This window comes from Bartonella sp. AP7XZML (genome assembly GCF_042195745.1).
GTDB lineage: Bacteria > Pseudomonadota > Alphaproteobacteria > Rhizobiales > Rhizobiaceae > Bartonella.
On the sequence record NZ_JBHIOT010000068.1, the window covers coordinates 57,672 to 115,342 of the forward strand.

General features: G+C 37.9%; 48 protein-coding genes and 1 other RNA gene (1 of these 49 only partly in view). 16 read left to right on the forward strand and 33 right to left on the reverse strand.

Translation table 11 applies throughout. The features are described 5' to 3' along the window. On the reverse strand, window positions 1-1,614 hold the 5' portion of the coding sequence (gene secA, locus ACFILT_RS05350) for a preprotein translocase subunit SecA (protein ID WP_375678524.1). 1,104 nt of this gene lie to the left of the window's left edge; 1,614 of the gene's 2,718 nt are visible here — the first part of the coding sequence; the start codon lies at window positions 1,612-1,614; its stop codon lies off the left edge, out of view. A 435-nt stretch (window positions 1,615-2,049) separates the two neighbouring features. Between secA and ACFILT_RS05355 the strand changes: the two genes are divergently transcribed. The 3 genes from ACFILT_RS05355 (at window position 2,050) to mutT (ending at window position 4,904) form a co-directional block, all read left to right on the forward strand. Beyond that, window positions 2,050-3,003, forward strand: a complete 954-nt coding sequence (locus ACFILT_RS05355; RefSeq protein WP_375611828.1) for a peptidylprolyl isomerase — start codon at window positions 2,050-2,052, stop codon at window positions 3,001-3,003. 129 nt (window positions 3,004-3,132) lie between these two features. After that, window positions 3,133-4,365: a bifunctional glutamate N-acetyltransferase/amino-acid acetyltransferase ArgJ gene (argJ, locus tag ACFILT_RS05360; RefSeq protein ID WP_375613298.1), complete on the forward strand. Its 1,233-nt coding sequence runs from the start codon at window positions 3,133-3,135 to the stop codon at window positions 4,363-4,365. Between the two features lie 125 nt (window positions 4,366-4,490). Beyond that, the gene (mutT, locus tag ACFILT_RS05365) at window positions 4,491-4,904 is read left to right on the forward strand and encodes an 8-oxo-dGTP diphosphatase MutT (protein WP_375679700.1); all 414 of its coding nucleotides are present in this window, start codon (window positions 4,491-4,493) and stop codon (window positions 4,902-4,904) included. Between the two features lie 917 nt (window positions 4,905-5,821). Here mutT and ACFILT_RS05370 read toward each other — a convergent pair. The 4 genes from ACFILT_RS05370 to ACFILT_RS05385 all read right to left on the reverse strand — a co-directional run bounded on the left by ACFILT_RS05370 (window position 5,822) and on the right by ACFILT_RS05385 (window position 10,336). Then, complete coding sequence (locus ACFILT_RS05370) at window positions 5,822-6,685, reverse strand: NlpC/P60 family protein (RefSeq protein ID WP_375678547.1); 864 nt, start codon at window positions 6,683-6,685, stop codon at window positions 5,822-5,824. 152 nt (window positions 6,686-6,837) lie between these two features. Further along, window positions 6,838-8,211, reverse strand: a complete 1,374-nt coding sequence (locus ACFILT_RS05375; RefSeq protein WP_375678522.1) for a M17 family metallopeptidase — start codon at window positions 8,209-8,211, stop codon at window positions 6,838-6,840. A 13-nt stretch (window positions 8,212-8,224) separates the two neighbouring features. Beyond that, window positions 8,225-9,223 carry a type I pantothenate kinase gene (gene coaA, locus ACFILT_RS05380; protein ID WP_375678546.1) on the reverse strand — a complete coding sequence of 333 codons (999 nt, stop codon included), beginning with the start codon at window positions 9,221-9,223 and terminating at the stop codon, window positions 8,225-8,227. A gap of 123 nt (window positions 9,224-9,346) precedes the next feature. Beyond that, on the reverse strand, window positions 9,347-10,336 hold the full coding sequence (locus ACFILT_RS05385) for an asparaginase (RefSeq protein ID WP_375678521.1): 990 nt from the start codon (window positions 10,334-10,336) through the stop codon (window positions 9,347-9,349). A gap of 220 nt (window positions 10,337-10,556) precedes the next feature. On the opposite strand from ACFILT_RS05385, the gene hslV reads away from it, so the two are divergent. Beyond that, on the forward strand, window positions 10,557-11,138 hold the full coding sequence (hslV, locus tag ACFILT_RS05390) for an ATP-dependent protease subunit HslV (RefSeq protein WP_012754621.1): 582 nt from the start codon (window positions 10,557-10,559) through the stop codon (window positions 11,136-11,138). Further along, window positions 11,139-12,449 (forward strand): ATP-dependent protease ATPase subunit HslU, encoded by a 1,311-nt coding sequence (gene hslU, locus ACFILT_RS05395; RefSeq protein ID WP_375679702.1) that lies wholly within the window; start codon window positions 11,139-11,141, stop codon window positions 12,447-12,449. It abuts the gene before it with no gap. 19 nt (window positions 12,450-12,468) lie between these two features. Here hslU and ACFILT_RS05400 read toward each other — a convergent pair whose 3' ends face one another. The 3 genes from ACFILT_RS05400 to rpsO form a co-directional block, all read right to left on the reverse strand. Then, a complete protein-coding gene (locus ACFILT_RS05400; protein WP_375678518.1) occupies window positions 12,469-13,464 on the reverse strand; it encodes a class I SAM-dependent methyltransferase in 996 nt (331 codons plus the stop codon). A 72-nt stretch (window positions 13,465-13,536) separates the two neighbouring features. Continuing rightward, the gene (gene pnp, locus ACFILT_RS05405; RefSeq protein WP_375632286.1) at window positions 13,537-15,732 is read right to left on the reverse strand and encodes a polyribonucleotide nucleotidyltransferase; all 2,196 of its coding nucleotides are present in this window, start codon (window positions 15,730-15,732) and stop codon (window positions 13,537-13,539) included. A gap of 249 nt (window positions 15,733-15,981) precedes the next feature. Further along, complete coding sequence (rpsO, locus tag ACFILT_RS05410) at window positions 15,982-16,251, reverse strand: 30S ribosomal protein S15 (RefSeq protein ID WP_375613306.1); 270 nt, start codon at window positions 16,249-16,251, stop codon at window positions 15,982-15,984. A 314-nt stretch (window positions 16,252-16,565) separates the two neighbouring features. On the opposite strand from rpsO, the gene ACFILT_RS05415 reads away from it, so the two are divergent. After that, entirely contained in the window at window positions 16,566-18,194 is a 1,629-nt protein-coding gene (locus tag ACFILT_RS05415; protein ID WP_375678516.1) for an MFS transporter, read from the forward strand. A gap of 457 nt (window positions 18,195-18,651) precedes the next feature. Here the strand turns inward: ACFILT_RS05415 and truB are convergent, their stop codons facing one another. The 24 genes from truB to ACFILT_RS05535 form a co-directional block, all read right to left on the reverse strand. Continuing rightward, window positions 18,652-19,614 (reverse strand): tRNA pseudouridine(55) synthase TruB, encoded by a 963-nt coding sequence (gene truB / locus ACFILT_RS05420; RefSeq protein ID WP_375679703.1) that lies wholly within the window; start codon window positions 19,612-19,614, stop codon window positions 18,652-18,654. Window positions 19,615-19,618: 4 nt separating this feature from the next. Further along, window positions 19,619-20,026 carry a 30S ribosome-binding factor RbfA gene (gene rbfA, locus ACFILT_RS05425; protein WP_375613309.1) on the reverse strand — a complete coding sequence of 136 codons (408 nt, stop codon included), beginning with the start codon at window positions 20,024-20,026 and terminating at the stop codon, window positions 19,619-19,621. A gap of 120 nt (window positions 20,027-20,146) precedes the next feature. Further along, window positions 20,147-22,666: a translation initiation factor IF-2 gene (infB, locus tag ACFILT_RS05430; RefSeq protein WP_375679704.1), complete on the reverse strand. Its 2,520-nt coding sequence runs from the start codon at window positions 22,664-22,666 to the stop codon at window positions 20,147-20,149. Beyond that, window positions 22,663-23,298, reverse strand: a complete 636-nt coding sequence (locus ACFILT_RS05435; protein WP_375611814.1) for an RNA-binding protein — start codon at window positions 23,296-23,298, stop codon at window positions 22,663-22,665. Before ACFILT_RS05435 ends, infB begins: the two co-directional genes overlap by 4 nt. Then, the gene (gene nusA / locus ACFILT_RS05440) at window positions 23,299-24,930 is read right to left on the reverse strand and encodes a transcription termination factor NusA (RefSeq protein WP_375627644.1); all 1,632 of its coding nucleotides are present in this window, start codon (window positions 24,928-24,930) and stop codon (window positions 23,299-23,301) included. A gap of 47 nt (window positions 24,931-24,977) precedes the next feature. After that, a complete protein-coding gene (gene rimP / locus ACFILT_RS05445; RefSeq protein ID WP_375611870.1) occupies window positions 24,978-25,628 on the reverse strand; it encodes a ribosome maturation factor RimP in 651 nt (216 codons plus the stop codon). A gap of 127 nt (window positions 25,629-25,755) precedes the next feature. After that, window positions 25,756-26,457: a tRNA (guanine(46)-N(7))-methyltransferase TrmB gene (locus ACFILT_RS05450; protein ID WP_375678514.1), complete on the reverse strand. Its 702-nt coding sequence runs from the start codon at window positions 26,455-26,457 to the stop codon at window positions 25,756-25,758. Further along, on the reverse strand, window positions 26,454-27,722 hold the full coding sequence (gene metK / locus ACFILT_RS05455; protein ID WP_375613312.1) for a methionine adenosyltransferase: 1,269 nt from the start codon (window positions 27,720-27,722) through the stop codon (window positions 26,454-26,456). Before metK ends, ACFILT_RS05450 begins: the two co-directional genes overlap by 4 nt. 130 nt (window positions 27,723-27,852) lie before the next feature. Then, window positions 27,853-28,266: a helix-turn-helix domain-containing protein gene (locus tag ACFILT_RS05460; RefSeq protein WP_375611810.1), complete on the reverse strand. Its 414-nt coding sequence runs from the start codon at window positions 28,264-28,266 to the stop codon at window positions 27,853-27,855. A gap of 148 nt (window positions 28,267-28,414) precedes the next feature. Continuing rightward, the gene (lnt, locus tag ACFILT_RS05465; RefSeq protein ID WP_375678513.1) at window positions 28,415-30,049 is read right to left on the reverse strand and encodes an apolipoprotein N-acyltransferase; all 1,635 of its coding nucleotides are present in this window, start codon (window positions 30,047-30,049) and stop codon (window positions 28,415-28,417) included. Further along, on the reverse strand, window positions 30,012-31,037 hold the full coding sequence (locus ACFILT_RS05470; RefSeq protein ID WP_375613314.1) for a hemolysin family protein: 1,026 nt from the start codon (window positions 31,035-31,037) through the stop codon (window positions 30,012-30,014). The genes lnt and ACFILT_RS05470 overlap by 38 nt, the downstream gene beginning before the upstream one ends. Window positions 31,038-31,144: 107 nt before the next feature. Beyond that, on the reverse strand, window positions 31,145-31,612 hold the full coding sequence (ybeY, locus tag ACFILT_RS05475) for an rRNA maturation RNase YbeY (RefSeq protein WP_375678512.1): 468 nt from the start codon (window positions 31,610-31,612) through the stop codon (window positions 31,145-31,147). Continuing rightward, window positions 31,609-32,733, reverse strand: coding sequence for a PhoH family protein (locus tag ACFILT_RS05480; RefSeq protein WP_375679721.1), 1,125 nt, complete (start codon window positions 32,731-32,733; stop codon window positions 31,609-31,611). Before ACFILT_RS05480 ends, ybeY begins: the two co-directional genes overlap by 4 nt. A gap of 159 nt (window positions 32,734-32,892) precedes the next feature. Continuing rightward, window positions 32,893-34,269 (reverse strand): tRNA (N6-isopentenyl adenosine(37)-C2)-methylthiotransferase MiaB, encoded by a 1,377-nt coding sequence (miaB, locus tag ACFILT_RS05485; RefSeq protein WP_375679705.1) that lies wholly within the window; start codon window positions 34,267-34,269, stop codon window positions 32,893-32,895. Between the two features lie 31 nt (window positions 34,270-34,300). Next, the gene (gene rimI, locus ACFILT_RS05490) at window positions 34,301-34,792 is read right to left on the reverse strand and encodes a ribosomal protein S18-alanine N-acetyltransferase (RefSeq protein WP_375627639.1); all 492 of its coding nucleotides are present in this window, start codon (window positions 34,790-34,792) and stop codon (window positions 34,301-34,303) included. Further along, a complete protein-coding gene (tsaB, locus tag ACFILT_RS05495; protein WP_375679707.1) occupies window positions 34,792-35,478 on the reverse strand; it encodes a tRNA (adenosine(37)-N6)-threonylcarbamoyltransferase complex dimerization subunit type 1 TsaB in 687 nt (228 codons plus the stop codon). The genes rimI and tsaB overlap by 1 nt, the downstream gene beginning before the upstream one ends. 735 nt (window positions 35,479-36,213) lie before the next feature. Continuing rightward, window positions 36,214-37,242, reverse strand: coding sequence for a YeiH family protein (locus ACFILT_RS05500; protein WP_375678508.1), 1,029 nt, complete (start codon window positions 37,240-37,242; stop codon window positions 36,214-36,216). Between the two features lie 68 nt (window positions 37,243-37,310). Further along, a complete protein-coding gene (recR, locus tag ACFILT_RS05505) occupies window positions 37,311-37,916 on the reverse strand; it encodes a recombination mediator RecR (protein ID WP_273790577.1) in 606 nt (201 codons plus the stop codon). A gap of 30 nt (window positions 37,917-37,946) precedes the next feature. Further along, entirely contained in the window at window positions 37,947-38,270 is a 324-nt protein-coding gene (locus ACFILT_RS05510; protein WP_375606797.1) for a YbaB/EbfC family nucleoid-associated protein, read from the reverse strand. A 14-nt stretch (window positions 38,271-38,284) separates the two neighbouring features. Continuing rightward, entirely contained in the window at window positions 38,285-40,225 is a 1,941-nt protein-coding gene (locus ACFILT_RS05515) for a DNA polymerase III subunit gamma/tau (RefSeq protein ID WP_375678507.1), read from the reverse strand. Between the two features lie 223 nt (window positions 40,226-40,448). Then, window positions 40,449-40,546, reverse strand: an RNA gene (gene ffs, locus ACFILT_RS05520) — signal recognition particle sRNA small type. Window positions 40,547-42,143: 1,597 nt separating this feature from the next. Continuing rightward, a complete protein-coding gene (locus ACFILT_RS05525; RefSeq protein ID WP_375679708.1) occupies window positions 42,144-42,551 on the reverse strand; it encodes a hypothetical protein in 408 nt (135 codons plus the stop codon). Window positions 42,552-43,087: 536 nt separating this feature from the next. Continuing rightward, entirely contained in the window at window positions 43,088-43,951 is an 864-nt protein-coding gene (locus tag ACFILT_RS05530; protein ID WP_375679709.1) for a prephenate dehydratase, read from the reverse strand. Continuing rightward, window positions 43,948-44,679 (reverse strand): 3-deoxy-manno-octulosonate cytidylyltransferase, encoded by a 732-nt coding sequence (locus ACFILT_RS05535; protein ID WP_375679710.1) that lies wholly within the window; start codon window positions 44,677-44,679, stop codon window positions 43,948-43,950. The genes ACFILT_RS05530 and ACFILT_RS05535 overlap by 4 nt, the downstream gene beginning before the upstream one ends. Before the next feature lie 104 nt (window positions 44,680-44,783). Here ACFILT_RS05535 and ACFILT_RS05540 point away from each other — a divergent pair, with 104 nt between their 5' ends. Continuing rightward, complete coding sequence (locus ACFILT_RS05540) at window positions 44,784-45,347, forward strand: c-type cytochrome (RefSeq protein ID WP_375678504.1); 564 nt, start codon at window positions 44,784-44,786, stop codon at window positions 45,345-45,347. Between the two features lie 926 nt (window positions 45,348-46,273). Here ACFILT_RS05540 and ACFILT_RS05545 read toward each other — a convergent pair. Next, window positions 46,274-47,068, reverse strand: coding sequence for a molybdopterin-synthase adenylyltransferase MoeB (locus ACFILT_RS05545; protein WP_375678503.1), 795 nt, complete (start codon window positions 47,066-47,068; stop codon window positions 46,274-46,276). A gap of 87 nt (window positions 47,069-47,155) precedes the next feature. On the opposite strand from ACFILT_RS05545, the gene gshB reads away from it, so the two are divergent. The 9 genes from gshB to mutM all read left to right on the forward strand — a co-directional run bounded on the left by gshB (window position 47,156) and on the right by mutM (window position 57,614). Continuing rightward, window positions 47,156-48,103 carry a glutathione synthase gene (gshB, locus tag ACFILT_RS05550; RefSeq protein WP_375627632.1) on the forward strand — a complete coding sequence of 316 codons (948 nt, stop codon included), beginning with the start codon at window positions 47,156-47,158 and terminating at the stop codon, window positions 48,101-48,103. 133 nt (window positions 48,104-48,236) lie between these two features. Then, window positions 48,237-49,283 (forward strand): PstS family phosphate ABC transporter substrate-binding protein, encoded by a 1,047-nt coding sequence (locus ACFILT_RS05555; RefSeq protein ID WP_375678502.1) that lies wholly within the window; start codon window positions 48,237-48,239, stop codon window positions 49,281-49,283. A gap of 75 nt (window positions 49,284-49,358) precedes the next feature. Next, window positions 49,359-50,819, forward strand: a complete 1,461-nt coding sequence (gene pstC, locus ACFILT_RS05560; protein ID WP_375678501.1) for a phosphate ABC transporter permease subunit PstC — start codon at window positions 49,359-49,361, stop codon at window positions 50,817-50,819. After that, a complete protein-coding gene (pstA, locus tag ACFILT_RS05565; protein WP_375678500.1) occupies window positions 50,816-52,105 on the forward strand; it encodes a phosphate ABC transporter permease PstA in 1,290 nt (429 codons plus the stop codon). The genes pstC and pstA overlap by 4 nt, the downstream gene beginning before the upstream one ends. Before the next feature lie 51 nt (window positions 52,106-52,156). Next, window positions 52,157-52,915 (forward strand): phosphate ABC transporter ATP-binding protein PstB, encoded by a 759-nt coding sequence (gene pstB / locus ACFILT_RS05570; protein ID WP_375625677.1) that lies wholly within the window; start codon window positions 52,157-52,159, stop codon window positions 52,913-52,915. 21 nt (window positions 52,916-52,936) lie between these two features. Then, window positions 52,937-53,659 carry a phosphate signaling complex protein PhoU gene (gene phoU / locus ACFILT_RS05575; RefSeq protein WP_375611791.1) on the forward strand — a complete coding sequence of 241 codons (723 nt, stop codon included), beginning with the start codon at window positions 52,937-52,939 and terminating at the stop codon, window positions 53,657-53,659. A gap of 549 nt (window positions 53,660-54,208) precedes the next feature. Continuing rightward, complete coding sequence (locus ACFILT_RS05580) at window positions 54,209-55,042, forward strand: cell wall hydrolase (RefSeq protein WP_375679711.1); 834 nt, start codon at window positions 54,209-54,211, stop codon at window positions 55,040-55,042. Between the two features lie 177 nt (window positions 55,043-55,219). Then, the gene (locus ACFILT_RS05585) at window positions 55,220-56,467 is read left to right on the forward strand and encodes an aminopeptidase (RefSeq protein ID WP_375679712.1); all 1,248 of its coding nucleotides are present in this window, start codon (window positions 55,220-55,222) and stop codon (window positions 56,465-56,467) included. Window positions 56,468-56,738: 271 nt separating this feature from the next. Continuing rightward, complete coding sequence (gene mutM, locus ACFILT_RS05590) at window positions 56,739-57,614, forward strand: bifunctional DNA-formamidopyrimidine glycosylase/DNA-(apurinic or apyrimidinic site) lyase (RefSeq protein WP_375613328.1); 876 nt, start codon at window positions 56,739-56,741, stop codon at window positions 57,612-57,614. Window positions 57,615-57,671 lie beyond the last annotated feature (57 nt).

Genomic DNA, 57,671 nt, shown 5'->3' on the forward strand with positions numbered 1-57,671 from the left:
CTGAACATCTTTTTTTATTTCTTCAATTTTAGCTGTCCGCTCTGGACCTTCCGGGATATCCTGTAACTCTTGTCGGATGCGCATTTCAACATTACCACCAAGCTGTATATCCGTACCGCGTCCTGCCATGTTGGTTGCAATGGTGAGAGCTCCAGGAACGCCTGCTTGCGCAATGATGTATGCTTCTTGTTCGTGATAGCGAGCATTTAAGACTCTAAAATCGGTAATGCCTTCTTTTCGCAAACGCTCTGCCAATTGTTCTGACTTTTCAATAGAGGTTGTTCCAACAAGAATAGGCTGTTCTTTTTCGTGTGCTTGACGGACATCACGCACAATTGCCCGATATTTCTCTTCTGCTGTTCGATAAATCTCATCATCTTCATCAATACGTTGTATTGGCAAATTTGTAGGGACTTCGACAACGTCAAGACCATAAATATTTCTGAATTCTTCGGCTTCTGTTGTTGCAGTTCCAGTCATGCCAGATAATTTTCTATACATACGGAAGTAATTTTGGAAAGTGATGGAAGCAAGTGTCTGGTTTTCTGGTTGAATAGCAACATGCTCTTTAGCTTCTAACGCTTGATGAAGTCCTTCAGAATAACGCCGCCCAGGCATCATTCGCCCTGTAAATTCGTCAATAATAACGATTTCATCATTGCGAACAATATAATCTTTATCGCGAGCAAACAGTTTATGAGCTTTTAGAGCATTATTGACATGATGAACGATAGCGACATTTTCTATGTCATAAAGACTCTCACCTTTAAGATGCCCAGCTTGTTCGAGCATTTTTTCAATTTTTTCAGTACCAACTTCGGTAAAGGTCGTTGTTTTTTGTTTTTCGTCTATTTCATAGTCTTCTGGAGTTAAGGCAGGAATAAATGTATCAATAAGGTTATAGAAGTCAGTACGATCTTCTAGAGGACCAGAAATAATAAGGGGGGTACGGGCTTCATCAATAAGAATCGAATCAACTTCATCAACAATTGCGTAATGATGTCCACGTTGGACCATTTGACTATGATCGAAGGCCATATTATCACGCAAATAATCAAAACCTAGTTCATTATTTGTGGCATAGGTGATGTCGCATGCATAGGCCTCTCGGCGGGCATCACTATCAAGATCATGAAGAATCACGCCTGTTGTAAGCCCTAGAAAACTAAAAATTTTCCCCATTGTTTCAGCATCACGACTGGCGAGATAATCGTTTACTGTCACAACATGAACGCCTTTACCTTCCAATGCATTGAGATAAATTGGTAGAGTTGCCATTAATGTTTTACCTTCACCAGTACGCATTTCAGCTATGCCGCAGTCGTGAAGGACCATTCCACCAATAAGTTGTACGTCAAAAGGACGCATGTCATAAACACGTTTTGCGGCTTCACGAACAGTCGCGAAAGCTTCTGGTAAGAGCAAATCAACACTTTCACCTTCACTAAGACGTTTACGAAAGGCATCTGTTTTTTGGCAAAGCTGCTCATCACTTAATTTTACGAATTGTTCTTCCAAAGCATTAATTTGTGCAACTTTTTGGCGGAGTGCTTTGAGATGTCGCTCATGAGCTGAACCAAAAAACTTACGGGCAAAAACACCTAAACTGACCATCTCTGGCCCTTTCTTTTAATTGTTGTCACTCTTGTTGGGTAATTCATACGCTCTCCCCATACTCTACATTTTCTTCAAGTTATCTGATATCATTAGTGACATCATGAAATGCAGATGGTACCATTATACTTGCTGGTGTGCAATTTTTCACTCTAATTGTAAAGTAGAGATAAGAGGCTAAGCGCTTTATGTCAACTTTAAGTATGCTATTTAACTGATACAATACAAAGTAATTTAAGATACAATATGTCATTTTTCTCTATTATCATGTTTTTCATCTGCATTAGATAGGATTGGAGAAACTGAGATAAAAGGATAACTTTATACTTTTTTAAAATAAAATTACTAATTTATTTCTCTATGTTTAAAGATTAAAGTGTTATGGTAAAGAAAATTGGAATCTTGAACCTGCCTTCATTTTTAAGGAGTATATTTATGAAATTTAACTTTATCACGCTTTTTTTAGCATCAACTTTATTGGCAAGTACAAGTTTAGGGGTGAGTGCTCAAGAAGGTTTGAATTCATCGTCGAGTGATTTAAAGACTTTAGAGAAAGCTTCTGAAAAAGCCGTTTCTCCTTCTCATGTTATGGCGGTTATTGATGGGAAAAATATTACAGCAGGCCAATTGGATGATTTAGCGCTTGAAATAAATCCTAATTTAGCACGTTTTCCTGATGAACAACGCCGTATGATGGTTCTAAAAGCTTATTTAGATATGCAGGCCCTTGCAAAAGCAGCAAGAAGCAAAGGTCTTGATAAGACAGAAGCTTACGATAAACGTATGGCAGTCATGCGTGACAATGTTCTTCAACAGCTTTATTTTAAACAGGCGATTGTTGATAAAATATCGGATACTGATTTGGAAGCTCTTTATAAGCAAGAAGTTGCTGCTTTACCTAAAGAGGATGAGGTTAAAGCGCGTCATATTTTGGTCAAAACGAGAAAAGAAGCAGAAGCTATCATTAAGCATTTAAATAAAGGTGAAAATTTTGAAGAGATTGCAAAGAAAAGTTCAACAGATGGTTCTGCTGCCGTTGGGGGTGATCTTGGTTATTTTAGCCATGGTCAAATGGTCAAGCCTTTTGAAGATGCCGCATTTGGTTTGAAAGTTGGCGAATACACAAAACAACCCGTTGAAAGTCCTTTTGGTTGGCATATTATTAAATTAGAAGATCGTCGTGTAAAACAACCGCCTGCATTTGATGATGTTAAAGAGATGTTGCGGACACAGCTGATAAAAAAGCGCTATCAAGAACTGATTGTTGATTTGCGTAGCAAGATAGATGTGAAATACCCTGATCCTAATGTTACAAAAATCATGGAATCGCTTCATCAAAATGGGACGCTACTTCCCGATGAGACATCTGATGAAGAAGATACGGAATAGCTAGGAAAAATAAGTAGATAGCCTCTTTAATAGATAATTTGCTAGGTTAGTTTTGTTCAAAAAGCCTAGCAGTTTTCTATGAGAGGTTATTGATCTGCAATCATTTCATTTTTTTATAGAAAGCATATTGTGGTTTTGAAAATCTCTCCTTTGTCGCCTCAAAAGATCCAAGAGCTTTCTCCATTATCTGGTGTACGGATAGCAACAGCTGAAGCTGGGATTAAATATAAAGATCGTACAGATCTCCTTTTCATCATATTCGATAAACCAGTGAGTGTGGCCGGTGTTTTTACCCGTTCAAAATGTCCATCTTCCCCTGTAGAGCATTGTCGTGCATCGCTTCCTCATGGGGTTGCGAGGGGTGTTGTTGTGAATTCTGGAAATGCAAATGCTTTTACAGGAAGCAAAGGAAAGCACACAACCGATGCAATTATTTGTGCAGCAGCGAACGCTTTAAAGGTTAGAGAAGATGAAATTTTTATAGCTTCTACGGGTGTTATTGGTGAGCCAATGGATGCATCGGGTATTGTCAATCTTTTACCAAGTATGACAGAGACAGCAGAAGAGGGAAATTGGTTGGAAGCTGCAAAAGCCATAATGACAACGGACACATTTCCAAAACTTGCGACGCGCACTTTTGACTGTGGGGGAGAGCGTGTTACCATTAATGGAATTGCAAAAGGTGCTGGTATGATTGCACCCGATATGGCGACAATGCTGTCATTTGTGGTTAGTGATGCTACCATTTCTTCGGATGCACTCCAATCCATGTTATCAGAGGCAGTTGAGGGTTCTTTCAATTCAATTACTGTTGATAGCGATACCTCAACTTCAGATACGCTTATGTTGTTTGCGACAGGAAAAGAACATTTTCCATGTCTTACAAGTAAATCTGATCCGCGTTATGGGGTTTTTGTGAAACAATTGAGTGCACTTCTGCATGAACTTGCACTACAAGTTGTTTGTGATGGTGAAGGTGCTCGTCATTTAATTGAGGTTAATGTGGTGGGTGCTACAACAAATAATGCAGCTAAAACTATTGCTTTATCAATTGCAAATTCACCGCTCGTAAAAACGGCTATTGCCGGTGAAGATGCGAATTGGGGGCGGGTCGTTATGGCAGTTGGGAAGGCCGGTGTTGAAGTCGATCGTGATCTATTGACGATTTGGTTTGGTGAGCATCGTGTGGCCGTGAATGGCGTACGAGATCCTGAGTATTGTGAAGAGACAATAGGTACTTATATGCAAGGTAAGCACATCACGATTCGTGTTGATATCGGTTTGGGTAAGAGTACGGCGACGGTTTGGTCTTGCGATTTAACAAAAGAGTACGTTATGATCAATAGCGATTACAGAAGTTAATGGATGCACTTTATATTTAACAGTTTATTATTTTTCAGAGCAAATGGGGTATGTGAGCTCTTTTAGGAGCAGAGGGGATATGATAGAAAAGTCAGTTATCTTTATGTTCCCTATTGGGGAGTGATATGTGTATGAAAAGTTCCATTCTTCTTGTTGTTGCATGTGCACTGTTAGATCAGAATAATCGTGTTTTGCTTACACAGCGTCCTGAAGGAAAATCACTGGCTGGTTTATGGGAGTTCCCTGGTGGCAAGGTTGAGCAAGGTGAAACTCCGGAAGCATCATTGATTCGTGAATTAGAGGAAGAGCTTGGTATTTATGTTCAACCAAATAATTTACACCCTTTAACATTTGCAAGTCATAGCTATAAAACATTTCATCTCTTAATGCCATTGTATCTTTGTGACCATTATGAGGGCGTTGCGCAAGGACGAGAAGGGCAAAATTTAGAATGGATTTTTATTAGTGATCTTGATAAATACCCTATGCCTGATGCTGATAAACCATTGGTTCAGGTATTGAAAAATCACCTTCTTTAATGTGTTATAAGAAGGAAATATTGTTTAAATATAAATCAATATATTGAGTTATAATGATAATTTATAATTTTTTTATGTTGTATGGGGAAGTCTAGGGTCATAAAAAAATTTCTCATTTCAAATCTGTTTTATGTTAAATTAATCAAAACCATTCTTTTGCACGTTCCAAGCGGGGCGGGTCATGTGGATAAAATTATTTAAGACAGAAATAAATAAAATACGTGCTGAAAGAACACTCTTCAATAGCCAAGGGTTATCGCAACATTGAGAATTGGCAAAGTGTATAATGATGCCTTTGCGCGCTTCATAAGCATAAAAATGGTGGTAGATAATGGATTTATACTTTTCGCGATTATTATTGAGAGATTGTTTTGGATGCATCGAGAGATATTAGGAGTATTTATTTCATAAGATATCGATAATAGGAAAAATTTCAAAAAATGTTGCTTTTGATTAAGAGGGGCATATCCCTTACGTAATATAGAACGCCATTGTGTTGCATATTTACGGGGTTGTTTAAAAGAGACATCTCGCAATATTCCAAAGCCCATTTCGTGCTGGCACTCGTGAATGGTATAATGGTAAAGCCTTATAAGATAAAATCTATTGAGCGCCACTATCTTTACGCTTATGAAGGAGTAAGCTGGTTCCAATGTTAGTTATGATAGCTCTTGGCATTTGAGAGCATTCAGAAGGGATATTTTTTCTTTTCGTAATCATTTTTACTTATACATCAATTTCGCTTGTGATGAACAAGCAAGCGATTTTGATTGATTCAACATAAAAACAGATTTGAAATAAGAGAATTTTACGATATTTAGAATGCTTGATGCAGAGCGAATGATGGATAGTTATCCTTATAAATCAATCTATTGTATAATAAAAACATTCAATTAATTTTTTATAGGAGGCATGTATTAAGTTTCTTGAATTGGACGGCGTTTTGCGATGGGATATTGATTTTTTTTAGCGATACGCGTAATTGTTTTTTCCAATGGCTCAATCATAACGTCCATAGAAAAACCATTTGCGTGAATAATATTTGCGTGATCGACCATAATAGCAACATGATCTTTCCAAAAAATTAAATCGCCTCGTTGAAGTTTATCAGTATCTGTAAGAGGATTGCCTATAGTTTTTTGCTGCATATCGGTGTCACGTAAAACTATTTGATCGGTCATCATCATAGAGAGCTGAATGAGTCCCGAACAATCAATTCCAAAACCGCTGACACCACCCCAAAGATAAGGTGTACGGATAAAGGTTTCTGCAACTGTGACATAATCTTCATATACGCGTCCAATGGGGCTGAGATGGCTCGTAATGATTGCTGTTCCATTTTCAAGAATAGAATACATTGTGTCACGGACTTCAATTTCATCAACAACACTGACTTTGCTTCCCATAGATAATGGGGATACTATTGGTCCACGTAAGTCAGCGTGTAAATATTTAAATGTGCGTGGTACTGAAACCACATGTGTTTGTTTTATGGTTGATGTACAAAGAACTTTTGTATCAATATAACCGACATAACCATCTTTGAGTGATTGTCCCCACGACAATGTTTCCCCTTGTTCAAAAATGAGAAGTTCTTCTCCCAATAAGCATTCTGTTTGTCTTTCACTTTTTTTACTATTTTCTTTAAAAAGTCCAGCGACCGCTGCATTAACACGTCTTTTTTCACCTTGAACAAAGCGCTGAGCTGTAATTTCTGTTTCAAGACGTTGATCTGCTAGATCATCTCTGAATGCATGAAGTCTTGGGTCTTTAGAGATCATCTTTTTGCTTTCCATTTTGTTACTCCTTACCTTTAAACAAACTCATGAAAACTGTATTGGTAAGGTTTTTATCCTCAAACAAAACTAAGAACACAGTGTAAGACCAATTATTCTTTAAGCTGCAAAATTGTCCATTTTTGTGGATATTTGTGTCAAAATTCATTTTTAAAAATATTATAAAGGGCACGAATAGTTTGTGCTGATCCACCAATAGGGTATCCTGGTTTTTCTTTTGGAACCCATCCATAAAGGTCAAAATGCGCAAAATGTTCAGCTTTTTCAACAAAAGAATTAAGAAATAAAGCAGCCGTTATAGAACCAGCAAAGCTATTTCCAGTTACATTGTTAAGATCGGCAATTGGTGATGATAACATCTCTTGGTAAGGTTTCCAAAGGGGCATTTGCCAAAGAGGATCAAAGACAGCGTGAGCAGATTCAGAAATTTGTTTTGCCCATATTGAATCATTACAATAAAATGCGGGAAGATCTGGTCCTAATGCTATACGCGCTGCCCCTGTTAAAGTAGCCATACAAAGCATGAATTGTGGACTTTCTTCATCACCATAGGCGAGTGCATCGGCAAGGACAAGTCGCCCTTCAGCATCTGTATTACCTACTTCAACACTTAAACCTTTACGACTTTTGAGAATATCACCTGGTCGGTAAGCATTCGCAGAAATTGCATTTTCTACAGCTGGAATCAAAACGCGTAAACGGAAAGGCAATTTTGCATCCATGATAAGTTTAGCCAATCCCAAAACGTTTGCTCCACCCCCCATGTCTTTTTTCATAAGCAACATGTTATTGGCTGATTTAATATCGAGACCTCCAGTATCAAAAGTTACGCCTTTGCCCACCAACGTTATTTTAGGATGATGTTCTTGCCCCCAGAGTAACTCAATCAGTCGTGGTGCAGTGCTGCCTGCTCGTCCTACAGCATGAATCATCGGAAAGTTATGGGTTAAGAGATCGTCTCCACAAATACTTTTGATATGAGCACCATAGGTTTTTCCTAGTTTTCGAGCTTCTTTTTCGAGAGTATCAGGGTTCATATCATTGGCTGGAATATTAATGAGATCACGGACGAAAAAGACAGCTTCATAAATTCGTTGGAGTTCATTAAGATCAATAGCCTCATTGACATGGATAGATAATGATTTGAAAGAAGAATTTTGACGATAGCGATTAAATTGATAGCTACCGAATGCCAATCCAAGATAGGTATTTATTTCATCAGAGGTTGTACCTTCTAAATGCCATTGACCAGCAGGAAGTTTTTGAGCAAGAACTCCTGTGATAAAAGGATCGTTACCATTGCCAATTCCAAATAAAACTTTTTTTAAATGCCCGGTTTCGTGAGGAATAAAGAGTATTTGTCCTGCTTTACCAGTAAAGTCATTAACTTTTATCCATGCTGTTGTTGACGCATCAAGTGATAAGTTGGCAAGAGTTCTTTGGTTTACCAAGATGATAGAGCAACTGTTATCGATACGTGTTGAGGTAAAATGAATGTGGTGGTGCTGCATAGTTATGAGATCCTTATAGTCGTCTAAGTGCGACATATTCGACCAAATGATTTTTTCCCTTTCGTAGAATGAGATTGGACCGTGGTCGTGTTGGCAATATATTTTCCTGTAAATTTTTTAAATTAATCGTTTGCCAAAGATCCTCAGCGATTTTTGAAGCTTCTTTTTCATTGAGGTGGGCATAACGATGAAAATAGGATTCAGGATTTTGAAAAGCTGTTTTACGCAAACGTTTAAAGCGCTCCAAATACCAGTGACGAATGACTTCTGTTTCGGCATCGACATAGATTGAAAAATCAAAAAAATCTGATACGAAAGGAATAGCTTTCCCATCTTTAGGAAGATCACTGACCTGTAATACATTAATACCTTCAACAATTAAAATATCAGGACGATCAATGGTAATAGTCTGATTTTCTAGAACATCATAGATCATATGTGAGTAAAGCGGGGCACGGACATTTCCGATACCTGCTTTTATAGCCGAAAGAAAGTACAGCAACTTTTTAATGTCATAGGAATCAGGAAATCCTTTGCGATTCATTCGATTTTTTTGCTGTAAGATTGCGTTAGGATAGAGAAAACCATCCGTCGTGATCAGATCAACTTTAAGGCTAGATGTCCATCTTTTCAACAGTTCTTGAAGAATGCGAGCCGTGGTTGATTTTCCTACAGCTACAGAACCAGCAATTCCAATAATAAAGGGCGTTTTTCTACTCTCTTCTTGATGGAGAAACTGCTGACGTTTGTGAAAAAGTTCCTGTACTGCTTCAACATGGCATGATAATAGACGCGATAAAGAAAGATAAATGCGTTGGACTTCTTTAAGATCAATAGGATCATCAATAGAGCGTAAACGCTTAATTTCATCAAAAGTCAAAGTAAGAGGTGTGTCTGCACGAAACTCTGACCATTCTTGTGCAGTAAAAACGCGATAAGGTGAATATCGGTCAGAAACGGATTTGATCAGATTATCTTTCTGATTAATTTTTTGTATAGTCGTATCAATCATTTGTATTGGTCGAGAATTTTTTGCAGCAGCAATTGATTTAAGAGTAGACAGATGAGCGGCTTCATTTTCAAGTAAATTTTGTTTTGCATGCTCTCTTCTTTTAAGATAGTAGATCATTTTTCATTAACTTATAGTCCAGTCATTCCAGTTTGCACGGATTTGTGCTAATGAGTGCCCTTGCGCCAAAAAAGTCCATAAAAGTAGACGCGCTTTTACGGCTGATAAATAACCAGACATGAGAGCACCAGAAGCAATCATATCGATTTCGGAGCCTTTATAGCCATAAGTTATACGAGTTGTTGAGCCATTACAACAACGACTAGCAATAATGATTGGTATTTTTTGTGCATATTGTTGTACAAGGTCTGCTTCTTGAAAACTACAGTGTCCTGCACCAAAACCAGCTATAACAACTCCAGCATAATACCCACTTTCAAGGCATAGTTTCATTAATTTTGCATCAGATGATAAAGAGGAATAGAGGAGTGCAATTTGATGATCATGGTTTTGGGGAAGATCAAACGTTTTTGGGAAAAATTTTCGATCATTGAAATAAATAAGTTTTCGCTCTAAAATAGTTCCTAAAACACCTGCAAGACCTGATTGAAATGTTTCGACTTTGACTGTATGGCTTTTATAGAGCCAATAAGGTGAATGAATTGCATCATTTATGACAACGAGAACGCCCCTGTTACGACTTTGTGTGGCTGCTGCGACACGAGTGGCTGCTAAAATGTTGGCGGGGCCATCGGCGCCTGCTTCATGAGGCATGCGCATAGCACCGGTTATGATGAGTGGTTCGGCTTCTTTCCAATAAAGAGAAAGAAAAAAAGCTGTTTCTTCCAGAGTATCAGTCCCTTGTGTTAAAACAATACCTTCTGCACCAGCGGTTATTTGTTGTTTTGCCCACTTAATTATTTCAAAAAGCATTTGAAACGATAAAGATCCACTTGGTATTTGCATTAATGTTTGTGCATTAATATCAGCAACGTTATTTAAATCAGGAACACTTTTTATGAGGTTATCTGAAGTTAAAGTCGGTTGCATGTGACCAAAACTATCAGCAGTCATTGCAATTGTTCCACCTAAGGTCCCTATGGCTATTTTTTTCATAATTTTCCTCTAAAAAGCACAAACTGTTTATATAAAGCTATTTAGCAGTAATTTACATTGACAACAATGATATCATTTTTCCATTTTCAACAAATTGAGTTGTGCTGAATCATTGTGTTTTGCTGTATATGTTCTTAAATAGGACAATAGGAATTGAGTTTTACATTGTATGAAAAGAAATCAATATTAAAAAGTAAAGTTAATATTAAGGAGTTTCCTTATGACAGAACATAAGCCAGACATAATGTATGGTACAACAATTATTACGGTACGAAAAGGTGGAAAAGTCGTGATGGCCGGTGATGGTCAGGTCTCTCTTGGACAGACAATTATGAAAGGCAATGCACGTAAAGTGCGTCGTCTTGGAAAGAACGGAGTGGTTATTGCTGGTTTTGCAGGTGCTACGGCAGATGCTTTTACATTACTGGAGAGATTGGAAACAAAGCTTGAACAATATCCTGATCAGCTTATGCGTGCTTGTGTGGAACTTGCAAAAGATTGGAGAACAGATCGCTATTTGCGTCGTCTCGAAGCAATGATGCTCGTGGCTGATAAGAAAGTAACTTTGGCTCTAACAGGGCTTGGTGATGTTTTAGAGCCAGAAGATGGGGTTATGGCAATTGGCTCTGGAGGAAATTTTGCTCTTTCAGCAGCGCGTGCACTCATGGATTTGGATTTGGATGCAGAAACTATTGCTCGTAAAGCTATGGCTATTGCCGCTAAAATTTGTGTTTACACCAATGATCATTTTACGATTGAAACATTGGATGCAGAATTATCTTCTTTAGAGAAAGCTATTTAAATGTGTGTTGTATTTTCCCCTCGTGAAACTGTTTCTGAACTTGATCGTTTTATTATTGGCCAAAATGATGCCAAACGCTCTGTAGCTATTGCACTGCGCAATCGGTGGCGTAGGCAACAGCTTGATGAGCCGATGCGTGAAGAAGTTATGCCAAAAAATATTTTAATGATAGGGCCAACAGGAGTTGGTAAAACTGGTATTGCACGTCGATTAGCAAAACTTTCTGGAGCACCCTTCGTTAAAGTAGAAGCGACTAAATTTACTGAAGTTGGTTATGTGGGACGTGATGTTGAGCAAATTATTCGAGATCTTGTTGAAATTGCCATTTCTCTTGTGCGTGAAAAGAAACGGGATGAAATAAAAGAAAAGGCTCACGTGAATGCTGAAGAGCGCGTTTTAGACGCCCTTGTTGGTAAAACAGCAAGTCCTGCTACCCGTGATAGTTTTCGTAAAAAATTGCGTGAAGGTGAATTGGATGAGAAAGAGATTGAAATTGAAGTCGCCGATAATAATAGCAATAGTGCTTCAACCTTTGATATTCCTGGTATGCCTGGGGCACAAATGGGTATTATGAATTTATCAGATATTTTGGGCAAAATGGGCAGTCGTACAAAAGTCCGTAAGACGACAGTAAAGGATTCTTTTAAACCGCTCATTGATGATGAATCTGAAAAACTCCTTGATCAGGAGCAAATTATTCAAGAGGCGCTTCGTGTTGCTGAAAATGACGGTATTGTTTTTATCGACGAGATTGATAAAATTGCAACCAGGGATGGTGGAGCAAGTGTTGCGGTTTCGCGTGAGGGCGTTCAACGGGATCTTTTGCCTTTGGTTGAAGGAACAACAATTGCTACAAAATATGGGCAAATCAAAACAGATCATATTCTTTTTATTGCCTCAGGTGCATTTCATGTTTCCAAGCCATCTGATTTATTACCGGAACTTCAAGGACGTTTGCCCATCCGTGTGGAGCTGAACCCTTTAACAAGGGAAGATTTACGGCGCATTTTAACGGAACCAGAAGCTAGTTTGATTAAACAATATATTGCTCTTATGGCAACAGAAGAGGTTCATTTGGAAATTACCGATGATGCAATTGATGCTTTAGCAGATATTGCTGTAGATTTAAATGCAAGGATTGAAAATATAGGGGCACGTCGTTTGCAAACAGTGATGGAGCGCGTTTTGGATGAGATTTCTTTCACTGCACCTGATAAAGCTGGAACATCGTTTATAATTGATGCTGCTTACGTGAGAAAATCTATTGGCGAGCTTGCTGCTGATATCGATCTTTCACGTTTTATTCTTTGAAAGTTATTGCTTGTTCTGTTTATCTGCGTGCTTCGATAATTTTGAAACCATGGGCTTGTTCATGTATCAACACTGTGCGGAAAATATTTTTTAATAATGTTTCATAAGGCAGGTGGCGGTTTGCAACAAAAAGCAGATTGCCGCTTGGCTTTAAGCACTTTGCAGCATTTATAATAAAATTTTTTCCTAATACAACATCTGTTGTTTGTTGTGTGTGAAACGGTGGATTTGAAATGATTGTGTCATATAGATTTGTGATAGGTTCATGTACAAGGTCATGCCAATAAAAATGAATTGGAAAAGGAGCTGTTATGGATTTAAGGTGCTGTTTTGCTGCTCTCAAAGCGTTGTAGTCTGCTTCATAAAGGTCGAGAGCGGTGAGTTTTTCACTTCTTTCAAGCGCAACGTGAGAAAGATAACCCCATCCAGCACCAAAATCAGCCGTTTTTCCAGAAATAATTTTGAGCATATAAGAAGCAAGCGCAGCAGATCCTGGATCAATACGTCCGTGTGAGAACATACCAGAAGTGGTTTGAAATTTACCAAAAGTGAGCGGTGGTGAGCGCAATTGCGCAATGTTATGTCTCTCAATTTGTTGAGGAACTTGCAACCAAAATACAAGACCATGATTTTTAGACAATTTATTGGTGATGGGAACAATTGTTTTGACCCATTTCATCATTGAAGCAGCACCAGCAGTTTTATCCCCACTGATTACAATCCATCCATTGGGTTTAACGCATTCTAATAAATCAAGAAAACAATTTTGGTTCAAACCACGATATTTGCTCAAATGTAAAAATGCACCATCATAGCTGAAAGTTTTATCTATTTGAGGAGAGCAGTGAAATTGAGTATCGACAAATTTTAAAAAATCTGGTCGCCAAGGCGTAATAACTTTTAAATTTTGTGCCCATTCTGGAGCTGGGATTTCTGTTAAACCAAAACTTAGCCAACACTGGTTTGGATCAGGATACGGGAGTTCATGATTTTCAAAAGGCAAAAATAATAACACATATGACTCTTTCAAAGAAAAATGCCACTCCAATATTGGGATGGCATTTCATGATACGTTAAGAGGAAAAACTTACTCTTCTTTTTTCTTTCGGCGGCGCTTATTTTCAGGTTGTTTTTTTTCATCCACGCACTTTTCTTCATTCATCGCTTTATCACCGGTGATTTCCTTTCCGGTTGTTTGATCAACGACCTTCATTGATAACCGAACTTTTCCACGCTCATCAAAGCCCATTAATTTAACCCAAACTTTGTCACCTTCTTTTACAATATCGGTTGTTTTGGTGACGCGTTCTGATGCAAGCTGAGAGATATGAACGAGTCCATCACGAGAACCAAAGAAGTTTATAAATGCACCAAATTCTGCAGTTTTTACAACTGTTCCTTGGTAGATAGCACCAACTTCAGGCTCATCGACAATAGAATGGATCCAACGTTTTGCTGCTTCAATGGTTTTAGCATCAGCAGAAGCAATTTTAATGGTACCATCATCTTCAATATTAATTTTTGCTCCCGTTTGTTCCACGATTTCCCGAATAACTTTACCACCAGAGCCGATAACATCACGGATTTTATCGACAGAAATATTCATAACTTCGATTCGTGGAGAAAATTCACTCAGCTCAGCACGTGCACTGGTTAAAGCTTTCGCCATCTCATTAAGGATATGGATTCGTCCACCTTTGGCTTGTTCAAGCGCGATTTTCATAATCTCTTCGGTAATACCATCAATTTTGATATCCATTTGCAAGGCAGTAATACCATTTTCTGTTCCTGCGACTTTAAAATCCATATCTCCAAGATGATCTTCATCCCCTAAAATATCAGAAAGAACAGCAAAGCGTTCTCCTTCTTTAATCAAGCCCATAGCAATACCAGCAACAGGGCGTGCTAGAGGAACACCAGCATCCATAAGAGCAAGTGAGGTTCCACAAACCGTTGCCATAGAAGAAGAGCCATTGGATTCAGTGATTTCTGAGACAGCACGAATGGTATAAGGAAAAGATTCTTTCGTTGGTAACATGGGGTGAATTGCCCGCCATGCCAATTTGCCATGTCCAATTTCACGACGACCAGGAGAACCAAGGCGTCCCGTTTCACCCACTGAAAATGGTGGAAAATTGTAATGGAGAAGGAATGTTTCCTTATACATTCCTGTCAAGGAATCAACATATTGTTCATCTTCACCAGTTCCCAATGTTGCAACGACAATCGCTTGTGTTTCTCCGCGGGTAAAGAGTGCTGATCCATGTGTGCGGGGTAAAATACTTACTTCTGATTGGATAGGGCGTACGGTAGAAAGATTGCGTCCATCAATCCGCTTTTGGGTATCAAGAATGTTTCCGCGAACAATTTTTGCTTGCAACTGTTTAAATACGGTTGCAATTTGATCTGCACTAAATTGACAGTCTTTTTCTGGTTCTGGCATAAATTTATTGAGGATTTCTGTCTTTAGTGCATCAATTGCAGCATAACGTTCTTGCTTATCAGTAATTGTGTAAGCCTTTCGTATATCCTGTTCTGCCATTTTCTGCATCGCTTTTTCAAGCTCAGAAAGATCTTCAGGAACAAAATCACGAGGATCTTTTGCAGCAACTTCAGCAAGCTTTATAATGGCATCAAGGACAGGTTGAAGGCCTTTGTGACCAAACATTACGGCCCCCAACATGATATCTTCCGGTAATTCTTGTGCTTCTGATTCAACCATCAAAACAGCACTTTCTGTTCCAGCAACAACAAGATCAAGTTTTGATTCAGGCATTTCATCGATATGAGGATTAAGAACATATTGTCCATTACAATAGCCAACGCGGGCACCAGCTATAGGACCCATGAAAGGAACACCTGACAGGGTCAATGCGGCAGAAGATGCAATCATCGCAAGGATATCGGGATTGTTTTCGAGATCATGCTGTATAACGGAAACAATAACTTGTGTATCATTTTTATATCCCTCAACGAAAAGGGGACGAATTGGGCGATCAATCAAACGTGAAACCAAAGTTTCATTTTCACTTGGTCGACTTTCACGTTTTAAATAGCCCCCAGGTATTCGACCAACAGCATAGGATTTTTCTTGATAATTAACGGTGAGTGGAAAAAAGTCCTGGTCTGGTTTTGGGATTTTGGCCGATACAACGGTTGCTAAGACAATCGTTTCTCCATAGGTAGCAATCACTGCACCATCAGCTTGACGCGCTATTTTCCCTGTTTCAAGGGTGAGCGGACGCCCGGCCCATTCAATTTCTATCTTGTGCGTTTTGAACATTTTTTATCCTTAATGACCAGTGTTTAAATCTTTGATTGCTCACATTCTGGTTTTGCGTAGCATACTTCCAAGATCTGGGGTGGACAACATACTTTTTATCTTTGTTGCAAGAAAAGAGAAGTAAACTGCTTAAATGCGAAATGATGAGCAGTCCTATCCCATAATAACTTATCAGTTTTTAAAATTTTTAATTAAAAGCAACACGTTGAAAAAATGGGTGTTTTTTTTAATACCACTTCCATTTTTCTTTTAGCGACGCAAACCTAACTTCTTTATAAGTGTCTGATAACGATTTTGGTCAACTCCTTTAAGATAATCAAGAAGACGCCGACGTTGAGACACCATCTTCAAAAGACCACGACGAGAATGATTATCCTTTTTGTGAGATTTAAAGTGGTTTGTTAAATTAGAAATACGTTCAGAAAGTACAGCAATTTGCACTTCTGGTGATCCTGTATCACCAACTTTGTTTGCGTATTCTGAGACAAGAGCTTTTTTACGTTCAGCTGTAATCGACATCGTATTATCCTTTCCAAAAACGAAGAAACATAAAGTCACCCATAGCCGAGATGTCGTTCAGCAAGGGTCTGTGAGAAAACAGGAAAAGTCGAAGACTCTTACCTATTTTCGTTCTTATATAGGAAAGAAGGTTAAAATACTAGTCCTTGACAGCATTTTGAAGTCTTTCTTTAAATAAAAGCTTTTGTTTTGAAATATTGATTTAAATAGAGTTTTATGAGAAGTTTTTTAAAGAATTATGCATCCTTTTGATACAAAGATTATGAGCGTGTATGTGGTAACAAAAGTGATAAATACCGATTTGGAGGAAAAAGATGCAGAGCATTTCAACATTAAAACTTTTTCGTAATTCGGTATTTCGAAATTTATGGTCATCTACTCTTATTTCTAATTTAGGGGGGCTGATACAGGCTGTTGGAGCAGGGTGGTTAATGGCGTTGATTAGTTCTTCGCATTCCATGGTTGGGCTAGTTCAAAGTGCCACAACATTACCACTTGTTATGTTTTCTTTGATGGCAGGGGCATTAGCTGATAATTTTAATCGGCGTCAAATTATGTTGTGTGCGCAGATTATGATGATGGTCATATCGATGAGTTTATCTGTTTTAGCCTATATGGGATTTCTAACACCTTGGCTTTTGTTATGTTTTACGTTTTTGATTGGATGTGGTACAGCTTTTTATAATCCTTCTTGGCAAGCAACGATAGGAGATATTGTGAGCAGGGAAAATATTCCTGCTGCTGTTAGTTTGAATAGTGTCGGCTTTAATTTGATGCGGAGTGTTGGTCCTGCTATTGGTGGTGCCATCATTGCAACTTTGGGGGCATCTGCTGCTTTTTTGTTTAATGCTATAAGCTATATTCCTCTTATTGGTGCGTTGTTTTTCTGGAAGTCGAATTATGAAAACAACTCATTGCCACGAGAAAGGCTGTTAGGAGCTGTCTCAGATGGTTTGCGTTATGTTGCGATGTCACCTAATCTGCTGAGTATTATGGTTCGAGCGTTCCTTTTTGGTATAGGAGCAATTTCTATTTTAGCACTTTTGCCAATTGTTGCGCATAAAGTTCTTGGAGGAAGTGCCCTTCTTTATGGTACATTGCTCGGTTGTTTTGGGTTAGGAGCCATGACAGCAGGTATTATTAATGCAGTTGTACGGCATCATTTTCGTTCAGAAACAATTATTACAAGTGCATTTATTGGTTTTGCCTTTTCTTGCTTTTTATTGGGAATAAGCCGTTCACTGATTATAAGCCATATTGCTTTATTTCCTGCAGGGTTATGTTGGGTTTTGGCATTATCATTGTTTAATACATCTGTACAACTCTCTACACCACGCTGGGTTGTTGCACGTTCTTTAGCACTTTATCAAACGGCATCTTATGGGGGGATGGCTATTGGAAGTGCAATCTGGGGAGTTTTGGCTGATGGTTATTCTCCAACAATTGCTTTGAGCGTTTGTTCTCTATTCTTGATTTTTGGTGCTCTTGCGGGGGTAAAATTTAGAATTCAAGAAATTCCTCAGATAGATTTAAATCCTCTTGATCATTTTAGAGAGCCGGAATTATTACTTGACCTCAAAGCAAGAAGTGGCCCGATCATGATAATGATCGATTATAAAATTCATGAAAATGATCTTGAAGAGTTTCTCAAAGTGATGACGCGTCGACGCCATATTCGATTACGTGATGGTGCGCGTCAGTGGGTCCTTTTACGAGATCTTGAAAGACCTGAATATTGGACAGAGGCTTATCATATGCCAACATGGGTAGATTATTTACGCCATAATCATCGTCGTACAAAAGCAGATGCAGAAGTCAATAAGCGTCTACGTCATTTAAATTGTGCTCCTAACGGTATAAGAGTGCACCGCATGATTGAACGCCAAACAATACCTCAAGCCAATGAGATGCTTTTAAAAGTTTCCTCTGATCATCTCCCTTAGGGTTAAAACAGTTTTTGTAGAATTACATATATTAATATTATTTCGATCAATTTGTTAGCATAATCATAAAAAATTGCTGTTTCAATATTTAATGAATTGATTTATAATGGTTACTTGTCATTTTTCATGTTGAGTGATAGTTCTGAAAATCTTAAGCTTTTCTCGTTTCAAATCTATTTAGAGTAGATCAGTCCATATCTTTGCTTGTACATTATAAACGAGGACTAAAGTATGAGTAAAAAACGATTGAAAAAGAAATAAAAAGCCTCTTATGAATCCTTTAAATGCAAGGATTATTGCGACATTAAGAGGAAAAAGTGTGTGGTGGTGTTAGCTTATAGCACTGACTTAAATTTTGATATGAATACGGTAAATATAGACAATGAAAAGCACCATATTTTTCTTAATTGATAGAGAAAAATATCTTTCCGCAAAAGGTGGTTGGGAAAAGAATCGATTAAATTGTGAAAATCCGCTTTGGTTTAAATAGACCTTTGTCGAGAGTGCCAATAGCAAGAAGTTGTTCCTTATAGAGGACACAAATTTCCTCTTCATCAAGAGGTGCTTTGTGATGATTCAAGAGGATAGAATGGCCTCTTATAATTCTCTGTGCTTGAGTTTCATTAAGGATATAGTGAGGGAGGCAATCCAATGCGGCGCTTGTGTCAATTAAGAGCCCATCGAGTGTTGAGAAGTTTTTTTCAAAAGAACGATTATTCTCATCTGTAGTGTTTTTATTTGGCGGAATGGCCGCTTTTAGTTCCTCCCATGTAATGAGATCTTCTTCATCAAAAGGTGCGACGGCAATACGTCTTAAATCAGCAATATGCCCATAGCAACCGAGATCACGTCCCATATCGCGTGCTAAAGAGCGCACATAAGTTCCTTTTCCGCAGGTTATTTCAAAGACAGAATGCTCTTTGGTAGGCATTTCTAATAACTTGAAAGTTTCTATTTCCACTTCACGGGGCGGAATTTCAACAACTTCCCCTTCACGCGCTAAATCATAGGCACGATTTCCGGCAATTTTGATTGCTGAAAATTGTGGAGGTGTTTGCAAAATAACACCTGTATATTGAGGAAGAAGAGCAAGTATTTCTTCTTGTGTTGGACGTATGAGAGAAGTTTTCGTTATTTCTCCTTCTAAATCATCTGTTGAGCGCTCTTGCCCCCAAGCAATATGAAAACGGTAAGTTTTTTTGCCTTGCATCACGTAAGGGACGGTTTTGGTTGCTTCGCCCAATGCAATGGGAAGGAGACCAGAAGCAAGAGGATCAAGTGTACCCGCATGTCCTGCCTTTTGAGCATGGAAGAGCCATTTGATTTGTGAGACAGCTTCTGTTGATTTCATTCCTTTTGGTTTATCAAATATGACCCAGCCAGAAACAGGACGCCCTTTTTTCTTGTGTTGCCGCGCCATATCTTTAATCCTCATCTGTATCACTATGGTGAAGATCGCGTGCAACCTCAGGCGAGCGAAGGAGGGCATCAATTTTTGAAAAATTATCAAAACTATTATCAAGTCGGAAACGCAGTTCTGGCATATATTTCATTTGTCGCAACGCATGACTGATTTCTCCACGGAGAAAACGACTATGTTTATTGAGGGTATCAACAACATCGGTATGAGAAGCATTTTTAAGAGTGCTGAGAGGTGATACAAAGCAAGTAGCAATTTTTAAATCTGGTGACATGCGTACTTCAGAGACAGAAATAACAATATCTTTTAAGATATCATCAAGCAAAATATCACGCTGTAATATATGCGCTATTGCATGACGTACTTGCTCTGCTACTCTAAGTTGCCGTTGTGATGGCCCTGCATTTTTCATCAAAGTTTTATCCTTGCTACAAGATCTCTTTTTTGACCATTTAGATAAGCAAAAAGAAATATTGTGTATAAAACTAATAACTTTTCTCATTTCACAACAGAGTAAAGTTATTGGATTATTTTATAATGTGCGATTAATATGTTCGATACGGAAGGTCTCAATGATGTCTCCTGCACGCATGTCTTCATAATTTTCAAAGGCTATTCCACATTCTTGACCATTTTGCACTTCATTGACTTCATCCTTAAAGCGTTTGAGTGTTTTCAGCTTTCCTTCGTGAATAACGATATTATCGCGGATAAGGCGAACACCGGCTCCTCGTTCTATTTTACCTTCTGTAACACGACATCCTGCAACTTTTCCAATTTTTGTAATGTTAAAGACTTCTAGAATTTCAGCATTACCAAGGAAAGTTTCACGCTGTTCTGGTGAGAGTAATCCAGACATAGCAGCCTTGATATCGTCAACAAGATCATAAATGATGTTGTAATAACGAATTTCAATACCTTGTGTTTTAGCAAAATCACGTGCCTGCTTATTGGCTCGAACATTAAAGCCAATTACAGCAGAGTTAGAAGCTTCTGCAAGAGAAATATCACTTTCGGTAATTCCTCCAGCACCAGAATGTACAATACGTGCACGAACCTCGTCATTTCCGAGTTTTTCCAATGCTGAAGCGATTGCTTCAATTGATCCTTGCACATCTCCTTTTATAATAAGAGAAAATTCCTTAACACCAGTCGTTTGCAATTTTGTCATCATCTGTTCAAGAGAACCACGCGAACCAGTTTGCCGCGCAACAGCTTTATCACGTGCTAATCGTTGCCGATATTCAGAAATTTCACGTGCTTTTGCTTCATGTGTGACAACAGCAAAACGGTCTCCGGCTTGTGGTGTTCCTTGCATGCCTAAAATTTCAATTGGTGTAGAGGGAACGGCCTCTTTGACATGGCGGCCATGGTCGTCAATCAAAGCACGCACACGACCCCATTCATTTCCGGCAACGATAATATCAGAAGGGTGTAATGTACCTTTTTGAACAAGAACTGTTGCAACAGACCCACGTCCGCGATCCAATTTGGCTTCAATGATAACGCCCTCTGCAGTTCGTTGAGGATCTGCTTTCAGATCAAGCATTTCAGCTTGAAGAAGGATAGCTTCGAGAAGTTTATCAAGATTTTGACCAGTTTTAGCAGAAACTTCAACGTCCAAAGTTTCTCCACCCATAGTTTCAACAAACACTTCATGTTGTAGAAGTTCTGTACGCACTTTTTGTGCATTCGCAGCTGGTTTATCAATTTTGTTGATAGCAACAATGATAGGTACACCAGCAGCTTTCGCATGATTGATTGATTCAATCGTTTGAGGCATAACACTATCATCAGCGGCTACAACGAGAACAGCAATATCAGTAACACGAGCTCCGCGTGCACGCATAGCCGTAAATGCGGCATGACCTGGTGTATCAATAAAGGTAATTTTTTGACCATTTTGTTCTACTTGATAGGCACCAATATGCTGCGTAATACCTCCTGCTTCGCCAGAAACAACATTTGCTTTACGAATAGCATCCAAAAGAGAAGTTTTTCCGTGGTCAACATGGCCCATAATGGTTACAACAGGGGCACGCTGCTGCATGTTTTGAGGATTATCTATTATATTAAAGATACCTTCTTCTACGTCAGATTCTAAAACACGTTTAACAGTATGGCCAAATTCAACAGCGATGAGTTCGGCAACATCTGCATCAATAACATCGCCAGGTTTCATCATTTGTCCTTGTTTCATCAAGAATTTAATCACATCAACAGAACGCTCAGTCATACGTTGTGCGAGCTCTTGAATGGTAATCGTTTCAGGAAGAACAACTTCGCGAGAAATTTTTTCTCTTGGTTCTTGATTTTGTGCACGCTTAAACTTTTCCTGTCTACGCCGCATTGCAGCCATTGAGCGCCCACGTGCGCTTCCTTCTTCATCCAGTGCACTATTCAGAGTTAGCTTTCCGCGTCTCCGCTCATCAGCTCCTTTGACAACTTTTGGTACACGTATTTCTGACTTAGCAGGATTAGCACGTCGACTATGCCGTTCTTCCTCTTTATTGTCATCTATTTTGCGTTTTTCAACCACGGTTGTTTGTTTAGGCGCAATAGGAATATCTGTCTGTTCAATGAGAGGGGGAACAGGTGGAGTCTGTACTGGCAATATTTCTTCTTCTTGTTGGAGATGTATTTCTTTTTCTTTAATTTCTTGCTGTAAAATTTCTTCACGCTCTTTAGCGCGTCTTGCTTCTTCTTCGGCTTGTTCTCGCGTTATTTTTTCTTGGATATGTGCTTCTTCTAACGCGCGAAGCCTCGCTTCCATTTCAGTTGATGAAAGATTGCTTTTGGTCACAGATTCTTGAGGCTTTTTTCCCTCAAAACGCGGTTTAGAACGCTGGGGGGCCACATGCGGCTTTGTAATGGGCTGTAGGGTTTCAGCTTTTTCATCAGGTCGCGTAATTTTACGCCGTTTGGTTTCGACAACGACAGCCTTCGTACGGCCATGACTAAAATTTTGTTTAACCGTGCTCGTTTCCAAGACAGACCTCTTGAGAGTTAGTGTCTTCTTGACGGTTGTTTTGTCGTTGTTATTTTCACTCATTGTACTTCCTTCACGGCTTGTGCCGTCATCTCACTAGACTTACTATGCTTGTCGTCACGATAGCTGATCAATTTACATGTTGTTTTGAGAAATCCTTCAGCAGCTTTTGTGTCCAGTAAGGCCGCGTGCATTACAGGATTAGAGCCAAAAGCCACTCGCATTTCATCACTTGTAAATAAAGATATGGTTTTTATAGTCCGATTTGTTTGTTGTTGTATTGAATGGATGGCCTGTGCAATTTTTCGTTTCCCATCTTCTGTTGTTTCTTTAGCATGAAGTACAAGAATAACTTTACCAGAGCGGATAGCAGCGTCAACCTTTGTTGCTCCCATAACAATTGCTCCCGCTTTTCGTGCCATGGAAAGGCTTGAAAGAGCGGCTTTTAGTAAAAGCGTATCAACAACATGCACAAGATTTGGTGCAACCTCAACATCTGTTTTAAAATTTCTATGAAAAGCTTTCTGTTTTATTGCTTTCTCAATAACAGCGTGATGGGCGGAAATCCAAACGCCACGCCCTGGTAAATTCGCTTTAAGATCAGGAACAATTTGGTTGTTGGGACCAATAACAAAACGGATCAGCGTTTGTGCTGAAGCATTTTTTCGGGTCACAATGCAAGTCCGTTCATTCATTTAAAGTGTATCCACATCCAAATCATCTATTTTTTCATTTTCTGTAGAATTTCCATCTTCTACAGGATTTTCTGTAACAAGATCAGCTTGGTCTATCCAGCCTGCTTGTACACGTGCGGCTAAAACCATAGCTTCTGCATCTGCGCGTGTAATGTCAAAAGGGGTTAAAATACCAGAAAAATTCTGTGTTTGGCCTTCTTTACGTTCTCTCCAACCAGCTAAATCATCAACGGCATAGCCAGCAAAGTCTTCTATTGTTTTTACACCATCCTCACCTACAGCAACCAACATAGCACTTGTCATTCCAGGAAGTGTTCGCAATTCGTCAGAAACTCCGAGCTTTTTGCGTTTTTCATCAAGTGCTTTTTCTTGATGATCAAGATATTCGCGGGCACGACTTTGGATTTCAGCGGCGGTATCATGGTCAAAACCATCAATAGAAGCGATTTCTTCAAGATCAATATAGGCGATTTCTTCAATAGAAGAAAAACCCTCTGATGCCATAACCTGTCCGATCATTTCGTCAACCTCTAAGGCTTCCATAAACAATTTACTTCGTTCAGTAAATTCTTTTTGACGATTTTCAGATTCTTCCTTTTCCGTTAAAATATCAATGTTCCATCCTGTTAGTTGCGAAGCCAAGCGAACATTTTGCCCACGTCGTCCAATAGCAAGGCTAAGTTGATCATCTGGCACAATAACTTCAATCCGTTCAGCATCTTCATCAAGGATGATTTTAGAAACTTCAGCAGGTTGCAGTGCATTAACGACAAATGTTGCCGCATCAGGCGACCAAGGAATAATATCAATTTTTTCGCCTTGTAATTCAGCAACAACAGCTTGTACACGACTTCCTCGCATTCCAACGCATGCTCCAACAGGATCAATGGAACCATCACGTGAAACAACGGCGATTTTAGCCCGTGAACCTGGATCACGAGCAACAGATTTGATTTCTATAATACCATCATAAATTTCTGGTACTTCCATAGTGAAAAGTTTTACCATAAATTGGGGATGTGTGCGTGAAAGGAAAATTTGCGGACCACGCGTTTCACGGTGTACATCATTGACAAAAGCACGAATGCGATCTCCATAGCGGAATGATTCACGAGGAATTAATTCATCACGGCGCACAATAGCTTCACCGCGCCCTAGATCAACGATGACGTTACCATATTCCACACGCTTAACTGTACCAGAAATAATTTCACCAACTTTATTTTTGAATTCTTCATATTGCTGATCGCGCTCTGCATCGCGTACTTTTTGTACAATAACCTGTTTAGCAGATTGTGCTGCGATACGTCCAAAATCCATAGGAGGTAAAAGATCAGCAAAAAAATCACCAATTTTTGCTTCTGCTTGACGTTTGAGAGCATCAGACAAAGTAATTTCCGTTGTATAGTCTTCAACGACATCAACGATTTTAAGCAGGCGCTGTAATTTAATTTCACCTGTTTTAGAATTGATTTCAGCACGAATATTGGTTTCTTGACCATAACGAGAACGTGCTGCTTTTTGAATAGCATCAGCCATCGCAGAAATGACAATTTCACGGTCGATTGACTTTTCACGTGCAACAGCATCTGCAATTTGCAGAATCTCAAGCCTGTTAGCGCTTGTAGCCATCAATTTTCTCCTTCTTTGTGCCACACGATGGGTATTTCCCAGTGATATTATTTTTTGAAATTGAGCGTCTGTATAGAGTCGTTAGCGTTCTCTTCGGCAATGAATTGTTGACTTAAATCTTTATTTTGTTTCAATGCATCGCGAATAAGCTCATCGGTAAGCACTAAATGCGCATTTATGATATCACAAAAGGAAATAGGGGTATACATGGCTTCTCCATAAGCAGCTTTATCAGTGTTTAAAATAAATCCATCTTGCGTGATATTTGTAAGTGTCCCACGAAATTTTCGGCGCCCATCAATTGTTATTTTGGTTTCAATTTTTGCAAGATGCCCTTGCCAATGAAAAAAATCAGATTTTCTTACCAATGGACGATCAATTCCAGGTGATGAGATTTCTAAATGATATTTGCGTTCAATAACATTTTGTACATCAAGGAGGGGAGAAACTGTTCGACTAACAGTTTCACAATCTTCTATGGTCATAGAACCATCAGCACGTTCAACCATAATTTGAAGTGTTAAACCATTTTGACCAAGAAGTTTCACACGAACCAAACGAAAACCTAAAGGTTTAAGTAGTGGTATGACAAGAGCAGCAACCTGTGCTTCGATACCATCTTCTTCAAACAGGCGTGGTTCGTCAAGATTGCTTATTTTTTCAGCTTCGTTCATACATTTTATCCAAGTTGGTTTCATCAGTTTTATGATATTAAAAAAGAGCGGGTCCAACGGCCCACTCTTCATCATAAGACCAAGAATTTAACTATTGATACTCTTAAATTCAAAATTTTTCAAGTTGTTTATGAGAAAAGCGCTTGATCATTTATTTCTTGATAAAGGTAAGATAGGCAGGCGTTCGTCCTTCGCGTAAAGCTTTTGCTTCATAGCGGGTTCCGCTCCATAGTGGATAAGGGAGTTTCCAGTCTTGAGGGCTTTCTGCTTTCCATTCAAAGTGATCATGTTGTGCACAATGGTACAAAGTCCAGTTTACATAACTGTCTATATCGCTAGCAAAGCGAAAAAATTTTCCTATTTTAAGAACACGAGCAAAACGGTTAAGATTTTTTATATTGATGAAGCGTCGTTTCCAGTGTTTTTTTTTCGGCCAAGGATCAGGATAGAAGAGGTCTATTCCATCAAGCGAGTTATCAGGGAGCCAATCAAGAAGGCGTGTAGCATCATCATTATAGAGGCGAAGACGATTTTGATGGTTTTGATGCTGTTCAAGAGACGACAATATTTTTGCCATGCCATTGATAAAGGGCTCGACGCCGATAAAACCGGTTTTTGGAAAATATTCCATTTCATGAAGTAAATGTTCACCTCCACCAAAACCGATTTCAAGTCGAATTTCTCTTACTTTGCTTGAAAATAAGGATGTAAGGTTTAAGGGAGGAGGGACATTTAAATCAATATTCAAACTGGGGAGAAGCATTTGTATACGTGTAAGCTGACTGTCTCGAAGTTGTTTTCCTTGTCTGCGTCCAAAAAATGCTTCACTCTTACGTATATTATGTTTAATCATGGGATTTGGATCATTGTTTGAAGCGTTTTCACGAGATCAGTTTTTTCCCATGAAAACGAACCATCGTGTTTTGGTTTACGACCAAAGTGACCATAGGCAGCTGTTTTCGCATAAATAGGTTTATTGAGGTCAAGATGTTTTCGAATGCCGGTAGGTGAAAGGTCCATTATTTTGCGGATGGCTTCTTCAATAACCTTTTCATCGACTTTTCCTGTTCCATGAAGATTAAGATAAATAGATAAAGGTTGTGCAATACCAATTGCATAGGAGAGTTGAATGGTGCATCTCTCTGCTAAATGAGCAGCAACAATATTCTTAGCCAGATAGCGTGCCGCATAGGCAGCAGAACGATCAACTTTTGTTGTATCTTTTCCTGAAAAAGCACCGCCTCCATGGGGTGCTGCACCTCCGTAAGTATCCACAATAATTTTGCGTCCCGTTAATCCGGCATCGCTTTGAGGGCCTCCAATGACAAATTTTCCTGTTGGGTTAATATACCAACTGCATTGAGCTGCAATGGGAATGTCATGTAAAGCTTGGCGAATGTAAGGTTCAACCACTGTACGTACTTTATTGGAATCCCAGCTTTCATCAAGGTGCTGCGTTGAAAGAACAATGGATGTGACCTCTATCGGTTTTCCATTTTTATAACGTATGGTTATTTGGCTTTTAGCATCTGGTCCTAATTTTCCAGTTTCTCCCTCTCCTTTATGACGAGCTGCGGCAAGAAGTTTGAGAATTTTATGCGCATAATAAATTGGCGCAGGCATGAGATCAGGTGTTTCACGGCAAGCATATCCAAACATGATACCTTGATCACCCGCTCCTTCTTCACCATGCCGATCCGTAGCATTATCAACCCCTCTTGCTATATCAGCTGATTGTGGGCGCAAAAGAACATCAATTTTAACAGTTTTCCAATGGAAGCCTGCTTGTTCATAGCCAATGGTACGAATAGCACGGCGCGCTGCTGTACGAAAACGTGTAGGATTAATGAGTGGAAAGCTAGTTTCATCATAGATGAATTCTTTATTTTTATCTTTTTTTAATAGCGTGTCGGGAACACGTACTTCACCAGCGATAACAACACGGTTGACACTGACGAGAGTTTCACAGGCAACGCGTACTAACCATGGATCAGTACCAGTCTTTTCAGCTTCTTTATAGATCATATCAACGATTTCATCGGAAATACGATCACAAATTTTATCAGGATGTCCTTCCGATACCGATTCGCTCGTAAAAAGATAATCTTGATGCGGCATAGGAACTCCTTCAAAAAAGAAAACCAACGATTTAATCAATTGCTTACTAAAGTCGTCACCATTTGCTAATTCTACAGCAAATAGTCAATGCAAATGTATATGAATAAAAGAGAAAAGATATAATTTTAATTTATAACTTATTTGTCAAATCTTCCTCAGAAAGTGCTTTTGCCAAGTCAATAATTTTTCGACGCACTTTAGCATCAGATATATTTGTAAAAGCGCGCATGAGCTGAATCCCTTCGCTGCTAGAACAAAAGTCTATAAAATTGTGTTCACTTTCAGCAAAACCCTCTACTTGTTGGGAGGTAATACCTTTATCAAAAAAGTAAGAAACAGGAACATCCATAATTTCCGCTATCGCTTGAAGACGGCTGGCACCAATACGGTTTGTTCCTTTTTCATATTTTTGGATTTGCTGAAAAGTAATTCCTAATTTTTCACCTAGTTTCTCTTGAGTGAGTCCTAAAATATTACGACGTAAACGGATACGAGTTCCAACATAGATATCTATAGGGTCAGGTTTTTTTCTAGTTTCGGTCATAATGCAACTCTTTATTTCCAGCATTTTTCTTCTAAACCAACATCATATTTATGCGCAGTTGATTTATCATATAATTAAAACAATATGTAATATTTTTTCCCAATATCACTGGTACACGCAACACAATACCGTACAAAGGGCACTTGAATCATTTAAGCTGTTTTGTAAAACCAAAACCAATACGACACAATAGCATAAGGATGAATAAGATAAAAGTAGAGAAAGTTCTGTATTCATTGCTTCCTATAGGGGTAATGGATGATGGAACTTGTGAATCAATAATGCCCACAGCATTTTGTCGAAGAGCTACAACGATTCGTCCATAAGAATCAATAACAGCTGATATGCCATTATTGGCTGCCCGTATGAGGGGGATTCCCAGTTCAACGGCACGAAGCTGTGCTTGTTGAAGATGTTGATAGGGTCCAGGTGTTACACCAAACCATGCATCATTTGTAATATTAATAATTGCTTGAGGCGGGGAGCCTTTAAAAGTCATTTCATGGGGAAATATTGCTTCATAACAAATTAAGGGTAGATAAGAAAATCCGTTTGGCATTGTAACAATTTTGCGCACACTTGCAGCACTATATCCACCAATATTATCAGCAAGGGTACGCAATCCAATTTTTTTCAATAAATTCTGATAAGGGAGATACTCACCAAAAGGAACCAAATGAAGTTTATCGGAAGTATTTAAAATATTACCTTGAGCATTAATGACTGCAATTGTATTAAAATATTGTGTTTGGGAATGAGGTAGATCATTGCTGGCGCGTATTGCTCCAACAATAGCCCATTGTTTAGGTTTTAAAAGAGAGGCAATGCGCATTGTGATAGATGATTTATCATAGAGAAGGTAAGGAACGGAAGCTTCAGGCCATACGATAAAATCGGGTTCTGAATTTTGATCGGTTGTTGGCGTTGCACTTAGCTTCATATGCGCTTCCAACATAGATTCTCGTGTATTATCACGCAATTTTATATTTTGTTGGATGGACGGTTGAACAATGCGCACCCAATAAGCACTTTTTTGATCTTCAGTTGTGTTTTCTATAGTATGAAGACGATAAAACCCAAAACCACAGTGAATGAATATAAGTGATAAACAAAGAGAAAGTGCCACTTTCTTTTTTTCATCCGTTAATAAAACAGTTGGCAAACTGTAGGCTAAGACAGCAAGAATATTCATTCCGTAAAGTCCTACGATTGCATCAGATTGCATGAACATTGGGGTTGGCATGGCTGTATAGCCAAGAGAATTCCATGGAAATCCTGTGAATAAAAACGCACGCAACCACTCGGATAATCCTAATGCAAAGGCTAAAACAAAAAAGCGTGCTATTCCTTTTGTCCATAATAAACCGACAATGAAACCAGAAAAAAACCAATAAAGAGAAAGGTAGAGTGGAGGGAATAAAATGGCTAATGGGACTGCCCAACCAAAAGAATCTGGATCTGTTAACAAAGCATTGCATAGCCACCAAAGGCCGCAAATAAAATAACTAAAACCAAAGGTTCCACAGCTTAAAGCGTAAGTAAAAAAATGTTTTTTATTGTTTTTGGTGGCCCGTATTGAGTCAAGTAAAACAATAAAGAGAGGGAAAGTTAAAAAGCAAAGAGGTGTTAAATAAAAGGGTGGAAGTGCAAAAGAAGTAAGAGCACCACACAGAAATATCCATGCTTGGCGCTTCCAGCCTGTAACAGAGAACAAAAAAACGATGAAATTGTTTAAAAATGCTGGACTATTCTTTAGGGATGGCATTGTTCTCAAGATTCTCATTTTTGGGAATGCGAAAAATGCGCAATCGTTTAATCCGGCGTTTATCAGCTTCTAAAATACGAAATCTATAGCCAGGTACAGCTTCGACAATTTCACCTTTAGCAGGAATGCGATCAAGAATTGAGACGATCAAACCACCAATAGTATCAACTTCATCACCATATTCCCCTACGATAAAATCAGGACCAAGAGCTTTCTCCACATCTTCTAGTTCAGTTCTTGCATCAACGAGCCATTTATTATTTGGTTCACGTACGATAGCATTGTCGACATTATCATGTTCATCTTCGATATCCCCAACGACTAACTCAACAATATCTTCCATTGAAACGAGACCATCTGTTCCTCCATGTTCATCAATAACTAAAGCCATTTGAGTTCGTGTAGTTTGCATCCGTGTTAATAATTTGCTTGCAAGCATAGAACTGGGAACAAAGAGAACTGTTCGGATCAAATCCAATTCACCGATTGGAGTATGCAAGTCTGTATGGTTTAATTGAAGCAAATCGGATTTTTGTTCGGTTTTTGTTGGGTTGATAATAAAGCGAGTGATGTAGTTAAGAATATCGCGGATATGGATCATGCCGCGCGGATCATCTAAAGTTTCAGCATAAACGGGGATACGAGAATGACCAATTTTTGCAAAACATTTAAGGGTTTCTCCAAGAGAGGTGTTTATTTCTAATGCTTCGATTTCAGAACGAGGTATCATAACATCATCCACGCGTGCTTCACGTAAGCGTAAAATGTTATGCAGCATAGTACGTTCTTCAGGTGAGAAGAGGGCGGTATCTTTTTCATTGTTAGTCGTGAGTGCAACGGTAAGATCATCGCGCAGTGACGTAGATGCACAATTACGACCCCGTAAGAATGAAAATAAATGATTCATCAGGGAATATTTCTCTGTATGATTCGTCTGTTGAGAGGGGTCTTTTTCATTATTAGAAGATGCTTGACTATTATTTTGTGCATTTATTTTGTTTGCCATGGTTTTGAAATCTTCTAGACTTTCTTTTATAACAGATAAATAAGAGGCTTTAAATGGTATGCTGGTAATATTGATTTTAAAAGTTAAATTTTATCATTGATAGACAATTATGCGTAAGGATCTTTTATGGAAAGCTTTTGAAGAATTTCTCTTTCGAGCTTTTCCATTTTATATGCTTCATCATCAGTTTCATGGTCATAACCAAGCAGATGCAAGATACCATGAACAATCATATGTGTTAAATGGTCTTGAAATGTTTTTCCTTCTTTCTCTGCTTCGAAAACAACAGTTTCTCGGGCAATAATGATATCACCGAGCATGGGACCAGGTCGATTTCCAGCTTTAAGTGGAAAAGCAGGAAAGGATAATACATTAGTAGATTTGTTTTTGTTGCGCCATTGTGCATTGATTTGTGCCATATGTTCATCATCCGTAAAAAGCAGGCTAATCTCGCTTACAACATTTGCCAATGAAACATGATGCATAGTTGTCATTAATGCTTTTTCAGTGATATTATAAAGCATTTTCTCATCATTCCACCCTGCGCTTTTAATCATTATATCAATAATAATCATGATGAATCAAATTCATTTTTTAATGCATCGCATGCGAATGATTTTTTTTTATTTTGTATTTCGGAATCAAGATCATAAGCACGAACAATAGCAGCAACAAGTGGATGGCGTACAACATCTTTTTCATCAAAATGCACAATTGCAATATTTTCTACATTTGAAAGAATGCGAATTGCTTCAATGAGACCTGATTTTTGCCCTGTAGGCAAATCAATTTGGCTTACGTCACCGGTAACGATCATACGCGTTCCTTCTCCAAGACGTGTGAGGAACATCTTCATTTGCATGGGGGTAGTATTTTGTGCCTCATCAAGAATAACAGCAGCATGGGCAAGTGTTCGTCCGCGCATAAAGGCGAGAGGAGCAATTTCTATGACACCAGAGGCTAAAATGCGTTCTATTTTTTCAGCGGGCATCATATCATAAAGAGCATCATAAAGTGGTCGTAAATATGGGTCGACTTTTTCTTTGAGATCACCGGGAAGAAAACCAAGATGTTCTCCAGCTTCAACAGCTGGACGTGAGAGAATAATTCGCTCAATGATACCACGTTCTAGAAGCATTGCAGCATGAGCAACAGCAAGATATGTTTTTCCTGTTCCTGCTGGTCCTACACCAAACACAAGTTCAGTATGCGCCATAGCACTTATGTAAGCGTCTTGTGTTGGAGTTCTTGCATGAATTATTTTTTTATGGGTACTCAACCGAGCTGGTATACGTTTCGTTGCAGATTTGTGTGTTATTGTGTCTTCTTTCTGCTTCTTTGGTATATTTGCCATAGCAATCGCTCCTTTTATATCTGATAAAGTGAGCTCTTGATGTGTTTTGGCACGTTCATAAAGCTGCTGCAATACATATTGCGCACGTTTTATAACAGAAACATTTCCACGGATTAAGACTTCATTACCACGCGGATGAATACTAAGTTCGAGTTTTTTTTCGATATAAGCGAGATTTTCGTCAAATTTACCAAAAACTGCTTTTGCATATTTATTATTTTCGAAAATCAAAACAACTTGGCTCACATCTGAAGCGCTTGTTTGTTTCAAGGTATCAGCCTTTTCAAGGGACGTATTTACTTTTTCTTTAATACGCTTTATTTTTTCGGTTGAAGCTTTCAGCTTATTCTCCATATCTACATAAATGTTGCACATTTTGTTAAGTAAATTTTATAAAAGACAATTTTTACAAAAAGTGCACGCTTTAGATGTAATCATTTGCTTTTAAAATAAAAGAGTTTTCCAAAATATTTATTTTTGAACAAGGTATTAGAGGCATGTTTATCTATTTGTCACTTCACCAACAAAACTGTTTGAGCTTGCATTTTTAATATGAATTTCTATCACGCTACCTGTAGAGGCTTCTGTATCGACAACAACAGGTAAAAGCCAAGGGGAACGCCCTACCATTTGCCCTGAGTGACGTCCAGGTTTTTCGATGAGAACATTCGTTTTCTGATCAATTTTAGAACGCAAAAACGCATTTTGTTGCTCAAGGAGAAGGGTTTGTAAATGTTGAAGTCGGGCATCTTTTACAGATTCATCAACATGATTTTTCATTGTGGCTCCCACTGTTCCAGGACGGGGGGAATATTTAAAAGAATAAGCTGAACTGTACTGTACTTGTTGAATAAGTTTAATGGTTTCTTCAAAGTCTTCATCTGTTTCTCCTGGAAACCCTACAATAAAATCGCCTGAAAAGGCAATATCTGGCCGTACGGTTCGAATTTTTTCGATAAGATGAAGATAATGAGAGCTTTTGTGTTGTCGGTTCATGGCTTTTAAGATGCGATCTGAACCTGATTGAACAGGAAGATGGAGGTAAGGCATTAACATATCAAGATCTCGATGCGCGGCAATAAGGCTATCATCCATATCACGTGGGTGGCTGGTTGTGTAACGCAAACGCTTTAAACCATTGAGTTTTGCGAGATGATAAAGAAGATCGCCAAGACGCCAAATTTTGCCATCAGCACTTTGTCCATGCCAACCATTGACATTTTGTCCAAGCAGCGTAATTTCTTTGACACCCGCTTCGATGAGTTGAAGGGCTTCCTCGGTAATTTGCTCGACAGACCGTGATATTTCAGCACCGCGTGTGTAAGGAACAACACAAAAAGTGCAAAATTTATCGCAACCTTCCTGTACTGTTAAAAATGCGCTAACACCTCGTTTTCTTACTGCATGTTTATTATGGGGCGGCAAATGAGCAAATTTATCTTCAACAGCATAGTCTGTTTCGATAATTTTTTTCCCTTGTTTGGCTTTTTCTAACAATTCTGGCAAGCGATGATACATTTGCGGACCAATAACAAGATCCACTGTTGGAGCACGGCGCAAGATTTCACTTCCCTCAGCTTGTGCAACACAACCTGTTACACCAACCATAAGGGGTTTATCAGGTGTGCGCTCTTGACGCATAACGCGCAAACGACCGAGATCAGAATAAAGTTTTTCTGCTGCTTTTTCACGAATATGACAGGTATTAACAAGAATAAGATCGGCATCATTGGGAATTTGTGTTGTCACATAGCCTTGCGAACTGAGGCTATCAGTCATCCGTTGGCTATCATAAACATTCATTTGACATCCATAGGTTTTGATAAAAACCTTTTTAGGAGCAACAGGAGGCGTATTTTTAGGATTTACTTTATTCATGGCGCATGTGTAAATGTTTTTTACACAAATCTCAATCTATTTGCTTAAAAGTTTTTTGCATGATAATTGCATCACCACGACCATTTTTTGACGCGTAATAGGCAAGACGTTCAGAAATTTTTTGAAATTCAAAGCGTTGATAAAGGTTCAAAGCAGAAAGATTTGTGGCTTCTACTTCCAAGAATAATTTTATGGCGCCCTTGTCGTGAAGATAGTGAACTGTGCTTTCGATAAGAAAGGTACCAATTCCTTTTTGACGATAATGAGGGTGAACAGCAATTGTGATGATTTCTGCTTCATCAAGGATGAGACGGCATAGGCAAAAGCCTAAAATTTGATCAGAGTGATCAATGAGAAAAGCTTTGTATCCGAAGATAGAGTGATCTGTTAAGAAATTATCAAAAGCTTGTTTTTCCCAAGAAGGGGTAAAACAATGCTGATGAATTTGATGAAGAGAAGCACTATCATTAACTTGTAGCGGAGCAATTCCAAAATTCTTTTTTGTCAATGAAAATTTGGGCATTATTTTTTTTGTGGTAAAGCAAAATTGGTTTGTTGTTTTGCATCAGCGCTGCGTAGATAGAGTGGGCGAGGTGAATTTTTTGATTGTTTGTTTGCAGCAAGATAAGCATAGTTTACAATATCGGCCGCTTCGCAGGGGATTTTTTCTAGGACAATTTTTTCGTATATTTTATGGTTTTTAACATGCTCCACAACGACATCAGCAGCTGGGCCAGTCAGTCGGGTTTTTTTTGGCAAATCTTCGAGGATATTTTCAATTGTTTTTAATCCCGGCGCTCCCAAAGGTGTGAGATCATTATGAAAATTTTGATGGTAGAACATCCCTCTCCCTGCTTCAATGACAACAGTAATTGCCGATGCTGTACTTTTACTGTTTATGACTTGTGCTGCTAACGCTTCAAGAGCACTCACTCCAACAGCTGGTATTTCAAGTGCTAATGCCAAAGCGCGCGCTGTTGCAACACCGACACGCACACCAGTAAATGATCCAGGTCCAATATTGACAGCAATACGCTCAACTTGATCAAGCGTCATATTGGCTTGTGTCATTATTTGTGTAATCTGCCCAATAATTTTTTCGGCATGTCCTTTGTTTATGCGTTCATTGATACGCGCAATAACAGATTTATGACGAATAAGCGCAACAGCACAATAAATTGAAGCAGTATCTATAGCAAGGATAAGCATAAAAATATTTTAGTTGAATAAAACGATAAATAAAAGTCCTGCTGTATTTTTAATCTTTTCATTATCGTATATTTCATTTGTAAGAAAGTTACTAGTGCCAATAAGCAACAATATCTTTTTATGGGATAGAACGAGATGTTGATTTAATCCTTATTTTTATCACTTTTTGAATGAGTACCTTGAGTATTGTAAGATTCTCTTATTTTAAGTCTACTTATGGTGAAACAATTAAAGTTATTAGCTTGTATATTACAAGCGGAGTTAGCGTATGAATCAAAACTGTTGAAGAAAAGAATAAAAACTCCTTCACGAATCGTTTAAATGTAAGGGTTGTCACAACTTGTAAGCTATCAAATAGTACGTTGATGCCACTTGTATTACATAGTAAGTAAAAGTAATTTAAAAGAGGAAAAGTCATGATCTCACATTTTTTCCAAATAAGAATATATTTTATCAGTCTTTGTATAAAAACCTTAGCGTAATGAGAGCAGATGAAAGAAATGGTATTGTTTTGTATGAGTTACGTATTTTGATACTACCCCGTTGCAAATCATTATGGACTGAAAAGCAAAATTGACAGTTTTCACTTAAATATCAGCTCTTTCAATTTTTTGTATAGAATAATGAGCAATATTTTAGAACTTTTTCTGGTTTATGAAAGAACTGATTTTAATAATAATGAGGACTTTGGGTTGATTGCATACTACGTTGAAAAAATAATAATCAATGCACATTTTAAAATGTTATATGATTTAAATCATTCAATTGTATCATAATAAGGCTACAAATACCGAGAATAATTATGGAGCAGGTTGAAGCCAAAATGACGCGCCATCCTGCTTTTTTTAGTGATCGGATATCAACACCTAATCCTAGTGCAGCCATTGAGATAACAGTAAACAACTGGGCAATAAATTTGATGGGATTGATAGCCTTTTCAGGGATAAGACCACTTGAGCGAACAAGCATCATGATAATAAAGCCAATGATAAACCATGGGACGAGGGTATGTAAACGCAAGCGTGTTTGTGCTGATCGGCGATAAATGATTGATAGAGTAAAAATAACAGGGCCTAACATGAGAACCCGTACTAATTTGACAATTGTTGCAATTTGAACACTCAGAAAAGAGACAGATGCTGTTGCTGCTAAAACCTGTGGTACAGCATAAACAACCATGCCAGCAAGCACACCATATTGGCTAAATGACAAATTCAGAGATGGATGTAAAAAGGGTAAAAATAAAATAATAAGAATTCCTAAAAGAGCAGTGAAGGCAATTGACGCGGCTACATCGTCATGTTTTGCTTTTATGACAGGTGCAACGGCAACAATAGCTGAATTGCCACAAATAGCATTCCCACAAGCGACCAGCATTGCCAAATGTGTAGAAAGCCCGAAAAGTCGGCCGATGGCAAAGCTCAGGATAATCGTTACGAATATCACGAATATGATACTAGCAAGCAAATTCCAACCAGCTGAAAGGACTGCGTTAATGCTAATGCTTGCTCCTAGAAGAACGATAGCAATTTCGAGAAGTGTTTTTGCAGAAAAGGTGATACCTTTTTGAAAATATGTTGGCAAAGGAAAACAACTACGGATAATCGATCCTAAAAGAATTGCCAAAACAAGGCTTTCAAGCCATGCTTGTCCAAAAAGCTGTTTTTCTACAACTTCTAAGCCATAAGCTAAGGCTGATATGAGTAAACATGCTAGAATACCAGGACCAAAGTCGTTTAAAAGTGAGAGATGTTTTTTGATCATTTTAATATTTCCCCATAAAAAGAAATGATAGTAAATAAAGCGAGATAACAGGTAAGAGAAAGAAATTTTTAAAGATTTGTTCTTGCTTGTACAGCTGCTGCTAAAGTTCCATCATCAAGATAATCAAGCTCGCCTCCTACAGGAACACCATGAGCAAGTCGCGTAATTTTAACTGGAAAATTAGAAAGCTGATCGGTGATATAGTGAGCAGTTGTTTGACCTTCGACAGTCGCATTGACAGCAAGAATAATTTCCGTAATAGGGTTTTGTACAACACGCTGTATTAAGGTGGCAATGTTGAGTTCGTCAGGACCTATTCCATCTAAGGGGGAGAGTCGTCCACCCAACACATGGTAACGTGCGGCTAAAGTTTTTGCGCGTTCAAGAGCCCACAGATCAGCAATATCCTCAACAACGATGATTGTTGTATCATCGCGGCGCAAATCTGTACAAATTGAACAAGGATCAATGGTATCGACATTTCCACAAACAGAACAAATGCCGACTTTTTCTATAGCTGCTTGTATAGCCGCTCCCAAAGGCTCCAGCAATGTCTCTTTTTTTTTGATAAGATGAAGCGCAGCACGACGTGCTGAACGTGGACCAAGACCTGGTAACCGTGATAAAATCTGAATGAGACGTTCAATCTCAGGTCCTGCAATGTATTTAGACATATTTTTGTCCCACGGAAAAAATCCGTTTCATTAAAATGGAAGCTTGAAACCTGATGGGAGTGGTAGCCCTGCCGTCATACTTTTGGTTTTTTCTTCTATTGCGACTTCGATTTTTGTTCTTGCTTCATTATAAGCTGCCATAATGAGATCTTCAAGAATTTCAGCTTCCTCAGGTTTGAGTAATGAAGGATCAATTTGAATTGCTGTTATAATATTTTTGCCATTTAAAGTGATATTGACGAGACCACCCCCTGCGGTGCCCACAGCTTGCAGATTAGCTATTTCCTCCTGAATCTTCTGCATTTTTTCTTGCATTTCTTTGGCTTTTTTCATCATGCTCATCATTTCACGCATAGGAATAGGTATCCTTATTCATCATTGATATCATTTTTATTTTTAAAAATATCAGCATTTTTAAAGGTATTGGAGAGCAAATCAAGATCATTTTCTTCTTTATTGAGTCGAATATCGACAATTTTTGCTTCTGGGAAATGATTGAGGATTTTCGCGATATCAGGATCTGTTTCTGCATTAGAAAAAAGAGTCTTTTGAATCGCTATACTTTCCTCCTGTAAGGTTGGGCCACCTCCTTCATTAACAAAAGTTATTGTCCAGCGTTTTTCTGTCCATTGAGATATCTTTTTTTCTATATCATGAGCAAGAAATTGTGGGGTATTTTCAGAAAGTCTTAAGGTAATATGCCCAGCTTCAAAAGAAACAGGATGAACAAATTCTTTAATAAGGAGTTTGAAAGGAGTGTCATTATGCTGTTCGGCTAATTGAACAATATCGTGCAAAGAATTAATCACGAGAGTTTTAGGCTCAGTAATCTTTTCTGTTGTTTGCGTGACAGAATGCGATAAATTTACAATCTTTTCAGAAAGATCAGTAGATGGAGAAGTTTCTAGAATTTCTGTTACTTCTTGGGCGTTGATTTTGTCATGGTTTTGATTTTTAACTAAATTTTCTGGTTGTAAGGAATGATCTAATTGGTTTTTCAAAGATGTTTTTAAATCTGATTGATCGGCTAATGTATTTGAAATGCTCGAGGAAGCATGGGCTCCGTCCATTGTTTCTTTTGTTATATTATTTGCATTTGTAGATTCTTGATGAGAAGAGTTTTTAACCAGTGTGAGAGGCGTTTTTTCTTGCGTAAGCTTTTTTAAAGCCTCATCAAGAGTTGGTAAGTCAGCCGTGTGAGCAAGACGAATTAAAAGCATTTCAGCGGCTTGAAGAGGACGTGCAGTTTGATTAACTTCCTGTAAACCTTTGAGTAACATTTGCCAGTTTCGGGATAAAACAGGAACGGAAAGTTTTTTTGAAAAGTCTAAACTTCTTAAACGTTGTTCTTCAGTCAGAGAAAAATCTTCCACTATTTCTGGTGTAAAACGTAAACGTGTGACCAGATGATTAAAATCGGCTAGTTCTGTCAATATAGTAAGAGGATCAGCACCTGCTTCATATTGACTGCGTAATTCATGTAACGCATTGACAACATCGCCCTTCATGATAAATTCAAAAAGATCAATAATACGTGCTTGATCCGCTAATCCTAACATTGTACGCACCGCAATAGCATTAACATTGCCATTGCTATGGGCGATTGCTTGATCAAAAATGGATAATGCATCACGTGCAGATCCTTCTGCAGCACGGGCAATCATAGAGAGTGCTTGATCTTCTACTTCTACCTTTTCATATTTCGCAATTTGACGCAAATGTGCACTCAAAGCTTTTGATTCAATACGTCGTAAATCAAAACGTTGGCAACGCGAAAGAATTGTAATAGGAACTTTGCGAATTTCTGTTGTGGCAAAAATAAATTTCACATGGGAAGGTGGTTCTTCAAGAGTTTTCAATAAACCATTAAAGGCTTGTGTTGAGAGCATATGTACTTCATCGATAATATAAACCTTATAGCGTGCAGAAACAGGACGATAGCGTATTTGTTCAATAATTTCACGAATATCATCAATGCCCGTATGAGAAGCGGCATCCATTTCTATAACATCAATATGGCGTCCTTCGATAATTTGTGTGCAATGTTCACCAAGAGTGTCCAATACGGTTGTTGGTTGATCAATATCTTTTGTTTTATAATTAAGCGCACGTGCCAAAATACGTGCTGTTGTGGTTTTACCTACGCCACGAATCCCTGTTAACATCCACGCTTGTGCAATACGACCTTTTTCAAAGGCGTTGGTGAGAGTACGCACCATAGCTTCCTGACCAATGAGGTTAGAGAAGTTTTTTGGTCGATATTTACGAGCAAGAACACGATAAGCTGTTTCTACCGGTAAATTTTCCATGAGTATTTCCAACTTCGAAGTTCTTTATGCGTACATTTTTATAATACAAAAGCATAGATCAATACTGTAGTCTCATATAAAAGGATTTTTTCTTAATCAAATTATTTATGGGACAATTTGTTTAAAAATAACAAAACCCCTTTATTTGCTGCATACAAATGCTGCTCTGAAGATTAAAAATACCTCGCTAAAAGACAGCATAAAAAATAATTTCTTCAGCAAAATAGGAGGTTGGAACGATGACCCGTACCAGAACTCGTTGGGGCTGCTTCTTTCCAGACCTGACCCAGTTGGCGAGTAGTTCGTCCACCACCAACCTCCCAAGCTCATATTGTCGATTTGGAATGAAAAATCAAGATCAGAAACGAAAAATATCCTAAGAACGACGAAGAATTTTCCTTTGCGTTTAATTTATTGACATATAAACAACAAAGAGATTGTGGATTTACCAGTTTTTATAGCAGTAGCTCTTCATATTTATTTGGTATGAAAATATTTTTTCGCTTAAGATAGTCTGAATGTATAATTATTCTCATTCGCTGAAACATGTAAGAGTTTTAGGATAGACACGTCTGTTTTAAAACTACGAAATTGAATCATCAAAAATTTACAACAGTTAAAGAAGAAAATAAAGCAAATAGATCATGTAATTGGCTAACATTTGAAAGTTAGGGGGGAAGAGTGCTATTTAAATAATTATAAAATATTGCTTTAATGGTGTTGCTCCTCTATACAAAACAGAACATCCCAAACAGAATACATTTAATGTTATACATTCACAGGCTTTTTAAAGAGCGATTGCTCAATACTCTTAACTATATTTCAAACTCCACTCATAAATAGTATACATGCTTCCCTTGAGTTATAAATCTATTGTTGCGCTATCCTCTTTATGCTTAATACAAAGTATAAATTTTAGCCCTCATGCTATTTAACAACTCCCAATGTTGTGATCCCTTGTACTTGAGAGGCTTTATAAGAAGCATTTTTATTCCTTTTTTTAATCGTTTTTACTCACACACCACTCTCATTTGTAACTTTCAAGGAAACATTTTAATGGATTTAATATGAGATTTAAGATGGGAGGACCTTACTTTATTCGTGGTTTTAATTCAGTATAAGAAAATCAAAGTCTTATAAGGATAAGCCAGTATCTTAAGTATCTTATAAGAGTACCACCTCATTTCTATAGTGAATGAGAATATAAAATATGTAATGTTTTTTCTTTTAACATAATATAAATATATAAATACTGAGTAGATGTTATCGCTCTTTTTTTGCGTGCTTGTTCTTTTAATTAAAAAACATTGATGTTTATCACAAGATGGATCAATATATGAATTTTCATTATTTTAGAAAAGGTTTCATATATTTTAAAGGGACTGTACTCATGCAAGAGAAGATGCAACATTAAACGCTATAGAAATAAGGGGGTACTGATTTTATAAGCATAAAAATGGTTCTTATTCGATATAAGCGACATTTTATAGTTTCAGATAATTATATTCTTTAATAAGGAGGGAAAAGCGAGATAATTTTTATAAAAAGCTGAATGAGTATGACTTAAAGTGCAGTGAGGAATGCATCTGTAGAGCAAATTTTACTTTTCTGTTTATCTAAGTGATTTGGGTACGATGTGCTTTATAGTACTTAAAATAAAGCAGTTGTGAAGATAGAAGTCATATTCTTATTAAAAAAATAGCTCTGATAGTAGAAAATACAGAACAATTTAAGTTTAGTCTTTTAGTTTTCGAAAAAGTTCTTTAATATCTAACCTTATGAGCAACTTAAGGTTTGCCATATTAGGATAAAAACACCTCTTCAGCGATAAGTTTTAATGGCTCATTATGCCCTATTTTGAAAAAAACACCTGAAAAAAGAATAACTCTACTCAAATTTTAGATGTTATAGAATATTGTTAATCATAATCTCCTGTGTCACAATTTGTTCCAACAACTTTTTTCTTCGTAATATTTTTAAAAATATAATGTCCTGACGAAGGAAAACTTATATAAAGAGATTTTATATTTTTTAGGATAAAGATCTTCTTTTCTTTATCATGGGTTATTTTCTTTTCATCATCAACAGCAATTCTCAATTTGTTTAAATCAGAAGGGGTAGAGTACGATAAAGTAAAGGATACTTTCTTCGGTTCAAAGATACTACAAGAGTATTCAGCTCCTTGATGGATTGTATCGGATGGGATGATCACAACACTTTCATCCAGCCCAAAATTCCATTTTCTCTCACCAAAGCCAGCAAACGCACCACTAGAGTAGGCGAGAATATTTGCGGCTAATAATCCTTGCATGAAGATTTTTTTCATTATCCTCTCCTTTTTCTAAAGTGAGGTGAATCATAAATCAATTTTTATAAAGATAAAAGCTCAAACTTAACGCTAAAATCAGGGCTAAGTTGCATTTTCTAGTTTTAAACCATGTTTAGAATGACATTAATCTAAGAGATTTGAATGCTCTATTATGTATAATAATTTGAATTGTTTTGAGAGCTAATTTAGAAGTTCGTTATCTTTATTGGAATATTGTCAGAGGAAATGACTTTTCTCAAGAAGCTCTCTTTGAATATATAAAAGGAAATAGATGGTACAAGCGTTTTTATTTTTGGTTACTGTGTTTTTTTACACTGGTTTTTATACAAGTTGAAGTGCTTTTTATCATGATATAATTTGTGAGAAAATATTATGCAAATAATTTATATATTCTGTTACGAGCTGTTTTTTCTTCTTCAGTGTTTATGAAGGGTGTTGAGTAGAAAAAACGAGCTCTTTCAAGATACGTTGCATTATGAAATTTTTACGATGCTTTTTGATATCAACAAAAAATGATAGCAGCTTAATTGCTTTTATATATACGATGTTCGATCGTTTTGTGCTGGATAAGTACCGATAATACGCAGTTCTGCAGAAAAGAAAGATAATTCTTCTAAGGCAAGTTTCATCATCGGGTCTTCAGGATGTCCTTCAATATCAACAAAGAACTGTGTTGCATTGAAATTTCCACCAATTTGATAGCTTTCTAATTTTGTCATATTGATACCATTCGTTGCAAATCCTCCCATAGCTTTATAGAGAGCAGCGGGGACATTGCGCACTCGAAAAAGAAGACTGGTGATGATTTTTTCGCCATTTTGAGGTTTGGGGACATGTCGTTTGGAGCGTGAAAGGATGACAAAACGGGTAATATTATGAGGGTTATCTTCAACATCTCTTTCAAGAATATCGAGTCCATAGAGTTCTGCTGCGATTAAAGGTGCTAAGGCAGCCTGTGAACGTTTAGCATTTTTTCTAATAAATTTTGCAGCTCCAGCGGTGTCAGCAGAAACAACAGGTTTCCAACCGTTGTTTCGTATGATTTTTCGGCATTGTGCAAGGGCATGCGTATGGCTGTGGACGGTTTTAATTTCGTCATGTGTAACGCCGGGCAAAACCATGAGTTGAAAATGGATAGGTAAAAAATATTCATCAATAATATAAAGAGATGACTGCGGTAAAAGATGATGAATGTCTGCAACGCGCCCCGCAAGAGTATTTTCAATAGGGATCATAGCAAGATCAGCTTTCCCGCTTTCCACTAAATTAAGAGCGTCTTCGAAGGTAGCAGAGGGAACAGCATCCATATTGGGGAACATATTGGAGCAAGCAATATGGGAATTAGCGCCGTATTCTCCTTGGAAAGAAATTTTATTGGTTTTTTTAAGTATTTTCATGTTAAAATCTCACAAACTCTATCGAGATCATGTTGTGTGTCTACACCTAAGGGAATTGTATCGACTATTTCCACATCAATACGCATATTGTTTTCTAATGCACGTAATTGTTCAAGTTTTTCACGTTTCTCAAGTGGTGAGGGTTTGAATGATACAAATTTCTCAAGTGCTTCGCGCCTATAGGCGTATATTCCAATATGGTGATAAAGAGGACCCTCTCCATAAGGTGCTTTGGCGCGCGTAAAATAAAGAGCACGAAGGCGATTTTGAGAAAGCGGTGTACCAATGATTTTGACAACATTGGGATCTCTTGTTTCATTTTTTTCAATGATTTTGGCACCCAAGGTTGCAATATCAGTAAAGCTATTTTCTAAAGGGCGTAGCGCACGAATGATTTCACGAGGCATTATTGTTGGTAAGTCACCTTGTATATTTAAAATGGCGTTGTAGCGTTGTTCAGGATCAATACGCACTAAAGCTTCATAAATACGATCAGATCCAGACTTATGATCACCTCGTGTTATGATATATTCATGCCCATAATCTGCAACAGCTTTAGCGATATCATTATGATCTGTTGCAACGATTGTACGTCCTATTCCAGCTTTTTTGGCTTGTTCTGCGACATGAACAATCATCGGTTTTCCGCCAATTTCAGCGAGAGCTTTTTGAGGAAGACGGGTTGAGCCCATACGGGCAGGAATAAGAATAATTGGTTCAAGAGCCATTGTAAGATTCCCAATGTCATCTGTGATGCATTTATGATATTGTGTGTTATAAAGAAAAAGCTTAAACTAAAAATGGTAATGAAACCGTGAACATTTGAGTTTTTATGAATCGCCCGAGATTTATTTATTTTATTTGTGCTTGTTTATGTGTGCTGGTTGCTATTGTGGGGATTTTCACACTCAGCAATATAGTTTACGATCATCCGACATCAGTCCAATATCATCATACAGTTGCCAAGAATGATATATTCCAAGAAAAACAAAAAGCACCTGATGTTTCCCTATCACTAAATAGCCGCCTTCAACAAGGCAATTTTGAAAATGGCCGTAAAATTTTTCGCCAATGTGCCATATGCCACACTTCTGGACGCAATGAAGCAGGGCGTGTTGGTCCAGTTCTCTGGGAGATTGTTAACCGCCCTTTAGCATCAGCAGCAGGTTTTGCTTATTCACGGGCATTACGTGCTCATTCTGATCAAAAATGGGATTTTGTAACGTTAGATCGTTATTTACATTCTCCACGTGAAGCTTTTCCTGGGACCATTATGTCTTTTCGTGGAATTAAAAATGACCAAGATCGTGCCGATCTTTTGCTTTATTTACGCAGTTTATCCGATCATCCTGTTCCTTTACCAATGGATAATAATAAAGCGAACGAGCCAAATTAACTTATACCATAGATGTTAATTTTAGAAAGAAGTCTGATTTTTTTGTAATTTTAGTTTCACAGTTTATAAAAAGAGCTCTTATTGATGTTTTGTTAGGGGGGAACGCCCCTCACGCAAGACAGAAGATATTTAACATTGCATATTTACTCGCTTATTTTAAAGAGATCTTTTATAAAAATGCACTCTTTAACACTGTCGTCTGTGGATTGGTTTTCAAGATTTGTGTGCTTCACTTTTTCTACATATACTTGTCTGTGAAATTATTGCTGAAGGATTATCAATTCATGAGCTGCAGCTTTCTGCTTCTGAATGCAATAATTATGTAATTAAAGCTCTCCATGAGGTTTATCTCAATCCTTCTATACACATCAATCCCTATGTACTTTTACATCAATTCCCATGTATTTTTCTTATGAACAGAGACAATTGATTGTTCTTATACGTGCAATAATCCTAAGCTGCATTTTATGATGCTCGATGAATAGACGTTTTCTCTTGAGGTTAGAGATGTACGGACAGATCATTGACCTTTTATAGTATCGATCACTAAAATATGACTTAGATTATTTATTTATAGGTTATGGTTTGAAGTAAGCACTTTCATGTGAAACAATTTTTATGTGTGAATAGTAGAATAGTTGAATAGAGTTCTGCTGATTGTATTTTTATCTACGTCGAAAATTTTTTATACAAGAATACGGATAGCAGCTACGTTCCCACGAGTCTCTGTCCATTTATAGACGATGACATGAAATTATGCTGATAATCCATTATAGAGAATTATTTTTTCACAAAAGGTTTGCCATATTTGTGATAAATTTAATAGGTTTCATTGGTTACAATGTTTCGATGACTTGCGATAAAATTAATTAGTATTTCAATACATATTGCGAGAGTGCTAAAAATTAGTGGAAGAGAGGACATAATCATGATTCTCCAAGCTTCTTAATAACTATGGTATTTTCTTTATAATTTGAGCGTTTATAAGTAATAATATTAAATTGCGCTAATAATCCATTATAGAGAAGAATCTTTCCTACTAATGGCTCTCCGATGTTTGTGATCATTTTAATAACTTCCATTGCTTGTAGGGTCCCAATAACGCCAGGTAAAACACCGATGATTCCAGTTTCAGCGCATGTTGGGATAGTCCCGTGAGCTGGAGGGGTGGGAAATAAATCGCGATAGTGAGGATTATTGTCTTTATACGGCATAAGGACCGTTAATGAGCCATTAAAACGTTCTACAGCACCGCTTATTAGAGGTTTTTTGCATTGGGCAGCGTGATCAGCGAGAAGATAGCGTGTGGTAAAATTATCACTTCCATCAACAATGATGTGGTAAGCATTGAGCAGTTTATCCACATTACTTTTATCTAAGCGTAGGGTGTGTTTTTCAACTATAACATGGGGATTTATTGCTTTTATAGTGGTTTCAGCACTGTCTGTTTTACTTTTGTTGATTGCATTTGTTTTATGAATAACTTGGCGTTGTAAATTGGAAAGTGAAACGATGTCGTTATCGACAATTCCAAGAGTTCCAACACCTGCGGCAGCCAAATAGGTTAAGACAGGAGCACCAAGACCACCAGCGCCTACAACAAGAACACGTGCTGTTTTTAGCTTTTGTTGCCCTGCACCACCAATCTCAGGCAGAATGATGTGGCGTGCATAGCGTTCGATTTCTTTGTTGTTTAATTTTATATCTGTTTCTTGTGTCATAAATTTTCTCTTGTCATAGTTCTTTTATTGTTTACTAAGTTTATGATGCATAGACCAGTCTGCTTTTAGGATAGAGAGGATTTATTTATGAAAATTGCCATTCAGATGGATCATATTTCAACAGTTCGGATTCAAGGAGATACGACATTTGCACTCGCTTTAGCAGCCCAAGAACGTGGACACTCTCTCTTCCATTATACACCAGATCGTTTATCTCTATACGATGGTTGTGTGATTGCACGACTAGAGCCATTGATTGTACATGATAAAGAGGGAAGCCACTATCGATTAGAAAAGCCTGTTCGTACGGAATTAACAGATATGGATGTGGTTCTTTTACGCCAAGATCCACCTTTTAATCTCAATTATATCACAACAACTCATTTGTTAGAGCGTATTCATCCTAAAACACTCGTTGTGAATGATCCTGCATGGGTACGCAACAGTCCAGAAAAAATTTTTGTTACTGAATTTTCTGATCTGATGCCAGAAACATTAATTACCAAAGATATTGAAGAAATAACAGCTTTTAGAGAGACATTTGGCGATATTATTGTTAAACCACTTTATGGGAATGGGGGCGCTGGTATTTTTTATTTAAGACAAGATGATCGCAATTTAGCATCATTGTTAGAAATGTTTGCAGAAATTTATCACGAACCTTTTATTGTTCAGCGCTATTTAGAGGCAGTACGAAAAGGAGATAAAAGGATTATTTTGCTTGATGGTACACCTGTTGGAGCTATTAATCGAATTCCGACAGAAACAGATGTGCGCTCTAATATGCATGTTGGAGGTCGCGCGGAAAATGTGGAGTTAACAAAACGTGATTATGAAATTTGTGAACGCATTGGTCCAGCCTTAAAGGAACGCGGTCTTCTTTTTGTGGGGATTGATGTGATTGGAGATTATATAACAGAAATTAATGTGACGTCTCCTACGGGAATTCGTGAAATTAAACGCTTCTGCGGTACGGATGTTGCTCATTTGTTTTGGGATGTTATTGAGTTCAAGCGTTCAAATGAATTTATTTGACAGAGGACAAAAACATGGTTTTAAAAAAATGATCCATGTTGTTTTTTATATTTGTTATGTTGCAAATGTGAACTAGAATGACCGTATAATATAAATTAAGAGGCTTTGTTTTCAATTTTTAGGGAGTTTATAGATGAACAAAGTATTATCAATTGGAGTGGGATTGATTTTTGCGCTACTGCTGTCAGCAAATGGAGGCAATGCGCGCGATCAAATACAGATTACTGGTTCATCTACAGTTTTACCTTATCAAAAGATTGTTGCTGAAACATTTGGAGAAATTTATCCCCATTTTAAGGTTCCTGTTATCGAATCGGGAGGAACAGGAGCTGGTATTAAGGAATTCTGCCGTGGTATTGGGGAGAACACTGTTGATATTGTTAATGCTTCGCGAGCAATGAAACCGAGTGAATTACAGTCTTGTTTTGATGCTGGTGTAAAAGATGTTGAAGAAATACGTATTGGGTATGATGGCATTGTTTTTGCAACTGATATTAAGGGGCCTGATTGGAAATTACAGCCAGTAGATGTTTATAAAGCCCTTGCTGCTCGAATTATTATAGACGGAAAGTTGCAACCGAATAATATTTTGAAATGGAGTGCAGTTAATAGTGCTCTTCCTGATTGGACGATAGCAGCGTATATTCCTGGAGAGAAGCATGGGACACGTGAAGTTTTTGAGGAAAAATTACTTACTGAGGGGTGTAAAGAGAGTGGGGCAGTTGAGGTGATGAAGTCTTTAGGAATGGATGATAAGGAGATACACACTGCTTGTATTGCGGTACGTAAGGATGGAAAAGCGGTTGATATTGATGGTGATTATTCTGAAACATTTGCGCGTCTAACTTCTAATAAAACAGGGGTTGGTATTTTTGGTTTGTCTTTTTATCAAAATAATGCTGATAGGCTAAAGGTTGCCGATATTAACGGTTTTGCGCCAACAGTTGAGACGATTTCTAGTGGACAATATCCAGTTTCTCGTCCGCTTTTTTTCTATATTAAGAAAGCACATTTAGGTATTATTTCAGGTTTGCGAGAGTATGTTGATTTTTTTCTTTCTGATCAAATGATTGGTCCAGAGGGTCCTTTGGCTGAATATGGTTTGATTGTTTCTCCTGAAAAGGAACGTCAAGCACAGCGTTCTGATTTTTCTGCTGGTCGAGTAATGACATTGAAATAATTTGCAGGGAAAATTTGTTGGATTTCTGAGATAGGAAATTTGGGTGCTATTTTTTTATAAAAACTGAAAGATAAAATGCGCATTTCCTTCATTGTATTGCTATTATTGATTTTTGGATTTTGTGGCTTTGGTATTTCTTATATGCGAGCACGCATTCTTGAATACAGACAACATAAAATGCATTCTCGTGCGTATTATTATGGCTGGTGGACATTTTTGATTACTGTTATTCCAGCTTTTATTTTTTTAATTGTTTGGGATGCTGGGAGTACAATTTATTTAGAATATAATGCCTCTCGAGAGCTGGGGGCGTATAGTGCGCATGTAACAGAGCCTGTAAATCACGATCTACTTTGGGAGACACTTCGAAGTCTCGTCAAAAAGATTCATCGCTTTGAGGGGAATCTTTCTACCGCTTCCTATAAGGAAGTGCAGGCACAATTACTCGCGAAGGGATTGATTTTATCCGATGAAGCATCGGATGATGTGTTCAAAATAGCACAGTCGTGGGTATTCTCTTCTGAAAAGCTTAAGTTTATAGGTTATGTTTTTCTTTTTGCTATTGCGTCCTTTGGTTTTATCTGTGGAATGATGCAAATTGCGCCTCATCAACGTGCCCGTAATAAGGTTGAATCTTTTATTATTATTGGATTGATTTGTGCATCTATTGTTGCAGTCTTGACAACAATAGCCATTGCGCTTTCTATGCTTTTTCAGACAGTAAGCTTTTTTCAGTCTGTATCCTTTTCAAATTTCTTTTTAGGAACAGTTTGGGATCCGCGTTTTTCCGCGAGCGGTTCCAGCGATGAAGTAGGACAATTTGGTTTAATACCGCTTCTTGCTGGTACGCTTTATATTGCATTTGTTGCCATGCTTTTTGCTGTACCTATAGGACTATTTTCAGCTCTTTATATGGCGGAGTATGCTTCTGCGCGATTGCGAGCAATTGTGAAGCCATTGTTAGAAGTTCTTGCTGGCATTCCAACGATTGTTTATGGCTTTTTTGCTTTGAAGGTTGTGGGACCATTTTTACGAGATCTCTCTGCTTCTCTCTCAGACGGGGTTAGTTTTATTATGGCACAAAGTGTTTTGACTGCTGGAGTTGTGATGGGAATTATGTTGATACCTTTTGTTTCCTCTTTATCGGATGATGTTATTACGGCTGTTCCACGCATTTTACGTGAAGGTTCTTATGGTTTAGGCGCAACGCAATCTGAAACAATTAAAAAAGTTGTTATACCAGCAGCGCTTCCAGGGATTATGGGGGCCATTTTGTTGACGGCATCGCGTGCAATTGGAGAAACAATGATTGTGGTTTTGGCGGCAGGTGTTGCAGCAAACTTAACACTCAATCCTTTCGAAGCAATGACTACGATGACTGTTAAGATTGTTAATCAATTGACCGGTGATTTTGAGTTTAATTCTCCACAAACTCTGGTGGCTTTTGCCTTAGGGATGACGCTCTTTGTCATGACACTTTTGATGAATATTCTAGCTCTTTATATTGTGCGTAAATATCGGGAACAATATGAATGAATGAAGATTTTTTTCCTTGTCGCAATATTAGTCTCAAGCGTCGGTATTGGGCTGAACGTCGTTTTCGTGCCTATGGTTTGATTGCCATTTTTATTGGTTTATTTTTTTTATTTACGCTTTTATGGTCTATCATTAGTCAGGGTTATACAGCTTTTTTTCAAAGTGAAATGACATTATCGATTTATTTGGATGAAAAGATCATTGATCCAAGTGGTCAACGTAAAACAAAACCACAAGTGCTCATGACGGCGAATTATCCACTTCTTGTACACAATGCTTTAGCGAAGAAACTTAATATCAATCAAAATGATCGAGCCTCTCTTTTGGACGTTAACCGTATGTTTTCAAATGGTGTCCGTGTTCAACTGCGTGAAATGGTGACAAAGAATCCAAAACTGATTGGCACAATGCAAAAAGTTAAAGTTTTGGCATCTGCGGATATTGATTCTGCTTATAAGGGACAGATTGATCTGCGTGTAGCAGAAAAAAACCGTAAAGTTTCTAATCGACAAATAGAATGGATAAAGCGTTTAGCGCATGATGGTACACTTTATAAAACATTTAATATTGGTTTTTTTACATTTGGCGCTTCAAGTCGTCCTGAGACTGCGGGATTAGGTGTTGCGATCATTGGTTCTCTTTATATGATAGGCATCGTTTTATTAGTTTCCCTTCCGATAGGCATAGCAACGGCTCTTTATTTAGAAGAATATGCACGCAAAAATAAATTTACAGATTTTATAGAGGTTAATATCAATAATCTTGCAGCTGTTCCTTCAATTGTGTTTGGTCTTTTAGGACTCTCTTTTTTTGTTAATTTTTTAGGATTACCACGTTCAGCCTCTTTTGTTGGTGGTCTTGTTTTAGCGCTCATGACTCTTCCCACGATCATTATTGCAACACGTTCTGCTCTGCGTGCTGTTCCTCTCTCTATTCGTTCTGCAGCTTTGGGGTTGGGAGCATCAAAAACACAAATGATTTTTCATCATGTTGTTCCTTTAGCTGCGCCTGGCATTTTGACAGGCACAATTATTGGAGTCGCTCAGGCTTTGGGTGAAACAGCTCCTTTGCTTTTGATTGGAATGGTTGCTTTTGTTGTTAATATTCCTACGACCCCCATGGATCCAGCAACGGCTTTGCCTGTTCAAATTTTTATGTGGGCGGGTGAAGCAGAGCGTGCTTTTGTTGAAAAGACATCAGGTGCTATTATTGTATTGATGATTTTTCTTGCGATCATGAATATTTCTGCGGTTTTTTTACGTCGACGATTTGAACGCCGCCAGTAATTTTAATAAAACAACAGCTTTGATAAGATTTTTGTAAGGTGAATTTTTGTAATGAAGATTAAAATGCGCGGTCAGGATGTGAAGGTTTCTTATGGAGACAAAGAAGCACTCCACGGTATTACACTTGATATTCCTGAACATCAAGTAACAGCCTTGATTGGTCCATCAGGATGCGGAAAGTCAACTTTTTTGCGTTGTTTTAACCGTATGAATGATACGATTGAAGGCGCTAAAACAACCGGTCTTATTACCTTAGATGGGGAGAATATTTATGACCAGAGAATTGATGTTGTAGAATTGCGCGCTCGTGTTGGAATGGTTTTTCAAAAGCCCAGCCCTTTTCCAAAATCTATATTTGAGAATGTTGCGTATGGTCCACGCATTCATGGTTTAGTTAAAACACGCTCTGAATTGCATGATGTAGTTGAAAAGAGTTTGAGGCAGGCAGGTTTGTTTGAAGAAGTAAAAGATCGCCTTCACGATCTTGGAACAAGTTTATCAGGAGGACAACAACAGCGTTTGTGTATTGCACGTGCTATTGCGGTTAGTCCTGAAGTTATTTTGATGGATGAGCCATGTTCAGCTCTTGATCCCATTGCGACAGCACGGATTGAAGAGCTTATCGATGCGTTACGGCAAAATTATACAATTGTTATCGTAACGCATTCCATGCAACAGGCCGCACGTGTTTCTCAATATACGGCTATGTTTCATTTAGGGCATTTGGTAGAAGTTGGTGCGACTGAAATGATCTTTACCTCACCAAAAGAGCAACGGACACAAGATTATATTACGGGGCGTTTTGGATAGGTGAATTGAGGAGTATAAGATATGTCTATGAAACATACTGTCCGTTCTTATGATGCAGAACTAAAATATTTAAGAGTAAGGATTACAGAAATGGGGAGCCATGCAGAAAGGATGATTGAACGTTCTGTCGCATCGGTTGTGAGTAGTGATCTTCAACTTGCAACGACAGTGATTGCCGATGATGTGTTTTTAGATGAAGCAGAACGTGACATTGATGAAAAAGCGGTTGCTATTATTTGCAAACGCCAACCGATGGCTGTCGATTTGCGTGAAATTATTGGAGCCATTCGTATTTCTTCTGATCTTGAACGGATTGGGGATATGGCAAAAAACATTGCTAAAAGGACTGTTGCACTTTCAGAAATACGTCAATCTGCTTCTGTTTATCATGGGCTTGAAACAATTACAGCTTTAGCACTCAATCAATTAAAAGAAGTCTTAAATGCTTATACGAGTCGCCTATTAGAGCGTGTTGACGCGGTGCGTGAGCGTGATGAGAAGATTGATGCTTTGTATACTTCTCTTTTTCGTGAACTTTTGACGTATATGATGGAAGATATGCGCAATATTACGGTTTGTACGCACTTACTGTTTTGTTTAAAGAATATTGAACGAATTGGTGATCATGTTACTAATATTGCTGAAATGCTGCATTATATCATAACGGGTTACCATATGTCCTCTGATCGTCCTCGTGATGACCTTACTTATAAAGTTGGGGTAGGTGAGAAGAAAATAGATTAAAATTTTTCTTATATGTATAAAATAAGTTTGTAGATATATGAGTATTTTCTTACAGTGCAGCTATAAGAAGAATAAGATAACCATTTTATGGCAAAGCACAAAGAAGCAACAAAGAGTTTTTTCAGAGAAGCATGGCAGATTGTTAACTCTTGGTTTGACATATTTGTATATTGGATGATATCATCACTCGTATTGTGGCAGGAGGGGAGTTTTCTAGGGGAATTTCCTTTCAGATCATTTTGTTAAAATTTTATATTAAAGGGGATGTCTGTATTATTTTTTCGTATGTAGAAGAAGTGGATAGTGTTACTTTATTGTAATTGAAACGTGTGGGTTATTATAGCCTATATTGAACCATGAAGAATAACAATATCGATCTGTAAATTAAGAGTTTTTTATTTTTTATTTTGCATAGATACTTTTTGATTACCTCTTGTATTAAAATTTTACTGAGTGGTAACAATTAGCTATGTACTTTATTGAGAGATACATTTAAAGCTCATTTCAAAATTTGAATAGCTCAGAGATTATAGGAATGTGTTGCATAAGATGAAAAATAATTGTTGGAATGTTTTTGTTACCTGTTGTGTAGCGCCGTTAGTTGTTGTGGGGTGTGCTTCAAATCATTTAGATACTGGAAAAGTAAATAATAATAAGACAAAAGCAGTTACGTATCCATTGACAGAGCGTCAATGTCTTATGCGAGCGATGTATTTTGAATCAAATCGCACAAGCCGTGAAGGAATGATTGCCGTTGGGACGGTTGTTATGAATCGTGTTAATTCAACTGCCTATCCTAAGACGATTTGTGGTGTTGTTGGTCAATATAGGCAATTTGCTCCTGGTGTTTTAACGCGTCCTATGACGGAAAAAGCATCTGTTGCTCGTGTAAGAGAGGCGGCTGATGCTGTTTTACGAGGTGAACGAGATAAGAAAGTTAAACACGCTAAGTTTTTTCATACCGCTGGTTTGTCTTTTCCGTATAAAAACATGCATTATGTTCAGGTTGCAGGGGGAAATGCTTTTTATGAAAAACGATCACGTGATGGGGAACTTCAAGTTCCTACAAATAATCGCCCTTATGATGTTGCTTATGCTTTTGCTCAAGAACGTTCTGGTCATGCGCCAAGCTTTATAGATGAAGGCTTAGAGAGTAGGGGCGTAAAGGCAGAGAAAAGTACATCTCCTTCGACAGAAGTAGCACAGTCCAAGATGGCACATCCTGCGCCTTTTGCTATGGTACAGCTTGATAAAGTTCCTATCCCTGCCTATGCACCTCAACATCTAGCTAGGAAAGAGGAAAATAAAACGATTATGGCTTTACCTTCATCTGATCAGTTAAATGCAATTGTTGCAATGTTAGAAAAACGACACAGGAACTAGTAAGTTTTTCATGACCAAAGAAGGATGATATACCCATTGCGGTTTATGAATTAAGTGAATTTTAGCGATAATGATACGCATAAATATACGTAGAGAAAGCGAACTCAAAGGATCTGAAAAACAATTTATAATATGACGACATAAAGAACGCATTCTATTTAAAGAAGGGTATTGGTAATGTACTTTGATATTCATGAGACAATTTTGCCTGAAATGCTTAATCGTCTTGCAGAAATTACAGTGAAAGTGGGGTTGAATTTACAAGAGGGGCAGGATCTTGTTTTAACTGCTCCAGTTTCAGCGTTACCTTTTGTTCGGCGTATTGCATATCATGCTTATAAGGTTGGTGCTGGTGTCATTACACCAATTTTTAGTGATGATATGTTATCGCTTACACGGTTTGAAAATGCCCATACAGCTAGTTTTGATTGTGCCCCTTCTTGGCTTTATGAGGGAATGGCAAAGGCTTTTGAAAATGGGGCAGCGCGTTTAGCGATTGTTGGTGAGAATCCTTTGCTCCTTTCCAATCAGGATTTTGATAAGGTTTCACGTTTAAATAAAGCCACTTCAATAGCTTACCAGCCGGCACTCAAGCAAATATCAAATTTTGCTATGAATTGGTCGATTGTTGCTTATCCAACAGCAGGATGGGCTGAGGCAATGTTTCCTTCTTTACCACTTAATGAGGCGATTAAAAAATTAGCCGATGCAATTTTTTCTGCTTCACGTGTTACAGGAGAAGATCCGGTGCAGGCGTGGACTGTTCATAATGCACATTTGAAGAAACGGTCATCTTGGCTTAATGAGCAGCGTTTTTCTGCCTTACACTTTACAGGGCCAGGGACTGATTTAACTGTTGGTTTGGCAGATGATCATGAATGGCATGGTGGTGCATCCGTTGCTCAAAATGGTGTTATTTGCAATCCGAATATTCCGACAGAAGAAGTTTTCACGACTCCTCATGCTCATAAGGTTGAAGGTTTCGTTCGCTCAACAAAGCCCCTTTCCTATCAAGGAACTCTGATTGATAATATTGAAGTACGTTTTGAAGCCGGGCGTATTGTTGAGGCTCGTGCATCAACAGGCCAAGAAGTTTTACAGCAGGTTTTGCAAAGTGATGAGGGTGCAAGCCGGTTGGGCGAAGTTGCCCTTGTGCCCCATTCTTCACCAATTTCTAAGAGTGGCCTCCTTTTTTATAATACCTTATTTGATGAAAATGCTGCATGTCATATTGCTTTAGGGCAGTGTTATTCCAAATGCTTTTTAGATGGGGCATCATTGACGTCAGAAGAGATTGCAGCACGTGGTGGGAATAAAAGTGTCATTCATATTGACTGGATGATTGGTTCTGGTGAAATTGACATAGATGGCATTACCCAAGATGGTGTAAGAGTTCCTGTATTTCGTAAGGGTGAATGGGCTTAATTTTGTTACCATAAAACACGGTCATTTGAGGTGGGGTGGGATGTAAGCTTTATTGATACGTTAAGTATTTTAGAGTGTGTGGTATATATTCAAGGCAGGGTTTGTCCATAAAGCCTTTAGTTAAATGATTCACATGAGTAGGAATCCAAGTAAAATCGACTCATCAAGAATTTGTTTAGTAGATGTAGAGGAAGTCTTCGTTTTTTGAGGGGGGAAGAAGTCAATTTATCAGTGATACGATTGGAAAGTGTATAATTATTAAAGAAGAGTAATGCCTGAGCTTCCTGAAGTAGAGACAGTTCGTCGTGGACTTGAGTCCGTTGTAACTGATGCAAAGATAGTATCTGTCAAACTTAATCGTAGAGATTTGCGCTTTCCTTTTCCTGAGGCTTTTTCTGAGCGCCTTATTGGCAGAACAATTATAGAACTTGGTCGGCGTGCGAAATATTTATTATTTCATCTTTCTCAGGATGAAACGATTTTAAGCCATTTAGGAATGTCTGGTTCATGGCGTATAGAGAATGATTTTTTAAGAAAAGCTTGTTCAGCGTCAAGTAAATTAGTTAAACATGATCATTTTGTCATGGATATTCAGACAAAGAATGGTGACGTTTATCGTCTTATTTATAATGATGTGCGTCGCTTTGGGTTTATGCTTTTAGTCGATACGGATAAGCTTTATGAACATCCACTTTTAAATAAGCTAGGTCTTGAACCTATAAGTAATTCGTTTTCTGGTCGTTATTTACAAAAGGCTTTTGTTAATAAAAAAATGTCTCTCAAGGGTGTTTTACTTGATCAGTCTATTGTTGCAGGTCTTGGGAATATTTATGTTTGTGAAGCACTTTGGCGGAGTCGTTTGTCTCCACAACGTGGTGCATTTACATTGGCATCAAAAACGGCACGTGCACGTGAATTTGCAGATTCTTTAGCACAAAATATACGCAATGTGATTTCTGAAGCCATTTTGTCTGGTGGCTCTTCTTTACGTGATTATATGCATATAGATGGTTCGCTTGGTTATTTTCAGCATGCTTTTTCAGTTTATGGAAGAGAAGGCAAGCAATGTTTGGAATGTGGAGCGCCTATTATGCGCATTTTACAGGCTGGACGTTCAAGTTTTTACTGCTCACAATGTCAAAAATGAATAAGGTGTCTTGCAAAATCTTACAAGAGGCTTAAAGTCATCGCATCTATAATATAA

Coding starts and splice junctions, on each gene's coding strand:
- ACFILT_RS05435 (WP_375611814.1), bottom strand. CDS start 23,298: ATGAATGAACGGACTTGCATTGTGACCCGAAAAAATGCTTCAGCACAA.
- ACFILT_RS05500 (WP_375678508.1), bottom strand. CDS start 37,242: ATGATCAAAAAACATCTCTCACTTTTAAACGACTTTGGTCCTGGTATT.
- pstC (WP_375678501.1), top strand. CDS start 49,359: ATGCGCATTTCCTTCATTGTATTGCTATTATTGATTTTTGGATTTTGT.
- mutT (WP_375679700.1), top strand. CDS start 4,491: ATGTGTATGAAAAGTTCCATTCTTCTTGTTGTTGCATGTGCACTGTTA.
- gshB (WP_375627632.1), top strand. CDS start 47,156: ATGAAAATTGCCATTCAGATGGATCATATTTCAACAGTTCGGATTCAA.
- ACFILT_RS05530 (WP_375679709.1), bottom strand. CDS start 43,951: ATGAAAATACTTAAAAAAACCAATAAAATTTCTTTCCAAGGAGAATAC.
- ACFILT_RS05510 (WP_375606797.1), bottom strand. CDS start 38,270: ATGCGTGAAATGATGAGCATGATGAAAAAAGCCAAAGAAATGCAAGAA.
- pstA (WP_375678500.1), top strand. CDS start 50,816: ATGAATGAAGATTTTTTTCCTTGTCGCAATATTAGTCTCAAGCGTCGG.
- hslV (WP_012754621.1), top strand. CDS start 10,557: ATGACAGAACATAAGCCAGACATAATGTATGGTACAACAATTATTACG.
- mutM (WP_375613328.1), top strand. CDS start 56,739: ATGCCTGAGCTTCCTGAAGTAGAGACAGTTCGTCGTGGACTTGAGTCC.
- infB (WP_375679704.1), bottom strand. CDS start 22,666: ATGAGTGAAAATAACAACGACAAAACAACCGTCAAGAAGACACTAACT.
- nusA (WP_375627644.1), bottom strand. CDS start 24,930: ATGGCTACAAGCGCTAACAGGCTTGAGATTCTGCAAATTGCAGATGCT.
- ACFILT_RS05535 (WP_375679710.1), bottom strand. CDS start 44,679: ATGGCTCTTGAACCAATTATTCTTATTCCTGCCCGTATGGGCTCAACC.
- miaB (WP_375679705.1), bottom strand. CDS start 34,269: ATGAATAAAGTAAATCCTAAAAATACGCCTCCTGTTGCTCCTAAAAAG.
- phoU (WP_375611791.1), top strand. CDS start 52,937: ATGTCTATGAAACATACTGTCCGTTCTTATGATGCAGAACTAAAATAT.
- ACFILT_RS05460 (WP_375611810.1), bottom strand. CDS start 28,266: ATGACCGAAACTAGAAAAAAACCTGACCCTATAGATATCTATGTTGGA.
- ACFILT_RS05415 (WP_375678516.1), top strand. CDS start 16,566: ATGCAGAGCATTTCAACATTAAAACTTTTTCGTAATTCGGTATTTCGA.
- truB (WP_375679703.1), bottom strand. CDS start 19,614: ATGGCGCGGCAACACAAGAAAAAAGGGCGTCCTGTTTCTGGCTGGGTC.
- ACFILT_RS05580 (WP_375679711.1), top strand. CDS start 54,209: ATGAAAAATAATTGTTGGAATGTTTTTGTTACCTGTTGTGTAGCGCCG.
- tsaB (WP_375679707.1), bottom strand. CDS start 35,478: ATGCTTATCCTTGCTATAGATACTGCTTCAATTTATTGTGCTGTTGCG.
- ACFILT_RS05375 (WP_375678522.1), bottom strand. CDS start 8,211: ATGCAGCACCACCACATTCATTTTACCTCAACACGTATCGATAACAGT.
- ACFILT_RS05525 (WP_375679708.1), bottom strand. CDS start 42,551: ATGAAAAAAATCTTCATGCAAGGATTATTAGCCGCAAATATTCTCGCC.
- ACFILT_RS05450 (WP_375678514.1), bottom strand. CDS start 26,457: ATGATTAAACATAATATACGTAAGAGTGAAGCATTTTTTGGACGCAGA.
- ACFILT_RS05585 (WP_375679712.1), top strand. CDS start 55,220: ATGTACTTTGATATTCATGAGACAATTTTGCCTGAAATGCTTAATCGT.
- rbfA (WP_375613309.1), bottom strand. CDS start 20,026: ATGAAAAATGCAGGGCCATCACAACGGCAACTTAGAGTAGCAGAGCAA.
- ACFILT_RS05470 (WP_375613314.1), bottom strand. CDS start 31,037: ATGGCAAACAAAATAAATGCACAAAATAATAGTCAAGCATCTTCTAAT.
- ACFILT_RS05370 (WP_375678547.1), bottom strand. CDS start 6,685: ATGATCTCTAAAGACCCAAGACTTCATGCATTCAGAGATGATCTAGCA.
- ybeY (WP_375678512.1), bottom strand. CDS start 31,612: ATGATTATTATTGATATAATGATTAAAAGCGCAGGGTGGAATGATGAG.
- ACFILT_RS05385 (WP_375678521.1), bottom strand. CDS start 10,336: ATGAAAAAAATAGCCATAGGGACCTTAGGTGGAACAATTGCAATGACT.
- ACFILT_RS05515 (WP_375678507.1), bottom strand. CDS start 40,225: ATGGAAAATTTACCGGTAGAAACAGCTTATCGTGTTCTTGCTCGTAAA.
- ACFILT_RS05555 (WP_375678502.1), top strand. CDS start 48,237: ATGAACAAAGTATTATCAATTGGAGTGGGATTGATTTTTGCGCTACTG.
- pstB (WP_375625677.1), top strand. CDS start 52,157: ATGAAGATTAAAATGCGCGGTCAGGATGTGAAGGTTTCTTATGGAGAC.
- ACFILT_RS05545 (WP_375678503.1), bottom strand. CDS start 47,068: ATGACACAAGAAACAGATATAAAATTAAACAACAAAGAAATCGAACGC.
- metK (WP_375613312.1), bottom strand. CDS start 27,722: ATGCCGCATCAAGATTATCTTTTTACGAGCGAATCGGTATCGGAAGGA.
- hslU (WP_375679702.1), top strand. CDS start 11,139: ATGTGTGTTGTATTTTCCCCTCGTGAAACTGTTTCTGAACTTGATCGT.
- ACFILT_RS05540 (WP_375678504.1), top strand. CDS start 44,784: ATGAATCGCCCGAGATTTATTTATTTTATTTGTGCTTGTTTATGTGTG.
- rimP (WP_375611870.1), bottom strand. CDS start 25,628: ATGAAACCAACTTGGATAAAATGTATGAACGAAGCTGAAAAAATAAGC.
- rpsO (WP_375613306.1), bottom strand. CDS start 16,251: ATGTCGATTACAGCTGAACGTAAAAAAGCTCTTGTCTCAGAATACGCA.
- pnp (WP_375632286.1), bottom strand. CDS start 15,732: ATGTTCAAAACGCACAAGATAGAAATTGAATGGGCCGGGCGTCCGCTC.
- lnt (WP_375678513.1), bottom strand. CDS start 30,049: ATGAGAATCTTGAGAACAATGCCATCCCTAAAGAATAGTCCAGCATTT.
- rimI (WP_375627639.1), bottom strand. CDS start 34,792: ATGCCCAAATTTTCATTGACAAAAAAGAATTTTGGAATTGCTCCGCTA.
- recR (WP_273790577.1), bottom strand. CDS start 37,916: ATGTCTAAATACATTGCAGGACCTGAGATTGAACGTCTCATTCAGATT.
- coaA (WP_375678546.1), bottom strand. CDS start 9,223: ATGATTGATACGACTATACAAAAAATTAATCAGAAAGATAATCTGATC.
- ACFILT_RS05355 (WP_375611828.1), top strand. CDS start 2,050: ATGAAATTTAACTTTATCACGCTTTTTTTAGCATCAACTTTATTGGCA.